Here is a 54764-nt window from a genome sequence, read left to right as displayed (position 1 = left end):
CCCGCCAGGAGCTGATGCAGCGGGTCTGGGGCTGGGACTTCGGCGACCTGTCCACCGTCACCGTCCACGTGCGCCGGCTGCGCGAGAAGATCGAGGACGACCCTGCCGCACCGACGCTGATCACCACGGTCTGGGGCGTCGGCTACCGCTACGACCCCGTGACGGACGAGAAGGACGGCCCCGCGTGAAGGACCTGCTGCTGATCGGCCTGTTCGCGGGGCTCGGCGCCGCCGGCGCCGGCCTGCTCGGCTGGGTCGCCGTACGGCTGCTGCGCCGCCGCTCGATGGCCCTCTCGCTCTTCTGCGTCGCCGCCGTCACCGTGCTCGCCGTCACCTCCGGGACGTTCGCCGTCGCCCAGGCGATGTTCCTGTCCGGACACGACCTCGGCGTGGTGATCACGGTCCTCGGCATGGCGTCCGTGGTCTCGCTGCTCACGGCCGCCCTGCTCGGACGCCAGGTCGTGGCCGGCAGCCGCGCCCTGACCGAGGCCGCCCGCACCGTCGGGAGCGACGCCGGATTCACCGCCCCCGCGCATCCCCTCGGGCTCGAACTGGCCCAGCTGAGCGAGGAGCTCGCCGCCACCAGTGCCCGGCTCGCCGAGTCACGTGCCCGGGAGCAGGCGCTGGACGCCTCGCGGCGCGAGCTGATCGCCTGGATCTCCCACGACCTGCGGACGCCGCTCGCCGGGCTGCGCGCGATGGCCGAGGCCCTGGAGGACGGGGTGGTCGACGAGCCGGAGCACTACCTCGGGCGGATCCGTACCGAGGTGGAGCGGCTCACCGGGATGGTCGACGACCTGTTCGAGCTCTCCCGCATCCAGGCCGGCGCGCTGTCCCTCTCGGTGTCCCGGGTGTCCGTCTACGACCTGGTCGACGACGCGCTGGCCGGCGCCCATCCGCTGGCCCGCCAGCGCGGCGTCCGCCTGGAAGGCGGTCAGGTCGCCGCCGAACCGGTCGAGGTGGACAGCCGCGAGATCACCCGGGTCCTGGGCAACCTCCTCGTCAATGCGATCCGGTCGACGCCCGCGGACGGCGTCGTCGCCGTCTCGGCCCGCCGGGAGGTCGACGAGGTGGTCCTCTCGGTCACCGACGGCTGCGGGGGCATCCCGGAGCAGGACCTCCACCGCGTGTTCGAGACCGGCTGGCGCGGCAGCACCGCCCGGACGCCGCGGCGCGATCCCGGTGAGGGCGGGGACAGCGGTGCCGGCCTCGGGCTGGCCATCGTCCGCGGCATCGTCGAGGCTCACGCCGGCCGCGCCGGGGTGCGCAACGTCGCCGGGGGCTGCTGCTTCGAGATCGCGCTCCCGGCGGCTCGCGGGTAGCGGGGGCACGCGAGGGGCCGGGCACCTGCCCGGCCCCTCGCGTGCTCCGGGCCCCCTCGCGTGCTCCGGGCCCCCTCGCGTGCTCCGGGCCCGGTCCCCCGGCCCCTCCGGTCCCTCAGGCGCGCAGCGGTGCGGCGGCGAACTCGGCCATCCCCGCCCCGAACGGCACCCGGGCCCGCCAGCCCAGCTCGTCCCGGAGCCGGGAGGAGTCGGCGGTGATGTGCCGGACGTCTCCGAGCCGGTACTGCCCGGTCACCACCGGGGCCGGCCCACCGTAGGCGTCGGCCAGCGCCCGGGCCATCTCGCCGACCGTGCGCACCTCCCCGCTGCCGACGTTGTACGCCCGGGCCCGGCCCGGGAGGCGGCCGCGGACGTCCTCCAGGGCGGCCAGGTTCGCCGCCGCGACGTCGTCGACGTGCACGAAGTCCCGGCGCTGGCCGCCGTCCTCGAACACCCGGGGAGCCTCGCCGCGGGCGAGGCGCGAGCGGAACAGCGATGCCACTCCGGCGTACGGGGTGTCGCGCGGCATGCCCGGGCCGTAGACGTTGTGGTAACGCAGCGTCAGGACCGACCCGTCGCACGCGCGGGCCCAGGCGGCGGCCAGGTGCTCCTGGGCCAGCTTGGTCGCGGCGTACACGTTGCGGGGGTCGCCCGGTGCGGCCTCGTCCACCAGTCCCGGCCGGAGCGGGGCCCCGCACACCGGGCAGGGCGGTTCGAACCGGCCGGCATCGAGGTCGTCCGGGCGCCGCGGTCCGGGCGCCACGCACCCGTGCTCCGGACACGTGTACCGGCCCTCGCCGTAGACCACCATCGATCCGGCCAGGACCAGGCTCCGCACCCCCGTGCGGGCCATCGCGGACAGCAGCACGGCCGTACCGAGGTCGTTGCAGCCGACGTACTCGGGCGCGTCGTCGAGGTCGAGCCCGAGGCCGACCATGGCCGCCTGGTGGCAGACCGCGTCCACCCCGGCCAGCGCCCCTTGCACCGCCGACGCGTCCCGGACGTCGCCGTGCCGGAACTCGACGCCGCCCGGCAGCTCGGGCACCGCCCCCGACGGGTGGACCGCGGGCAGGAGCGCGTCCAGCACGCGGACCTCGTGGCCCGCCGTGACCAGGGCACGCACGACGGCCGAACCGATGAACCCGGCGCCGCCGGTGACCAGAATCCTCATGCCTCGGGACGCTACCCGCCGGGCCGCACCGCGGACCGCCGCGACGGCAGGGTGTCAGCGATCCGTAAGACGGACGCCCCGCTCCGGTGGGGTCGGCCCGGGGAACCGGGGCTCGGGGAACCAGGGCCCGGGCCACCGAGTCCTCACGGAGGACGGCAGTTCGGGTTCGACGTCGAAAGGGGGCGGGGATGCGGGACAGGCGGCCGACCGACCGGGAGCTGCGGCAGATCTTCCGCGCGGAACTGGAGCGCGTGCTCGCGGGCGGGGGCCCGCGCTCCTGCTCCGGACTGGACAACGACACGGACAAGGCGCTCTGGGCGATCGCCTCGGCGGAGCCCGCCGACCGCGAGGCGCTGGCGCCGGCCGCCTACCGGGCCTTCGCCGGTCAGCTCGACGGCAGCAACGCGGCGCGCTGGAGGGAGGACCTGCGGCGCAGGTTCGAGGAGCGCGCGCAGCGGCGGCAGGCTCCCGGAGGAGCGTCCTGAGCGCTCGCGGGGGCGCTCAGGGGAGCGCTCCCGTGAGCGCTCAGGCGCGGTGCCGGTCCGGGGGGGCGGCCTGGCCCTCGGGACGCCCTCTCAGACGGTGACCCGGGGTCGTTCCGCACCCAGGTGGTCCACCGCGGTCCGGTCGGCGTGCCGGGCGAGCAGCTTCCGCAACTCCTCGGCCGCGGCCGTGAGGAGCCGGCCGTCGCGGGTGGCGTGGAGGGTTTCGAGGACGAAGGCGACGTGGGTGGAGTCCTCGGTGACACGGGTGCGGTGGGCGTCGCGGTGGTTCCAGTGCCGGGTCAGGATGCCGGTGGTGTCCGCGTAGACGATCTCACCGGGCCTGGGGTGCTCGACGGTGTCGGGCTCGCCGAGCGGCGTGAAGGTCTCGCTGCCGTCCGCGGGGCGGATGGCGACCTCGCCGGTGACGTGGTCCAGGTCGAAGGCGCCGGCCGGCAGCCCGTGGCGGACGGAGACGGCGTTGTAGGAGTCGACGGCCGGGTTGACCCGCGGCAGGGCGCCCTTCTTGGCGAGGCGCCGGCCCAGCGCGTCGACGCTCGGGCGGACGCGGCGCGGGTTCGTACCGAAGGAGCGGTAGGCGGTGTGCCAGGCCTCGATGCGGGGGTCGGTCTCGTCGGCGGGCTGCCAGGCCCCTTCGGCGAGCTCCCGCTCCAGCTCTGCCACGGCGGCGGCGGTGCCGGTCCACTCCTCACGACCGCGCAGGCCGGTGGCGGTGACCACGGCGGTGAGGGTCTCGGGGAAGGCGCCGACGACGGCGGGATCGAGGCGGAACGTGACCACGAACTTCTCTGCTTCCTGGTGATCGGTGGGGCGGGCTCGGTCATGGCTTCCGGAGGGCGGGTGCCCGGAGGGCGGGTGCACTGTCGCGCACGGCTCGCGCCGCTTCACGCACGGCTCGCGCCGCTACCGCAGGGCACGCGCCGCTTCCGCCGCGACGGCCGCGGCGACGGCTGCCAGTGCGGGCGAGTCGAGGCGCCACTGCTGCCAGTAGAGCGGGACCTCGACCGTACGGCGTGGGAGGAAGCGGACCAGCGCGCCGCTGCGCAGTCGGGGCTCGGCCTGGCTGCGCGGGACGAGGCCCCAGCCGAGGCCAGCCGCGACGGCATCGGCGAAGCCCTCACTGGACGGGACGTAGTGCCGCCGGAAGCTCGCACCCCGACCGCCCGTCAGATCGCGGGCGAAGGTGTCCTGCAGCTCGTCACGGCGGTCGAAGCAGACCACCGGGGCGTCAGGGAGCAGCAGGGCCGCGTCGCCGTCGAGCCAGCGGGCGACGAACTCCGGCGCGGCCACCGGCAGGAAGACCATGGCACCGAGCCGCTGCACCGAGCAGCCCGCCACCGGCTGGGGCGTGGAGGTGACCGCGGCCATCACCTCGCCGGCACGCAGCATGGCGGTGGTGTGCGCCTCGTCCTCGCGGCGCAGGTCGACGTGGATGCGCGCGTCCTGCGCGAGGGAGGCCAGTGCGGGCACGAACCAGGTTGCCAGTGAGTCTGCGTTGACCGCGATCGGCAGCCAGGAGGCACCCGAGGGCCCGGCGTCCTCGGTGCCCCCGGGCATCCCGAGTTCATCGAGCGCGTCGCCTTCCAACCGGTCGAGCTGACGGGCGTAGCGCACCACGACCTGTCCCGACTCGGTCGCCTTGACCGGCCGCGAGCGGGTCAGCAGGACCCGCCCGGTGCGCTGCTCCAGCGCCTTGATCCGCTGGCTCACCGCCGAGGGTGTCACGTGCAGGGCCGCCGCGGCGGCGTCGAAGGTGCCCTCGTCGACGACCGCGAGCAGGGTCCGGACCAGGTCGTGGGGCAGCTCAGCCTTCATGACAGCTAAGGATACGTAAAAATGTTTAGCTGGCCTTGTGATGTGCCGATTGCCTACGGTGTCGGCCATGGGAAGCACGTTCACCGCCACGGCCGCAGGCTTCGGGGCCGGTCTGTCACTCATCGTCGCCATCGGGGGGCAGAACGCCTTCGTCCTGCGCCAGGGCGTCCGCCGGGAGGCGGTCCTGCCGGTGGTCGCGATCTGCGCGGCCTCCGACGCCGTACTGATCGCCTGCGGCGTCGGCGGGCTCGGCGCGCTGATCACGGCGTGGCCGGCGGCACTGACGGCGGTGCGCGCGGTCGGCGCGGTCTTCCTGCTCTGCTACGCGGTGATCGCCGCGCGCCGCGCCTTCCGGGCCTCCGGCCTGGAGGCCGGCGGGCCGACCGTCCACTCCGGGCGCCGCGCCGTGCTCACCTGCCTCGCGATGACCTGGCTCAACCCGCACGTCTACCTCGACACGGTGCTCCTGCTCGGCGCCATCGCCGCCACCCACGGCACACTGCGCTGGGAGTTCGCGCTCGGCGCCGCACTGGCCAGCGTGTGCTGGTTCACCGCGCTGGGCTTCGGCGCCCGTCTGCTCACCGGCTTCTTCCGCCGTGCCTCGTCGTGGCGCGTCCTGGACGCCCTCGTCGCGACGACGATGCTGTTCACCGGCCTGTCGCTGGCCGCGGGCGCCTGATGGCACCACCGCTGCGCGCGCGTCGCACGCGGTCAGGTGCGCGCGGTCGGTCGCACGCCGCGCGTAGGGTCGCACGCGTTCAGCGGGCGGGCGCCAGGAGCCGGCGCAGCCTCGCCGGGGTGTGGCCCAGGTACTGGCGCATGGTCCGGGTCAGATGGGCCTGGTCGGCGTAGCCGAGCTCGGCGGCGAGGGTGCCGAGGCCGTTCTCGCCGGCCTCCAGGCGGTCGAGCGCCCGGCCGATGCGGACACGGTGGCGGTAGCGGGTCACCGAGACGCCGAGCTCGCGCGGGAACGCCCGGCTCAGGCGGTACGGCGAGACACCGAGCAACTCGGCCAGCGGGAGAAGCGCGTTCGAGGCCGGGTGTCCTTCGACGATCGCCTCGCGGGCGGCCGCCACCAGGCGCCGATCGTGTTCGGGCGATGCGCGGCCGAGCGGGGTCGGTCCGGCCGCGGTACGGCCGATGGCCGTCGAGAGCAGGGTCAGCAGCTCCTCGGTGAGCGCGTAGTCGACGTCGCCCGAGCGGGCGGTGGCGATGAGGCGCCGGTGGGCCAGGTCGAGCCGCGGGTCGACGTAGAGCGCCTGCCCGGCCCGTCCGGCTCCGGCACCCGCGCCCGTACCGGCACCGGCACCGGCACCGGCACCGGCACCGGCCAGGGAGCGCCACAGCTCCGGCGTGACGCTGATCGCGGTGCAGTGGTCGCCGCCGTCGGGGTGGGCGAAGCTCTCCTCCTCGCCCGGCACGCCCACATAGGCCACCGTCGCGTCGAGGTCGGCGGCGACGCCGGCGGCTCTCCGGCGGAACCGGCCGCGGCGCACCAGCACCAAGCGGTAGTCATTGCGGACTTCCGGCGCCGACCACCGGGTGTGGTCGGCGCGGCAGGCCACCGCGCTGATGCCGAAGTCGGGCCGGGTGGCGAGGGGAACGGCTGTGAGCACGTCGCCGACGCTACCCGGCGGGTCTGACACCCCCCGCAAGGATGTTCAAGACCGGGACCGGCCGTCACGGGCACGCTGACGGAGTGCGAGGGGCCGGGCCGCAGGGCCAGGACCGCACGTGCCCCGTCCAGTTCGGATACCCAGGAGTCATCGGCATGCCCGTTCTCAAGCAGCTCAACACGATCGTCATCGACTGCGCCGATCCGGCCGCGCTCGCCGCGTTCTACCGGAAGGCCACCGGGTGGGAGATCACCCACAGCGACCAGGACTTCGCCTCGCTGGGCGACGGCACCCCGGTCCGGCTCGCCTTCGTCCGGGTCGACGGCTACCGGGCGCCGGGCTGGCCCGGCGGCGCCGCACACGTGCACCTCGACTTCGCCGTCGCCGACGTACACCGCGCGGCCGAGGAACTGCTCGGCTTCGGGGCATCCCGGCCGGAGTTCCAGCCGGGTGAGGACGAGTGGATCGTCCTCACGGACCCCGAGGGCCATCCGTTCTGCCTCACCCCCGTCACCGGCGACGCGTGAGCGCGTACGGAGAGGAGAGCGGGTTCTGATCCCGTCCGCCCTCGTCCAGGCCCGACCGCCTGCGCCCTGCGCCTGCGGTCGCGCGTCGGGCTCGCGTGCCGGACCCCGGCCGCGAGCCCGCGCCGGGCTGGGGCGGGGCGGATGTCAGGGACGGGTACTACCGTCCCGGGCATGGGCTTCACCAGTATCTGGGCGATCAGCAGCCACCCGGACGCCTTCATCGCCGACCTCGCACCCCGGCTGCTGCCCGCGATGGAGGCGGACCGCTCCGAGCCCCACGTCCAACGGCGATGGGAGCGGTGGCAGCAGGCACCGCTGCCCGACCACCGTACGTGGTACGGCAGTTCGGGGCACCCGGCGGCGGATGACGCTGCCGTCGGGTCGTTCCTGGACCTCACCGTCCCGGGGCGTCACGTCGACGACCTGTGCTCCGGCACCGTCGATCCGGACTTCTCCGCCATCGAGAACGTGTGGACGGACCGTTCGGACGAGAACATCTTCGTCTCGGTCAATTCCAAGGACTACGCGGTCCAGTCGTTCTTCCATGCCATCGGCCCGGCCCGCGCCGCGCTGCTGCCGGGCTGGTGCGGCAACTTCCTCCTCACCTCGGCCGAGGTCCGCCGGACCCTGCCCGACGTGGAGCGCGCCCTCACCTTGACCGACACGGAACGCGCCGCTGCGGACGCCCGGAACTGGCTGGGCTACCACCCCGGCAAGGAGTGCGTCCTGGACGGCCCGCTGCGGCTGTGGCGCAGCGCCGCCGCGAGCGCTCTCGGCCTGTGCGGGCTGGCCGTTCACATCTCCTGACCTGCCCCTGGCGTCGGCAGGTAGGCCGCTCTGGCGGTTCGACTTCGTCAGTTGCCGCCCAGCAGGTCGCGCAGTCCCTCCTCGAAGTCCGGGAGCGCGTACTGCTCCGTGCCGCGGCCCGGCACTTCGAGCTTCTTCAGCTGCCCGCTGACGACGTGGGACACCAGGGGTGCGGGCAGCGCCTCCGGCCAGAGGCCGGTCCGCTTCCCTTCGGAGAGCACCCGGCGGAACGCCCCGGTGGATCCCCGGAGGCTCCGACCGTTCGCCTTCAACTCGTCCGCGGCACACTCGCCGTCGCCTTCGACGACCTGGAGCAGGATCTGCTGCGCACGGGGCGGCAGGCGCTCGTAGTACGAACGGGCCCGTTCCGGAGTCCAGCGCTCGTCGGCCACGGCGGTCACGACGGCGACCGGCATGGCGGCCAGGGCGAGCAGCTTCTCCAGCGCCTCGGGGGTCGGATTCTCCACGGTGATCGTGATCTTCATGGCGGACACAGTGGCAGCTCGAAGCGTTGAGCACAAATAACCTCGCAAACACGCTGCAGACAAGAAGCGGCCGGCGCGGCGTCAGGATCGGTCGTCCTCGAACAGCGGGTCGAGCGGCTCGCCGTCGTACCCGACGACGAGGCAGGTCGCCGCGACCGGCCCCCGGGACAGCTCGGCGAGCCGGGCGAGGGCCGCCGCCTCGGAGGGCAGCGCGGCGGGATCGAGACCGAGCACCCGGGCCGCGCGCTCGCGCCGCCGGTCGAGGTCGGGCACGTCCTCCCGGTAGTCGTCGGCGACAGCGCGGAGCCCCTCGGCCGTCCGCCCGGGGGCATCCCGCCACCACGGTGCCACGAGGCACAGCTCCACCAACTCCCGCAGCCCGACGGCGAGCGGTCCGGCCACGCCGTCGAGGCTCACGAACACCACCGGGCGTTCCTCACCACCCTCGCCGACGAAGCAGAAGGCGTCCCCCGTGCCCGCCTGCGCGAACTGCTCCAGCCGGGCCCCGGAGGCGAGACGGACTCCGTCCTCCAGTTCGTGGTCTGCCGGGTTCGCCGCGTCAAGGTCCGCAACCCCGGCGAAGAACGCGATGACCTCCTCATCGGCGGCCAGGAGAGGCAGCAGTGCCCCGGAGTGCGCCGAGCCCCCGCCGGTACCGCCGCCTGTGGTCGTGGATCCGTCCATCCGGCCACCGTAACCGAGGGCACCGGCAACGCCACCGGCGGCCGTAGCGGCAACGGCAGAGGCATCGGCAGCGGCCTCGTCAGCGGCCTCGTCAGCGGCCTCGTCAGCGATCATTGCGGCGGCCTGCCTCCGGATCGCCTCGCCCGGGAGCGGCGGGCTCCCCCGTCGGGGGGCGAACGCCGCCCGCGCCCGGGGCGAGAGATCGGTGCGGGCTGACGGCCGGTGGCGGCCCGTCACCCGGGTCACTCGCCGGGGACGATGACGACCTTGCCGGTGACCGTGCGGGACTCGGCGAGTTCCAGGGCGGCGGCCGCGTCGGCGAGGGGGATGCGGGCGGCGATCTGCGGGGCGAGGACGCCGTCGGCGAGCAGGCGGAGCACCTGGGTGAGGTCCTCGCTGAGACGGCGGCGGAAGGTGGCGGGGCGGCGCCGGCCGGCCCAGATGTTGAAGAAGTGCGCGCTCCTGCCGTTGGGCAGGTAGTTCCAGAGGAGGAGCCGCGCGAAGACCTTCAGGACGGGCAGTCGCGAGTTGCCCGTCTCGTCCTTGGTCGCGGCGGTGCCGTAGGACACGAGCGTTCCGCCGCGGCGCAGGAGCTGCCAGGACTGCACCAGGTCGGGGCCGCCGACGTGGTCGAACACCGCGTCGACGCCCTGCGGCGCGAGCCGGCGGATCCGGGCGTACATGTCCGGGTCGCGGTAGTCGACCGGGGTGGCGCCGAGGGCGCGGACGGCGTCGTGGTGGCGCGCGGAGGCGGTGCCGATCACGGTGATGCCGGCGTGCCGGGCCAGTTGGACGAGGGTGGAGCCGACGCCGCCGTTGGCGCCCAGGACGACGACGGTGCCGCCGGGGCGGACGGCGGCGAGGCGGTGCAGCATCTGCCAGGCCGTGATGCCGTTGACGACCACGGTCTCCGCCGCGTCCGCGGCCACGCCGTCCGGGACCGGCACCAGGTCCGCGGCCTCGATCAGCAGGTGGCTGGCCCAGGAGCCGGTCTTGGTGACCGCGGCGAACCGGCGGCCGGTCAGCGCCGGGTCCACTCCGGGGCCGGTGGCGGTGACCGTGCCGACGACGTCGTAGCCGGGCACGAAGGGGAAGGGCGGCTGGTCGTAGTACTTGCCGCGGCGCATCTGCTGTTCGGCGAACGAGACGCCGGTCGCGTCCATCCGCAGGACGACCTGGCCGGTGGCGGGAGCTGGCAGCGGGCGGGTGCGGACCTGCAGACCGTTCGGCTCGACCACACCGGGCAGGACGACCTCGGTCGCGACGGTGGTGGAGGTGGAAGTGGTGCCGGTCATGGCGGGCTCCTCGGGGCGGGACGGGCTGTCGGCCGTTGTGCCTACAGCCGTAAAGTTACACACGTAAGGCTACGGTTGCAAGACTTCCCGCCCGTAAGCTTCACGGCGTAAGGTGACAGGCGTGAACGAAACCAGCACAACGGAAGCGGCCGCACCCAAACCGGCCCGTGCGCGCAACCGCCGCGGCGAGGGCGGGCGCCTGCGCGAAGAGATCATCACGGCCGCGGTCGCGCTCCTCGACGAGAACGGCGACGAGCGCGCCATCACCCTGCGGTCGGTCGCCCGGCGGGTCGGGATCGCCGCCCCGTCCATCTACCCGCACTTCCCCGACCAGCCGGCCATCCTCCTGGCCGTGGTGCAACGCGAGTTCGCCGAACTGGAGCGCCATCTGCGCGCCGCCGCCCAGGACACCGAGGGCGACCCCCGACAACGGCTGCGCGCGCTCTGCGACGCCTACCTGGACTACGCCCGGACGAACCCCGGGCGGTACCGGACCATGTTCGGTGGCCTCTGGACACCGACCCTCGGCGAGAGCTCCATCACCGAGGCGGACCTGACCGCGCTCGGCGCGGAAGCGCTGGAGGTCTTCGCCACGGCCATCGGCGACTGCGTCGCCGCAGGTCAGGCCACCAGTACCGACCTGTCCAGCGACGCGGTCGCGCTGTGGCTGGGCCTGCACGGCCTCGCCCACCAGCGCGCGGTCACCCGCGCCTTCCCCTGGCCGGCGGACATCGCCGACCGGCTCGTCTCCGGCCTCGCGCACCTGAAGGACGGGTAGCGCGGCACCCCGGCGCGCGCGGGGTGGGGGCGTGTCGCGCGGCCACCCCGCACGCACCGCCGAGCCGCCCGCTCCGCCGTACCGCAGGCACCGCCGCCCCCGTGACCTCGGCGTCCAAGGCCGCGGGGGCGACCTGCGCACCCGTCAGAAGCGCAGGTCCATCCGCTGCTCCACCGTGTCGAGGCCGAACTTGTGGACGGAACGGGAGACGGTGAGCTCGAAGCCGGCCTTCGCGTAGAGGTGGTGGGCGGCGTCGAGGCCGGCGACGGTCCAGAGCAGCACGCCCCGGTACGCACGGGCGCGGGCCTCGTCGAGGGCCGTCTCCAGCAGCCGCCGACCCAGGCCCAGTCCCCGGGCGTCCGGGTCGAGGAGCACCCACCGCAGCTGACCCCACCCCGGGCGCTCCTCCGACCGGACGAGGCCGGTGGCGCCGACCACCCGGCCGTCGAGCTCGGCCACCCACAGCCGGCCGGGCGCCGCGCCGCCCTCACGGACCCGGGCGAGGACCAACTCGGCCATCCCGGCGGCGACATAGGCCTCCATGGTCTCGTCCATGCCGTACTCGCGGGTGTACAGGACGCCGTGCAGGGCTGCGACGGCACCGAGGTCGCCGGGCCGGACGGCCTCGCGGATGGTCGCGGCTGCGTCGGCACTCGCGCAGACAGGTTCGGTGACGGGTCCGGTGACGGGTCCGGTGACGGGTCCGGCAGCGGGTGCAGTGGCGCGTCCGGTGGCGGCCATGGCGGCATCCCCTCTCACTGAAACACTCGTTTCAGTGGAACGATAGACCACGTGTCCGCCCCCGCCAATGCGAGCTCCCACCCGTCGCCGCGCCCCTCGCAGCGCCCGTCGCCGCGTCGCGAGGAGATCCTCGCCGCGACCGTCCGCTACGTCGCCGACCACAACGTGTCCGACCTCTCCCTGCGCCCGCTGGCCGCCGAGATCGGCTCCAGCCCCCGCGTGCTGCTGTACCTGTTCGGATCGAAGGAGCAGCTGATCCGGGAGGTGCTCGCGGTCGGACGGGCCGAGCAGCTGGCGCTGTTGGAGCGCTCCGAGGTCGAGGGCGGCAGCGCCCGCGCGACCCTCGAACTGCTCTGGGAGTGGCTGACGAAGCCCGAGCACCGGGGCGCTCTGCGGCTGTTCTTCGAGGGCTACGTCCGCGCCTTCGGCCACGACGGTCCCTGGCGGGGCTTCGGCACCACGTCGCTGGACGAGTGGCTGCCACCCCTCGGACGCGTCCTGGCGGGCACCGGCGCCGATCCCACCGTGGTGCTCGCCGTCCTCCGCGGCCTGCTGCTGGACCTCCTCGCCGACGGAGACCGCGACGGCAGCGGGCACGGCGGAGGCAGTGACGGCAACGGCTCCCACGCCGAGCGCGTCCACGCCGCCTGGCGCGCCTACCTCGACGCCACCCTCCCCTGGGGACCCTGAGAACCGATCCGCACACCCGCCGAACGCACCTCCGGCCGGGCCCGTGCCGGGCACGGGCCCGGCCGGAGGCCCCGAGGGCGTCAGCCGTGCACAAGGCAGTGCTTCAGCTCGTCGAGCTCGTAGAAGTAACTGCCCTTGGCGACCGGCTCGCAGGACGACGCGAAGGCCGTCTCCTTCTCGTTGTAGAGCATGCGCACCAGGTAGGTGGCCGGCCGCCCCTCGGAGGGCGTGTTCGCGAACAGGTCCCACTGGATGTTCGCGGCCATCGGCGAGACCTCCGCTCCGCGCCACGGGTTGTTCCCGTACGCGTACGGCTGCCCGGGTTCGGCTGGTTCGGTGCTGCCGGGCAGTCCCATCAGGGCCGCGAGCGGCTCGATCTCCTCGGCGTGGGTGAAGCGCAGCACCGCGCCGTTGCCGTTGGTGCCGTCGGCCTTGGCCTCGGCCCGGGCGAGGAGGTCGTCGAGGAGGACCCCGGCCATCCGGTAGGTGATCGTGCGTCCGCTGAACGCGGGGCCCTTCTGGTAGAACTCCTCGGCGTCGTCGAGGTAGGCGAGCCATTGGGCGTCGCGGCGGGCCAGGAACGGGGTGAGGTCCACGTCCGGCGCCTCGACGTTCAGGTCGGGCGCCGCGCTGTAGAGCTGGTACAGCGAACGGGCGAAGGCGACCTGCTCCGCGCCGGACAGCGCAGCGGCGAAGTCCTCCCGGAACAGGCGCGCCACGACCCGGTGCGCCGTTTCGGCGGTGCGCGGGTCACCGTCGACCCCGGCGAGGACCTCGGCCAGCTGCGGATCACTCTTCACGTACGCCTGGTAGTCGGCGTTCTGCGGCTGCTTGTGGAAGTACAGCAGGTCCTTGTCGGTGACCGGCGCCTTGATCAGGCCCGCCAGCGCCGGGTCACCGGAGGCCAGCGCGCCGGTGAACGCACCGGCGCTCGCCACCGTCCGCGGCACCCCCGACGTCTCCACCACGATGGGCTCGTGCCGGGCGGCGACGTCCGCGAACAGGCTCGGCAGCCGCTGCTCCAGGCGCAGCGCGGTCTGCCGGTGCTCCTCCGCTCCGCGGGCGGAGAGGTTGCCGTAGCCGAGCGCGGCGGCCGCGGTCAGCAGTGACTGCACCTGCGGGCCCAGCTGCGCACCGAGGCCGGTGAGGGCGCCCCGGTCCTGCGCCTTGCGCAGGACGGCGAGCACGGCGTCGCCGTCGCCGCTGTCCGTCATGGCGCGGGAGCCGTGGCGGGCGACGTTCTCGGTGAAGACCGGCACGAAGCCCTTCGGTGCCTTCTGGTAGTGGCCGGGCCTGCCCTGCGGGGCGTACGGGGTCTTGGTCCCGTAGACGTCGCGCCCGGCGTGCGACGGACCGGACCGATCCCGCGCGGAGGCGGTGCCGGCGGTGAACAGCACGCCGGCGGCGAGGCAGACGGCCATGGTGGCGGACAGGGGGGCGGTGCGCTTCACGGCGGCCCTTCGGGTCGGGGCGGGCTACCTGTCGGTAGCTGTGGTCTGCCGCAAGGTGGCATGGCCACGGAAAGCCCTGCCGACGCCGCGTCATGGCCCCGGTGAAGGACGGCTGAACGCTCACCACCGGACCCCCGGACCGGTGCGCGGCCGCCGGGTCACCTCGGGGCGCGTGCGTGCGGTGCGCCGGAACCGGTCGGTCCCGGCGCACCGCATCGCCCTCATCCCGTCTGGCGATCGGTCACGACCGGTCAGCGGTCGGCAACCGGTCAGCGGTCGTTGGACAGCTGTTCGACGCCCGGTCGACGCCTGGTCAGAGGTCCGCTTCCCGCCGCGATTCGGCGACCGCGAGGCCGGCGATGGCCGTGAGCATCAGCACCGTGCCGACGACCGTGGCCGCGGTGAGCCGCTCGCCGAGGAGCAGGACGGCGAGCACAGCCGCGCCGACCGGCTCGATGAGCATCACCACCGACGCCGTAGCGGCCCGGACGGCACCCGCCCCCGCGAAGTACAGCGGGTAGGCGACCGCCGTCGTCACGGTGGCGACGTAGAGCATCAGCAGCACGACCTGGCCCGGGTGGGCGGTGTGCGGCACGAGGCCCTCGGCCGAGGCGAAGGGCAGCAGGACCGCCGCGCCGACGGCGAAGGACCCCACCGTGAGGGTGTACGGGTCCTCGCCGTCGCCGTACCGTCCGGTCCACCGGCCGAGGACGTTGGAGACGGTGAACCCGGCGGCGGACAGCAGGGCCATCCCCACGCCGACGGGGTGGACGACGGCGGCCCCGTTGCCCAGCACCAGGACGGCGAGGCCGGTCAGCGCGCCGGCGACCGCGAGCAGCCCGGCGGGCCCGATGCGCTCGCCCAGGAACAGGCGCCCGGCAGCCGCCGTGAGCACCGGGGCGGCCCCGAGCGTGACGATGGTGCCGACCGCGAGCCCGGTGTCCTGCACGGCGGCGAAGTAGGCGGTCTGAAAGACCGCCAGGCCGACGCCGGTGCCCGTGAACAGCAGCACACGGCGGCCCTTGGGCCACGGCGTCCGGCGCGCTTCGCGGGCGGGCCGCACGGCGCGGGCCGGCCGGAGGGCCCGGGCCGGCCGCACGGCGCGGGCCGCCAGCAGCAGCGCCACGCCGGTCAGGAACCGCCAGAACGAGACGGCCACGGGTCCGAAGTCACTGGACCGGTAGACGATGTCCACGGCGGCGCCGGTGGTGCCCCAGGTGAGGCCGGCGAACGCCAGGCAGGCGAGGCCGCGGCGCACGGAGCGTGACGCCGTCGTGGTGGCAGGGGTCGGTGCCACAGCAGTTTTCGACACGGAGGAATCTCCAGACGGAGCAGATGGTCGTGGTCTCGCGTCTGCGGGGCACGACCGATCAGCGCGTACCGGCCCACGGCCGACCTACGCGCCGGTGTCGACGGCGACCCGCCTCAGAGGGCGGGCGGCGAGAGAACTGCTGCGAAAGACATGCTCCCCACCGTACGCCACCCGGGCGGAGCCCCCTTGGCGACCTCGGGCGCTGTACCCTTCCCGTCGAGAAGTCACGGGGGGCGAGGGGCGCCGATGGAGCACGCGGCCGAGCACGGGACCGAGTACGGGGCCGAACACGGAACCGAGCACAGGACGGAGCACGCGACGGCGCCCGACGGGGTCCGGATCGCCTACCAGGTCCGAGGCGTGGGGGCGCCGCTCGTCCTGCTGGCCGGCCAGGCGAACAACCACCACTGGTGGGACGGGGTGCGCGACGACTTCCACGCCGCCCGCAGCACCGTCACCCTCGACTACCGCGGTACGGGCGCGAGCGACAAGCCCGACCGGCCCTACAGCACCGAGGGCTTCGCGCAGGACGTGATCGCCGTGCTCGACGCACTCGGCGTCGACCGGGCCGACGTCTACGGCACGTCCATGGGCGGGCGCGTGGCCCAGCAGCTCGCCGCCCGCCACCCCGAACGGGTGGGCGCCCTGGTGCTCGGCTGCACCTCCCCCGGAGGCCCGCACGGCGTCGCGCGCGACAACGACGTGCGCAGGTCACTGGCGCAACCCGAACCGGCGGCCGCCCGGCAGGCCCTCCTGGAACTCATGTACACCCCGGACTGGCTCGCGGACCATCCGGGCCCCCACCGGACGCTCGGTGACCCGGGCATGCCCGCCCACGCCGGGCGCCACCACCTGGCGGCCGGCAACCGGCACGACGCGTGGGACCTCCTGCCGGGCATCGGCGCACCCACCCTCGTCGTGCACGGAACCGACGACCGGCTCAACCCCACGGCCAACGCGCCCGTGCTCGCCGACCGGATCCCCGGTGCCCGACTGCACCTGATCTCCGGCGCACGGCACGCCTACTTCGAGGAGTTCCGCGCCCTCGCGAGCCCGCTCGTCCTGGACTTCCTCACCACCGCGCGGCCGGTCTGAGACCCGGTCCGGCCGGAGCGAGGACGACGCAGACCACGAGGACCACGTCGCCGACCTCCTGGTCCGGGCCCGGCAACAGGATCCGGCCGCGTTCAGCGACGAGGACGGTTGGTGGTCCCGGGTGTTCGAGGAGGTCGAGCTGGGCGTGCTGGGCCCCGAATGACGGGGCCGCCGATCCTCACCTGTTGAGCCACCGACTCCTGAGCCGCAGTCGGATCGGGGCCACGGTGACACCGCTGGCGGGGACGTGAGCGCGCTCGTCACCGCCCGGACGGGTCGGGGCAGGCGTCGCCGTCAGGGCCGGGCGCCTCGCTCGGCGGCGTCGAACGCGGGGGCGAGCGGGGCCAGTGCGGCCCGGAGCTGGTCGGCCAGTGAGCCGGTGGGGACGACCAACCCTCCGGTGCCAAGACTCCCGGCGGCCTCCGCCGCCTCTGCGGTCCCGGCGGTCCCGGCGGTCCCGGCCGGCCGGAGCCAGCCTTCCAGCGCGATGCGTACCGCCGCGGCCACGCTCGCCGCGAGGACGCGGGCCGTGTGCACTCCCGTGTCGCCGAGGCGTTCGGCGATCACCGCCGTGAGCGGGGCCTCGATGCCGGTGGTGGTGTCGAGGAACGCTTCGCGCAGCGCGGTCCGGGCGGTGATCAGCAGCAGCCCCCGGGGTTCGTGCTCGCCGGTGGTCGTGTACTGCTCGACCACGGCTTCGGTGACGGCGTCGGCCAGGCGCACTCCTGCGGGTCGGGCGGCGACCGCCGACGCGATCCTCACCTCGCGGTCCGCGGTGACGGCGGAGACGATCGCCTGCTCGCGGCTGGCGAAGTAGTTGTTGTAGGTGCGCGGTGAGACCCCGGCGGCCTCGGCGATGTCCTCGACCCGCACCTGGTCCGGTCCGCGCTCCACGGCCAGGCGCAGGGCCGCTTCGCGCAGCGCCGCGCGCGTGGCCTGCTTCTTCCGCTCCCGCAGCCCTGCCGGCGGTGGTGGTGGTGTCGTCACGGGTGCCAGCATCCCACACTGATTGCGCGCACGCACTCATGCGCACACGCAATCTTGCGCGTGCGCAACTTTTCTGCCAGCCTCGACCCGACCGACGCCCCAGCCGACACCCGGCCGGGGCCACCGACGGAGAGGACGACACCGTGCGGGCACGAGGAATGACCTACGACACCGGATTCGTCGTTCACGGCCGGACATCCCGCGAGCACTTCGACCCCGCCGTGGTCCGGCGCGAGCTAGCGATCATCCGCGACGACCTGCACTGCAACGCGGTCCAGATCATCGGCGGCGACCCGGACCGACTGGAGTCGGCCGCCCGTGCCGCCGCGGAACTCGGCCTGGAGGTCTGGTTCTCGCCCTATCCGCTGGAACTGGAGCCGGAACGGATCCTCGCGCTCTTCGGCGACTGCGCGGAGCGCGCGGAACGGCTCCGACAGCAGGGAGCCACGGTCGTGTTCGTCGCAGGGGTCGAGCTGAGCGTGATGAACCGCGGGTTCCTACCCGGTGGGAGCCCCGGGGAACGGGTCGAGCAGCTGATGGGCCGGCCCGAGCGGCGGGCCGACGCGATGCGCGAGCTCGGCGTGCGCCTCAACGCGTTCCTCCGCGAGGCCGCGGCCACGGTCCGCGAGCGCTTCGCGGGCAGGCTCACCTACGCCTCCATCCAGTTCGAGCACGTCGACTGGGCCCCCTTCGACATCGCGACGTTCGAGCTGCTCCGCTCCGCCGAAGTCGCCGACCGGTTCCGGGAGGCGGTGCGCACCCTGGTGCAGGGGCCGAAGCCGCTCGCCATCACCGGGTTCGGCACCGCGGCCTACCGCGGCGCGGGGGACCGCGGCGGGCGGGTACTGGAGGTGGTCGAGCACGACCCGGAGACCAAGGCACCCACCCGACTGAACGGCGTCTACGAGCGCGACGAGGCCGGTCAGGCGGCCTACCTGAGCGAACTGCTGGAGATCTTCGAGACCGAGGGCGTGGACAGCGCGTTCGTCTTCCTCTTCGCCCTGCCCGGTTACCCGCACCGCCCGGACGGCGATCCCAGGGACGACCTGGACCGGGCCGGCCTCGGCATCGTCAAACTCCTCGAAGGACACCGGGGGCAGACCTATCCCGACATGGCGTGGGAACCCAAGGCCGCCTTCGCAGCAGTGGCGCAGCGGTACCGGAGGTGACGCCCCGGCCGTGGACCGCGACCTGAGGCACTGTCACTCACCGAGGGCCGGCCGGACGCGGCCGCCGCCGCTCGCGGGCGGTGTCCCCGGCGCCGGGGACACCGCCCGCGCGACGCGGACGCCGGAGGTCGTCACAGGCCGACGCCCCCGGTGACGTCGATCCTGGCGCCGGTGATCCAGCGGGCGTCATCGGAGGCGAGGAAGGCGACGGCGTCGGCGATGTCCGGCACCCGGCCGATCCGGCCGAGCGCGGTCAGGCCGATGTTGCGCTCCACGTTCGCCGGGTCGGCCAGCACCTCGGCGGTCATGTCGGTGCTGGTGAATCCGACAGCAACGGAGTTCACCGTGATCCCGCGCGGGCCGAGGTGCTTGGCCAGAGTTCGACTGAACACGTCGAGCGCGCCCTTGGTGAGCGGGTACGCGATCCCGTGGGCGGAGGCGAGACGGGTGGAGACCGACGAGATCGTGATGATCCGGCCGCCGTCGCGCAGCCGCGGCAGCAGCCGCTGGGTGAGGAAGAACGGTGCCTTGATGTTGACCGCGACCATCCGGTCGAACTCCTCCGGGGTGAGGACCTCGATCGGTCGCCCCATGAGATTGAGTGCCGCGTTGTGCACGAGGACGTCGATCGTCGATTCCCCGTGCGCGCGCAGTCCGGCCTCCAGCCCGGTCACGAGGGTGTCCACGTCGCCGGGAACGCCCAGCTCGGCGCCCACGACGAACGCCCGGCCTCCGACGGCGGCGATGCTCGCGACGGTCTCCTCGGCCGCCGATGCGTTGCTGCCGTAGTGCACGGCGACCAGGGCGCCGTCCCGGGCCAGGCGTTGGGCGATGCCGCGTCCGATGCCCCGGCTGCTGCCGGTGACCAGTGCGGTCTTCCCGCTGAGGTCTCCCATGTCCGCTCCTCGATCGTGGCCGGTGACGCCCTCCCGACAGAATAGTAAGGTGAGGCTCACCTAACTAGGCTGGGTCGGGTGACATCAGGCCAGACCCACTGGCCGACAGGACGGGGCCGAACGCACCAGGGCCGTTGGCGGAGGCGTACTCGTCCGCGACGGTGAACACGCTGGCGCAGCGCGGGCATTCGGCCCTGCCGAAGAGGTGGGCGATCCCGTCGGCGAGTTGCGACTCCCCGTCGCGGAGGGCGGTCTCGTACATCCACCGCCCGACGCCCGAGAGCTCCTCGCGGAGCGCCGGCCGCAGGTCGCGCCGGTCCACGTCCCCCAGGTTCCAGTCCCGGATCGCCGAGTAGCGACCGTGGTTCCCGATCGCGACGGTCACCCCCACGGCACAGTGCGGACATGCCACGTCGTAGAAGTCATCGGTGAAGTCGGCCAGGTCGGCGCTCCAGTGGTACTGCTGCTCGGCCGCGAGCAGGGCGCGGTAGCTCGCGAGGTAGTCGGCCGGCCGTGACCGCAGATGTCGGTCCAGCAGTTCGCGGAACTCGGCGATCGCATCGGCGCACTCCGCCAACAGGTCGTCGCAGCCGTGGTGTCCTGCGACGCGGCGCAGGACGGTCCCGGCCAGGGCGCGCGCACGGGCGCTTCCGGAGGCGAGGCGCACCAGGCGCGGGAAGGCGGCGAAGCTCGCGGGGAAGAGGAGGTCGTCTTCGAGGCACAGGCGGAAGCCCAACTCCTGCCACGCCTCGGCGTCGTCCTCACGCTCCAGCCGTTCCAGCAGCCCGGGGACCCGGTCGACCTCGCCGTCGCAGTCGTACATCCCCGCCCAGTTCACGAAGTGGCCATGCGGAGGATCCGATCGTCCGGGAAGGGCCCGGGCCGACACCCGGCGCTCATCGATTTTCCGCGGAAAATCGATGCCCACCGCTCACGGTGCCACTGCCTCGTCCAGGGACCGCTCGGCCACCCACCGCCAGAAGAAGTCCACGCTCACTCCCCCGCACTCCGCCCCGTTCCGCACCGGTGTGCCCTCGGCACCCGTCGTACCGAGAGGCTAGACGCGACCACTGACAATCCGGTCCCGCGCCCGAGCCGGGGCCCCACCCGTCGTCACCCCGTACCGTTCATCGACGCTGCGGCCACCCCTCCCGGTTGCAGGACGACTCGACGCCCGGGCAGCGCTCGCGCCCTGCCCGCCGGCCACGGCCGGCCACACCGGCCCCTCCCGGACAGCGACCGAGTCCGCGAGCGCGGACGGCTCCCGGTTCCGAGCACCCACGGTCAGCGCCACCACGCCCAGCCTGACGCCCATCTGCAGAGGTCCTCACGTCGTCGGGTCGGTGGACCCTCGCCCAGCGGCATCCGCCGGAACAACGACCGGGGGCAGGGAAGGTCACGCGTGTCCCGGAGGATTCTTCGGTCGCTGCACCGGGCGGCAGCGACGGACCCGCGACGAGCAGGCCCCAGCCGGCTCGGTCGCTGGTCCGTCGCTGCGCTTCTCAATCCGCGGCCAGAGTCGCTTCGGTCGCTGTCCGCGTCAGATGTGCGGTGCCTCGGCGGCAAGAGGCCTGGTGGGAGGGCCGTTCCCCGCGCTTCCAGCACCGGGCGGCGGCGGAGCGACCGAAGCTACGGAAGCGATCGAAGCGACCGAAGCGACTCAACGAAGGAACTCGTTCTGAAGCAGGGGGCAGCCCACCAAGAGGGCCCACGGGGGCGGCCGAGCCGTTTCCCAGCAGACGCGAGCGACCGAAGCGACTCAAGCGACCGAACTTCAGACCTTCCGGCGCTTCCGCACGGTCCTGGCGGGGGCGACACGCCGAGCGACCGGGCGCGAGAGACTCGGTAGCTTCGGTCGCTGAGCTTCAGTCGCTGGGTAAAACCCCAGGTCAGAGGCGCTACACTCACCCCAACAGCGACCGAAGCGACTCAAGCTTGGGTATATGAAGACATTCCCGTGTGCGTGTGCGCGTTATAGACCCGGGCTACAGTCGCTTCAGTCGCTGTTGGGCTTGGAAAACGGCTTTGACCTGCGGAAACGTCAGCGGACCAAAAACAGCGACCGAAGCGACTCGGTCGCTCCCCCGAGGTTGGGTAGCTGAGTTTCCCCGCATGGGCCGCCACTCCGGGTGCGTACGTGCTCGCTCGGATAGTCTGTGTGAGCTATCTTCTGGACTTCAGTCGCTTCAGTCGCTGATCCGGCGCTCACCAGTGCCCTGACCTGGCTTTTTGCCTTCAGCGACCGAACGAGCGACTCAAATCCGGGCAGCTACCGAGCGACTGGAGCTGCTGAAGCAGCTACTGAACCAAGGGGGAGGGACCAGCGTGACGGCGCCGCAGGCCGTGGGGAGCGACCGAACGGGCCGCCAGCCTGATGCGCTGGCTGTTGCCCGCTGGTGCGCAGCTCAGGGCTGGCCGGTCCATCCGCTTGCGCCCGGGCGCAAGACCCCGCCCGCCAACTGTCAGAGCTGCCAGGAGTCCCCGCACTCCCCCAGCGACTGTGCCTGTCCCCGCTTCGGTCGCTGGTGCCACGGCTTCCACGCCGCCACCGTCGACCAGGACGTCATCACCGCCTGGTGGCGGACCAACCCGGACTTCGGTACCGGTGTCGCCTGCGGCCCCTCGGGCCTGGTCGTCGTCGATGTCGACAGCCACCCCGGCACCGTCCCCGCCCGGGACCGGATCCTTCCCGGCATCCCCATCCACGAGCACGTCGACCTCGACGGCTTGGAGAACGGCTACCACACGCTCGCCCTGCTCGCCGCTCTCCGCAGCTCCCCCGATCCCGCAGAGGACACTTCCACACTGCGCGTCCGTACGCCCTCCGGCGGCCTGCACATCTGGTACCTGGACGACGAGCACCGGGGCTTCACCTGCTCCACCGGCTCCTCCACCGGACGGGCCCTGGCATGGCAGGTCGACATCAGAGCTCACGGCGGCTACATCGTCGCCCCCGGCACCACCACGGGCGCGGGCACCTACACCCCCCTGCCCGGCGCGATGACCCCCGCACCCCTCCCCCGGTGGCTCGCCGAGGAACTCGTCCGCACCGGGCACCTCAAGGAGAGGCCGGAGACCCGTCCGGTCGCGCCGGCCCCCGTGCCCGACCGTGCCCGTCAGGCCGTCGTGGCCGCGGGCGGCGGGAAGCGCGGAGCCGAACGCGTCCTCGACACCGTCCTGCAGGAGGTGACCGACTGTGCCACCACGCCCGAGGGCGCCGGTTTCACCGGCAAGCTCAACCGCGCCGCCTACACCGTCGGAGGCCTCGTCTCCGCCGGACACCTGACCCACACCGCCGCCGAGCAGCTGCTCCTCGATGCCGCTCGCACCGCCCGTCCCACCCAGGACCGGCACAGCTCCGCCGTCATCCGTTCCGGCCTCGCCGCCGGCGCCCGGCAGCCCCTGCACATCGGGAAGGCCCGCGGATGACCGACAGCACCCGCAAGAGGACGGTCTTCGACCCCGTGGCCGCAGCCCAGCAGATCCTGGCGTACCCGCCGGTCCCCGGTCCCTCGCAGGCCCCCTGGCACGGCGCCGCCGTCCAGGACAGCCTGCTCGACGACCCCGCCGAGACCGCCCAGCCACCGGTGCCGCCGGGGCAGTCCGACCAGTCCGAGCAGTCCGAGCTGCCCTTCCACGGGGCCCCCGCGCGGACCGCAGCGGCGCCGCAGGCCGCCCAGGCCGCCCGAACGGCCAAGGCCGCTGCGGGCCCGCAGGCGAGCCCGCACGGCCTGCTGCCCGACTCCCTCTCCGACCGCGGCAACGCCAAGCTCTTCGTCCACCTCTACGGACGCGACTACCGCCACGTCCCCGGCATCGGCTGGTACCGCTGGTCCACCCACCGCTGGCAGCTCGACGAGGACGACACCGTCCTGTGGGCCGCCGGGGAGATGGCCGAGAGCATCTCCACCCACGACCCGCGCGGTCTCTACACCAACACCGACCTGCGTCGGCACCGCCGCCGCGCCCTGTCGACCTCCGGCATGAACGCCATGCTCGCCCAGGCGAAGTCCGCCCCCGGCATGGTCCTCAACGCCGCCCTCCTGGACGCCGACGCCTACGCCCTGTGCACCCCCGGCGGGGTCGTCGACCTGCGCACCGGCGCCATCGTCCCGCCCGACCCCAAGGTGCACCACCACTCCCGGTCCACCACCCTCGCCCCCGCCCGGATGCCCACTCCGCGCTGGAACCGCTTCCTCACCGACACCTTCGGCGACGACAAGGAAGGCCGCCAGACCCGCGACTTCCTGCACCTGCTGCTCGGCTACTCCATCAGCGGCGACGTCGGCGCCCAGGTCATGCCCTTCCTCTACGGGCAGGGCAAGAACGGCAAGTCCGTCCTGCTCGACGTCATGATCCAGCTGCTCGGCGACTACGCGGACGCGGCCCCGCCCGGATTCCTCATGGCCAAGACCTTCGACGGCCACCCCACCGACCTCGCCGAGCTCCACGGCCGCCGCATCATCGTGTGCTCCGAGCTCAAGCCCGGCGACCGCTTCGACGAGGCCCGGGTCAAGCTGCTCACCGGCGGCGACAAGATCAAGGCCCGCCGGATGCGCCAGGACTTCTTCTCCTTCGAGCCCACCCACAAGCTCTGGCTGCTCGGCAACCACCGCCCCGAGGTGGGCACCGGCGGCTTCGCCTTCTGGCGCCGCATGCGCCTGATCCCGTTCGAACGGGTCGTTCCCGAGGAACGCAAGATCGACAACCTGGCGCACGTCCTCGTCGCCGAGGAGGGCCCCGGCATCCTCGCCTGGCTCATCGACGGCGCCCGACGCTACTTCGCCGGCGAGAAGGACCTCGCGGGTCCCCAGCGCGTCCAGGTCGCCACCACCGCGTACGCGGAGACCGAGGACCACGTCGGCCGCTTCCTCAAGGAGGCATGCATCACAGGCGAGGGCATGCGCGCCGAACAATCCCAGCTATTCGGCGCCTACACCCGTTGGTGCGGCTTCGAAGGCGCCAATCCCGTGTCCGGGCGTGCCTTCGCCGCACGAGTCCGGGAGACACTGGGTATGACCTCTCCCAAGGAGATGGTCCTGTCCAACAGCCGTAAGTACTACCCGGGCATCGGCCTGATCACCGACGACACAGAGGAGCAGAACGCGTGAGCGCGCTGATCGACCCGGCCGAGCTCGCCCACGAAACCGACCTCGTCTGGCTGGAGGACACCTCCGACCTCGACTACGTCCGCCAGTCGCTGGACCGCCTCACCACGCGCCGGGGCCGCCCCGCCTACCACCGCGACGGTCGCATGGTCGGCTACGCGATCCTCGGCCCCGACGCCAAGTCCTCGCGGGCCTCCGGCACCTTCCGCCGGCGCGTCTTCTGGCTGCTGCCCCACGACCGCGACCAGGACCCGGACGGCCTGTACTCCACCGGTGCCCCGTCGGAGGCCGTCGACCCGCGCACCGTCGCCCCCGGGGTCAAGGGCTACAAGACCGAGCGCTCCGAGGGCGGCCCGGCCTCGCCGGCCATGCTGGAGCTGGGGATAACGCTTCCGAAGGCCTGAGGCCCGCGGGCGTGACGCCCGGGGCCCGAGGCTCTGAGTCCGAGGCCTGATCGTGGGGCCGACCGCTGCACCCGGTGCGTTCGGCCCGGGTGGCTAGCGGCTCTCGCGCTGCGGCTCCTCCGGGAGGACGGCCTGGCCCGCCAGAAGGCTCTCCAGGAACTGGCTGTGCCGGGCGGGCGTGCTGCTCCGGGCCTCCAGGGGCCGGGTGCGGAGCACCTGGGTCGGCTGCTCGGCCCGCTCGGCCTGCAGAGCCCGTTCGGCCCGCTCGGCCTGCTCGGACCTCATGACGCCGAGGGCGTCCGCGAGGCCGGTCATCGACTGGTGAAGCTCGACCCGGTCGGGGCGCACGGCGTCCGGCGCCGGGGTGTGCGCGTGCGCGGAGGAGCCGGCCTCCGTACTGTCCCGGCCAGCCTTCGCCGTCACCGTCGTGGCCCCGGCCGTCCTGCTGTCCGTGCTGCCCGTGCCCGCGGCTGGTGCCTCGCGCTTCGCCACCCCACGCCTCGTCGCGGTGCGGGCCTCCCCGGTGCGCACTGCGGCCGTGTGCGCTGCCGCGGACTCCCCGCGCAGTCGGCCCACCTCGGCCTCCAGTGCGGCCAGCCGTGCCCGAAGTTCGTCCAGCTCGCCCTGCTCGCCCATCTTCTCCACTGTCCAGAACCCTCCCCGGCCGCCGTTCACGGCCATTGACGTGCGGCTTCAGCCTAGTCAGGCAAGATCACGCCCGCGCCCGTGGGCATCCGACTGCCCGTCAGCGTGCACGACGCCTCCGCAGCCGCGCATCGAAATGCCCATGAGTTCAGGTCGGGCGTCCTGGTGTGGCTCAACTCGGACTGAGCGCGGCGAGCGGCTGCGCTGCCCGCTCCGGGGCAGGGTGACCAGCGCCGGGACGGGGGATCAGCGCCGCAAGGACCAGGGTCACCCCGTCGGCTGCGCCCGGGCTTGGTGCGCGGCGTCGCGCACGTTCTCGTCCTCATCGGCCGTGAGCCGTTCGAGTGCGGCGCGGGCCTCGGGGGCCGGGCGTCCGGACAGGGTCCACGCCAGCCAGTACCGGACGGCGGGATCGGCGTCGCCGGCGCGGGCGACGAGGGCGTCGGTGACTGTCGCCTCGTGAGCCCCCCGGAGCGCGCTGACCGCTGCTCTCCGGACCCCGGGCGCGGCATCGGAGGTGCCGGTGATCAGGATGGCCCGGGCTGTCGAGGGATCGCCGGTGCCGAAGACGGTGCCGAGGGTCGTCATTGCGTGAGCGCGTATCGCAGGGTTCTGGTCGCGGGCCGCGTCGGCGATCAGCCCGAAGTACGTGTCTCCGCCGAAGTCGATGACGGCCAGACTCCAGAGACCCACCATCCGTGTCCCGGGGTCGTCGGAGGCGGCGCACTCCAGTGCCAGCCTGAGCGAGGTCTCGGGCCAGGCCGTGAACAGGTTGAGGACGTCGAGCTGCAGTGTGGCCTCGTCGTCGTTGCGATCGGTCACCATCGCACGTAGCAGGGCGGGCAGGGCGTCCTGGCCGCAGGCACCCGCCAGGGCGTGGGCGATCCGGTCCCGGGCGAAGGAGTCGTCGGCATCGACGTGACGGGCGAGGCGTCGCTCCAGTTCCGGTCGAAGGAACGCGGCAGCCGGTGTGCGCAGCTGCTCCACCAACTGCTCGCACCGACGGCGGGCGTCGTGCCCGCGTTCGGCATCCGCGGCAAGCCGCGCATCCAACTCGCTCAGCGCGCGCTCCAGCGCCGCACGTTCCGTTGCCGTGTTCCCTGTCCCGCCGGTGCCTGTCATGCGCCTCACCCTACGGGCGGGTGGTGATGGCCTTCGGCCCGGATGACGGTGACCGGCCATGGCGGGGACGCTCCCGCGGGAGGAGTGACCTGTGGGGGTGACCTGTGGGGGTGAGCTGTCGGGGCGATCTGTCAGGGCGTCACGCGTGCCCAGTCCGCGAGTAGTGAGAAGTCGTCCGCCGTCATTCCGGTCTTCGGGTCGATGCGGTGGAGGAGCCCCGGGCCGTGGTGGTGGGCCCGGACCCAGCCGCGGTCCGCGTCCGTGATCTGGTCGTCGACCCAGGCGAACGGGCGGCCCCGGGCCCAGGCCACGATCTCCGGTGTCTTCCAGAACACGCCCCCTCCGGGCTGGGGACGCGGATCGGGCCAGGTGATGACCGGCAGGGTGGGAAGCCCCAGGAGGGGGGAGAGGAAGGTGTTGGCCTCCTCCTCCCACGTCGTCGCCCACACCAGGTCGTACGGCAGGGCGGTGAGCGCCGGCCCGTGATCGGGGTTGAGCCAGACCCGCAGTGGCTTCGGCGGCTTGTTCGGAAGGCCCCACTCCCGGAGCCTGCGCCGCTCGGCCGCCTCCCACTGCGGGGTCATCAGCCGGTGCGTCTCGTAGCCCGGGGGCCTCCGGTACGGCTTCGCCGCGGTCGGATTCAGTGGACCGTCGACGTCTATCAGCAGCATCGGCCGCATCAGCTCACCCCCGGATGATCGTCCCCGTACGGTAGCGGTCGAGCGGCGGAGGGCCCAGCGATTTCCCGGCCCCGCCGACTGCCGGCCGGGGCAATGGCCGGTGCCGCGCCGCGTGCGCTCCGGGCTGCGGTTGCTCGGGGCTGCGGTTGCTCGGGGCTGCGGTTGCTCGGGGCTGCGATTCGCCGGACCTCTCCCCCGCTGAGTGGTGCAGATCGGCCGGACGATTTTCCGCGGAAAATTCGGATCCCGCGCTTCTTCGGATCCAACCGAGGGACGGGACAGGCGGAGGCCCGCGGGACTGACAGCCGGGGGAGCACGTCCTGTCCGTGATCGGGAAGGAGCTGCTGCAGCTGCCACCGGATCGCTCGCAGGCACGGGACGCACAGCGTCGCTGATCCAGCGGGGCGGGTGCGTCCGGCGATGTCGATGGGCTCAGGATTTTCCGCGGAAAATTTCGTGGCACGGAGAACGCGGAGAAGACGGAGAGCGCGGACGGTCCGGTGCTACGGGGTCTCCGCGACGTGCCGCCTCACGGTCGGACAACCACCCTCGATGCGGCATCCCGACGGTCCCGGATTTTCCGCAGAAAATTTCCGAGCCGAGGTCGCCGGGTCCCACAGGTCGATGACAGGGCGTTGGTCGCCCCGGTTGTTCCTGTCCTCGCCCCGGGCACAGCGCGGAGGTCAGGACAATGATTGCCCGCCGCGGCCGGTCTTACTGACGCCACGCGGTGAGAACGTCATCGGGCCGATCCAGCCTCGGCGGACGAGAGCAACCTGGGAGGGCAGCGGGGTGACCGGGTCGAGCGCCCTCCCCCGGGACCAGTTCTCGAAGAGGCCCTGGGTGGTGTCGACGGCGGACACCACCATGGTCACCTGAAGGCCCCCGTCGTCCCGGGTGTTCCACAGCGCCGAACCCTCCGGCCGTGCGTCGACACCGATTCGCGCGCACGCCTCCTCGTAGTCCTTGTCCATCCCGGCCGGCATGACCCCGGGCTTCAGCACCGTGGCGCCGACGAGCCTGACCAGGGGACGATCCTCCTCCGTACGGCCGCCGCCTTCGAAGTGGTAGCTGCGCAGGACGCGGGCGAGCGCGTTGACGCTGCGTTGAAGAGACGTCGCATCGTCCGGATCAGGCGCGAACGAGAGCCAGTCCTCGTTGGACGCCTCGACGGTGACACGGTAGGCGAGACGCTCGATCTCCCGAAGGTAGTCCAGTTCGCTGAGCTCAGGTGTGGTCATGCCGCGCTGTCCGGCACCGGGAGACTTCCGTCCGACACGCGTTTCTTCGCCGGCAAGGCCTGGGCCGCTGCCCCTTGCCTGGGTTGTGTGGCCTGGAGGTCGTTTAGGCCGGCGATGCTGAGCATGGCCTGGTGGACGCCGTCGTCCTTGGGCCCGCGGCGCGGGATGAGCAGGCCGGTTCCCGAGTAGCCGCCGTCGGCGAGCGTCGTGGTTGCCGACGGTGGCTGCGGCACGATCTGCATGGCACAGTTCGGCCCGCACGCTGTCGGCTTCCTCACTAGCCTGACGGGATGCATGAGAGTGGACCACCGCTGCTTGCGGACGTCTATCCCCGGCTGGTGTCGTTCGTGGAGGCGGCGCTGATCGCTGAAGGGGAACCCGCCCTGGCCGGGGCCGTCGGGCGGTTGCGCTTTCACGGGTGGTGCGGCTGTCGTCCGACCTGCACCTACCTCCGAACGGCTCCGGCTTCCCGTGCCGACAGCTCATGGCTTCATCTCGACGACGACGACGAGCCTCGCGTCTGGCTTCAGTTCGACCGGGACCACACGTCGTTCGCCGGGATGGAGATCTGCGAGTTCGACTTGGGGCCTGTCCCTGCGCTCGACCCGAACCGCCCTTCCGGGCTGGGGTAGCCCTGCGGCGACGTGACCCGCGATCCGCGCGGAGAATTTTCCGCGGAAAATTTCTGGACCGTCCGGGGACCGGTCTTCGGGCTGTGGATCAGTGGGCAGGTGCTCGGTCGGCGGATCGTCCGTGGTGGGCCAGGCGCGTCGGCAGGATCTTCTGGACAGGCCTCGGTCGGGCCGCATTCCGGTGCGCGCGCACGCCTGCAGGCCGGCGCGCCCCATCGCTCGCACCGGGTCGGCACGGCCGGTTCGCCCCGCTCCCCCGCCGGCGTCGGCGCTTCGAGCGGCCTTTGAATGGTCCCGATTTTCTGCGGAGAATTCTCGGCGCGGCTTGGGGTCGCTCCCCGCGGGCGCTATCACTCCCCCGGCATCCGAAGGCCGGGTCCCAGGAGGAGCGGGCGCGCTTCGCGCGCGTCTCGAACTCGGCAAGTCCGGCAGCCGCCAGGACCCATCGAATTTTCCGCGGAAAATCGACGAGCCCATGAGGGGCGGCGGCAGCCGGTTGCCGCAGCCTCGTGCCCCTGATGCCCACCTTCCTGAAGCCGAGAGGACGGCTCCTGCCGCCGGGGGCGAGCGGACGGATCGCGTCGGACGACGTCGACGCGAGGACACCGCGATCCGCTGCGAGAAGTTCCTGGTCCACCCACCGGCGGCAGTGTGGGCCGCACTGACCGATCCGGTCCTGCACGCCCGATGGTGGGCCGCAGGTGACATCAAGCCGCTGGTGGGTCACCGGTTCACCCTCGACATGGGCCCCTGGGGGGTGCCCAGCCGTGCGAGGTGACCGCCGTGGAACCAGAGCGGCTACTGCGCTACCGCTTCGCCGAAGGATCGCTCGACACGACGATCACCTGGCGGCTTGAGCCGGAGGGCAAGGGCACTCGCCTCTTCCTGGAGCACGCCGGCTTCGATCTTGATTCACCGATGGGCAGGCAGGCGTACCGAGGCATGGGTGAGGGCTGGCCGCACGCCTTGGACCGACTCGACTCGGTCCTGGCCGACGCCTGATCCCGGCATCCGAAGCACGCTCGCGGCCTGATCTTCGCCCGGACCTCGGGGGCATCCGTCGCAGCAGCGGCCCTCATGGTCCACGGCTCTCGGAGGTCACTCCGCGGTGGTTCGGCCGGCGCCGAGTCCACCCGGGCCGGGCAGCTCGCCAGGGGCACGAATTTTCCGCGGAAAATTTCCAGGCCTTGATCCCGGACGATCCGGTGCACGAGTGGCAGGGCGCCTGGGCTCATGAGTCTTGTCCGCCTCGCGTCGGACGGCCGCCGGACTCCGTGCGTCGGCTGCTCGTCGACGGCGCCCGGCGCCTCTGGCGGACGGGATGTCAGTAGCACCGGGGATACTCGGTGGTTGATGTCATCGAATCAGGGGAGGGGCCTCCAGATGCCGATCCGCATTGCCAGCCGTCGCCGTACGACGGCGTCACTGACCGGAGCCTTCCCCGGCGCGGAGATCATCGACGTGACCTCCAAGGCGCCGGAACCGTGGGTGCGGCTGAGCCCCTTCTACCCGCACGGCGGCATCCCGGTTCCCTACAGCGAGGGGTCGACCAGCCAGTCGGTGGAGGGAATCTGGCAGGCCCTCAAGGTCTTCCAGGACTCCGACGTCGACCCCGCGAGGCTCGCGATCACCACGATGAAGGGTCTGAAGCGGACGGTGGGTCGATACGGTCCCGTCCGAGGGCACCGAGCCGGCCTGCACGGCGACCGGCTGCTGCCCTACGAAACGGCTCGCCGCCGGATCTACCTGCCGGCCTATCGGTGGATCCTGGAGCACAGAGTCGCCGACCTGGTCGAGCTGATCAGGAACAAGGAGGACGTCGTCCTCCTCGACTACACCACCAACGGGGACGTCACCGACCCCAGCAGCCCGCTCTCACACGCCGCACTCATCCAGCTGTACGTGGAAGGGCGCTGGCCCAGCGATGACGATGCCGAGGTTCGTGGCGCCGACGGTGCGTGAAGTGGCTTGAGGATTCGGAGGCGGGGGCGGTGCTCATGCGATGTGCAGAACACCGAGCTACCGTGGCCGGGATCCGCTGAGCGCGGTCAACGGCGGCACCGGCCGCGCGTTCGGCGATACTGCCGGGCCGAGGTCGGACGCGGTCGGCTCACCGATTTTCCGCAGAAAATTCCGGGGAGGTCTGCGGACGGTTGGAGCCGGGTGCTGGGGGAGTGCCCCACGGCGACGCCGGCAGTCCGGTACTCCCGTCATGAGAAGCCGGACTTCCGACGGCCGCGAATTTTCCGCGGAAAATTCTGTGGCGCCTCCGGCACGTGGCGACCGACGGCGACGGGCGGCGACGGCGGGCGATGCTCGTCGGCGGGGCAGCGGAATGACTGCGGGGGAGAGGCTCGTCGCGATGTCACGCCGGCTCGGCTGGAGTGAGTCCCGGTCTTTGGACCGACCTGTTCCACCGCTGGCGGGGACCGGATTCGAAGGCCGCCCGGTGTCTCCGAATTTTCCGCGGAAAATTTCGGAGGCCCGGGGCGGGTCCGAGGAGGTGCCGCGCGGAGCCACCCTGGGTCCAGGTGCCGGACCCGGACCGAGTCGTCCTGGTCGGTGAGGAACGCGGGTGCCACCCGGCCGGGCTCTGGCTTCGCCGGTGGGGCGGCCGATCAGCGGCGGCGACAGGACGGTGGTGCGGGCACGCGCGGTACGGCTGCGTTGTCGTTGGCCGTAGCAGTCACGCGAACGACGGCCCCCGGTCGGCGGCCCCCTCCCGCCAGCCCACCCAGCTGGGCGGCGGGCCGGCGACTTCGACCTCTTGGCCCTCCAGCGCGTTGGATCTCATCGTCCACAGACAGGTGGACCATGCGGAAGCACGCCACCTCGGCCTCCACCAGCCAGCGGATCGCAGACCGTTCACGCCGTGACCAGCAGCCGTAGTCCACGACGACGTTGGTGCCGAGCTTGACCGCCTCCAGGGCGAGCCAGAGCATGCGCCCCTCCGGCACGTCGCGCTTCCCGTCCGCCTCAGTCGCTGAGGGCCAGGCGCAGCGCACCGTGCTCCGCGGCGAGCTGCCGAGCCCGGCTGGTCTTTCCGGCTCCTGGCAGGCCGACCATCAGAAACAACCTCGTCATCGCCAGATCGTGGCCGGGAAGCCGAACAGCCGGCGACTGCGTTATCCGCCCGCCCGATCATGGGCCGGGCCACCTCCTCAGCGCCTACGGCTGGCCCGCCGGTCCTTCGGTTCGCCCATCCGTCGCCTGTCAGGGCACCCGCCCCACGGCCGGAAGAACCATGGCCCCGCATGCGGGGCGGCCACGTGATCCGCCGGAACAGGCCCCAGCCGCCGGACAGGGCGAGCAGGCAGTGTTGACTGTCGGTCAGCCGACGAGCAGATCGTCCCGTGGCCGCTCACGGCAGCCCCGAACCAGACCGAGGACCAGGGCACCGCTTCATGACTTCGAACCCGGACGCCCTCCGCGCCCGCGCCGCCGCTGTCTTCGACCTCGATGCCAGGTTGCCTGCGCAGGTCTTCCGGGAACTCGCCGACCCTGCGGTGTTCTGTGAGTTCGATCTGTTGCTCACCCCGGTCGCCTGGCCGGCGCTCGCCGCGCTGGCCAGGCTGCACGGCGACCGGCAGGTCGACCTGCTTGTCGTCGAAGCGGACGGCATGGCCGGGCCGGCACTGTCGCTGTCCGTCGAGGCCACCCCGGACGACTACTGGGCGGAGGTCGGGTTCGATCCGGATCGGGAAGCCCTGGAGTCGATCACCATCGCGGCGCGCACCGTCGCACTCACCGGTCCCTCCGGCCGCTGGGGTTGTTGGGGCGAACGCGACCCGGAGGTTGCCGTCGTCCGAGGCTTCCCGGACGAGATCGCTCGGCAGGACTGGCACGTCGGGTACGGGCCGTGCGTCGACGCAGCCGGCGCGCTGGCGTCCTGGCTGCCGCAGGTCTTCCGCGGCCGACCGGTCCCCGACGCCTATGCCGCCGAGCTGATGGCCAACTACGGTGCACCGCCGCGGAGCAGCTAGGGCGTTTCATTCCGATCATCGGATAGGTGATCGACGCGATCGCGTGGAAGTTCCAGACCGAAGTCGATGCCGAGGGCGACCTCGGCTGGGTCGTCTCGGCGACTCCACGATCGTGCGCGCCCTCCAGAACGCGGCCCGGGGCCCGTCAAAGGGGATCCCGGCCGGCGAACCCGACCACCACGCCATCGGACGCTCTCGCGGCGGGTTGACGACGAAGACCCACCTCGCCGCGGGCGGCCGGCCGCGGACCCGGCCCGCCGTGGTCCTGGAGGACCGGACCCGGGGAGCATCTTGGCGATCATGTGAGCCAGGTGACGGCTTGCTCGGTAGTGGTCGGGGTCCTGTCGTAGCGGGTTGCGGTGCCACGCCGGCCGCAGGTAGGCGCGGAAGGCTCGGGAGTTATGGCTCCTGCCCGCGATGACGCGCTCGGGTCGGGTGCGTGCCGACCCGGGGCCGGCACACACTCGGACGAGAGCGATCACCGTTTCGGCTTGGGTGCAGTCGTTGCGGGTGCCGGTCAGGCGGACAGCAGGCAGGAACCTCTCATCTCCGTCCGGCACGGAGTTGGTTGACGCATGCATGAAGACTTTTGGTCCCGAGGTGGGCTTTGGAGCCCGAGAGCGGCCGATGTCGTCCGCGAAGGCGCGTTTTCGCGCCGAACGGTGCTTTGCGGTGGGCGCGTTGAACATAAAAGACTTAGTAAACGCTTATTAGACATGAAGTGTGTCCGGACCCTCTCCGCGTCGCGTCGGGGCGTGTGCTCCGCTCGGAAGGGCGGAGGGCGGTCGAAGCTCCCCGGAGGACCGACAGTGCGCCGAGTCCGGTCGGCCTCGCGTGAGCGAGGACAGCTCCGGCACCCCCGCTCACCGGAGGCCACAGAACTCCGCCGCACGAATGTGCGATCAGCCAGCACAATGGGGCCGAACCGCGAGAGTGGACGAGAGGACCCGGACATCCATGCTGAACCCGCTCGCTGCGCCGGACGCAGTGGAAGCCGCAGCGGAACCCCTGCTCGACCTGCTCCAGGACTGCGATCACGAGCCGTTCATCGAAATGCTTCACGTCGTCCCCGTGAGCGGGACGGCACCCGGTCATGACCGGATGCAGAGTCTCGCTCAGGCCGTCTACGACGCCGGGGGCTGGGGCAGCGGATACCAGGTGCCGGCACCGATACGCCCGTTCGCGTCACCCGGGGCCTGGCGGGACATTCTCCGTCGACAGGTGACCGAGGGGCTCATGCAGCCCGCCCAGAGATGGCCGGCAGCCAACCTGCGCACGCCCGATGAGATCCAGCGGGCCGGCGAACTCGCCGATGGTGTCGCCGACCTCATCGAGGCACACCTGGGTCCCGTCCGAAGCTCCGGTGATGTCGGAGGCCCGCACGCGTACTACCTCTGGTGGCGCAACCTGCTGTTGGTCAGCGACGGGTGGGCCACGATCCTGCACCTCGCACTCAGCGACTGACCCGACCGCCTCTCCGCCAGCGGCAACCCGCCGGCGTCCTGGGGTCGCGCCCGGGAGCGCGGGGTGAGGTGTTCGAATGCCGCAGTCCTCCCGGCCCCCTTGCGGGGCTGACGTGCTTGCCTGGCCCCCGACCCTTGGGATCGGCGACCGAAGGGCCTCTGAGGAGCTCTCAGGGGCTCTCAGGGGCTATGGAGGGCTCTGGGGGCTGTGGGGAACGGGGCTGCTTCGGGGGAAGGCCAGGGAGGGTCAGCTGGCGCGGTCGACGCGACGCGGGGGTGGCGGTCGGTACGGACCGCCCGGACAGCACCTTCGGCGACGTCAAGGCGGACGTCCTCGCCCACTTCGTCCCCGGCTTCGAGCGCGGCGACGTCGTCGAGGTCATCCAGGGCTCCGCCTGGCCGGAGTGACACCTGTTGCTGCCCGGGCGCCGGGAGGTGTGAGCCGGATCACCGTTGAGGTTGACCCTGGGGCGGGGTGGAGGCTCGGGGCAGCGGCCCGGCGGGGAGTCGGGCACCACTGCTGTGAAGGAGCGACATGTCCACCACCTCGTCCGAGCAGGGGCAGGACCGTCCGGAGTTGCGCGAGGCGATCGAGGAGATCGTCCGGTCCGGCTTCCTCGGAGTGCAGTTGCGGGTGAACGACGAGCGGGGCGAGTGGGTCGGCAGTGCCGGGGTGCGGGAGCCGGACGGGGGCGCGCAGGCGTCGGCGGACGGGCACTTCCGGATCGGCAGTGTCACCAAGAGCTTCGTGGCGACCGTCGTGCTGATGCTGGTCGCGGAGGGCAGGGTCGCACTGGACGCGCCGGTCGACGGCTACCTGCCCGCGTTCGGGCTGGACCGTCGGATCACGGTGCGGATGCTGCTGCAGCACACCAGCGGGGTCTTCAGCCACACCGGCGAGCTCAGCGAGGACGGGACGGTCGTGCCGGGCGTGCCGTGGCGGGGCAGGGAGTGGGTGGACGGCCGGTTCCGCACCTACCGGCCGGAAGAGCTGGTGCGGCTGTCGCTGTCCAGGCCGGCCCGGTTCGCGCCGGGGACGGGCTGGAGCTACTCCAACACCAACTACGTGCTGGCGCGGCTGGTGATCGAGGCGGTCACCGGGCGGCCGTTCGCGGAGGAGCTGCGGCGGCTGGTCGTGAGCCCGCTGGGGCTGACCGGCACCGTGGCGCCGGGCACCTCGCCGGAGGTGCCCGAGCCCCACAACCACGGCTACTACCGCTACGAGCACGCCGGGCGGGAGCGGACGGTGGACATCACCCGGCACGATCCGTCCTGGGTCGGGGCCGGCGGGGACATGATCTCGACCACCCGGGACCTGCACACGTACGTCTCCGCGCTGATGGGCGGCCGGCTCCTGCAGGCCGACCTGCTGGCCGAGATGCGCACCCCGGAGCCGACGATCGGCTACGGCCTGGGGCTGTTCACGCAGGACATGGGCCCGGGCGTCGGCACCGTCCACCACCACAACGGCGCCACCATCGGCTCGGCGGCGCTGATGTACGCCACCCCCGACGGCCGCACGACCCTGACCGCCGGGCTGAACTACGTGGACGACGCCGACCTGTCCCTCGCCCCGGCGTTCCGGGACGCCCAACAGCGGCTCGTCGGCGAGGTGTTCCGCGGCAGGCGGGCCGACCCGGCACAGCCGACGGGCTGAACTCCCGTACGGGGCACGGATGTCCGTACGAGGCATGGAAGCCCGTACGCTTCGAGGGGACCGTTCTGCCCTCGCGCTCGGCCCTTCGGCCGTGCGCCGAGGCCCCGACCGTCGCAGGCGAACCGCGGCCGCGCCGTGCAGGGCCGGCGCGGCCCCTCCACCACGAACCCGAGGCAGGTCGAGCAGATGGTGAACGGCGTCACGATCGGACAGGCGGCGGCCTTCGTCGGCGTCACGGTGAAGACACTGCGGCACTACCACCAGAACGGGCTGGTCGCCGAACCGCCCCGGGACACCTCCGGCTACCGGCGGTACGGGTCTGCCGAGTTGCTGCGGCTGGTGCAGGTCCGCACGCTGGCGGCCGCCGGGGTGCCGCTGGCCGAGATCGGGCCCCTGCTCGACGCGGACGGCGACACCGGGGAGTTCGCCGCCGCCCTCGCCGACGTCGGGCGGCGGCTGACCGAGCGGATCGAGGAGCTGAGCGCGCGCCGCGACACGCTGTACCGGCTCGCCGAGGGCGACCGGGCCCTGCTGCCCGAACGCGCCTGCGCGCTGCTGGACCGGATGCCCGGCCTCGGCTTCGGCCCCGACTACGTGGACGCGCAGCGCGAGGCGCTGGTCCTGGCCCGGGCGATGGTGCCGGAGGGCTTCGACGGCTTCCTGTCCCGGCTCGAACACCGCCTCGACGACCCCGGGTACGTGGAACTGGTCAAACGCGGTTGCGAGGCCGAGGGCTGGGAGCCGGACGACCCCAGGATCGAGGAACTCGCCACCGCCATGGCCGACCACTACCTCGCCAACCCCGCACTGCTGGGCGACCCGGCCGACCGGCGGGCCTGGCGCGGGGCCGGCGCCCAGTACCGGCTGATCAACGACCACCGCGGCGACCGGGCACCGGTGTCGGCCCGGCTGACCGCCCTCACCGAGGCCCGGCTCCGCGCCGCGGGCGTACCCGCTCCCCACCGGTGACGACCGGAGGCGGGACGCCCACACTGCGGAGGGGGCGTCAGCCGTTCCGGTCGGGGGTGGAGGCGGAGCCGCAGGGTGCCTGCCAGGGGGAAAGCGCGGGGTGGACTAGTCTTTGGAGTCAGCTGCAGAGGCATGGGCGTGGAGGTCTGGGTGTGTTCGTGACGACCGGGCAGGCCGGGTCGGTGCTGGGGTGTTCCATTCCGACGGTGAAGAAGCTGATGGCCACCGGAGTGGTCCCCGGCGTGCGCGGAACGGGGCGGCAGGTGTTCCCGCTGGCCGCGCTGCAGGCCCTGCAGGACCGGCCGGTCGCGGACCTCGGCGGGCTCGGTACGGCGGAGGTGGCCGTGTTGCGGTCGGACGCGCTCAGGAGGGTGGACGAGCCGGGCCGGGAGTGGGTCGGCTTCGGGACGGCGCTGGGCGACGCGCAGCTGCTGGCCTCGCTGTCCGGCTGGTGGCGGTGCGATCCGGCCCGGGTCGCAGCCGGTGGGGTGCTGCCGGTGACGGTGACCGGGTTCGTCGTGGCGGTGCTGACCGGCCTGACGCCGTGGGAGTCCGACGGCGCCGCCGGCACCGCGGCCCGCTTCCGGTTCCCGGCGGCCCGTCTGGCCGGTCGCCTGACCGACCTCACCGCCCCGGCCAACGCCGTCGGCCCCGCCGACCCGCAGGACGCCCGCTTGGCCGATCTGCTGCTGGGCACCCGCCTGCCGTCGGTGTCCGGCGGGCCGATCGCCTACGTTCCCACCGCTCCGGTCGCTGCCGCGGTTGCTGCCGCGGTCGTCGCCGCGGAAGGGGAGTGACCCGCTGATGGACCGCAAGACGTACACCGCCGAGCTCGCCGGACTGCGGGAGCTGCGCGCGGAGATCACCGCCGCGGAGAAGGCGGTCGCGGCCGCCCGGAAGGCACTGGACAAGCTCGCCGCCCAGCGCGCGCGCCGGGTCACCGGGCTCGCGGGGTTCGAGGGCGCGAAGGCCGACGCCATCGCCAAGGCCGCCGGCCTGACGCTCGGCGACGTGGTGCGGCTCGCCCCGGTGCTGGACCCGACCCCGTCCGCCGTCCGCGCCGCCCCGGAGCCCGAGCAGGTTGTCGTCGCAGAGCCCGAGCAGGCCGTCGTCGTGGCCGAGCCGCATACGGAGCAGCCGCAGCCGCAGCCGGAGCAACAGCCGCAGCCGCAGCCGGAAGCAGAGCCCGCGGTGGCCCCGGCGCTGACCCGCCCGGCGGCCTCCGCTGTCGAGCCCCCCGCGGCCGCGAGCCCCGCCGTTGCTGCACCCGCGACAGCGCCTGCCACACCACCCGCCCCCACCTCCGCGACTACGTCGGGAGAATCCGCAGCCTCGGTCGCTCCGGTCGCTCCGGTCGCTGCCGTCCCGCCCGCGGTGCCCGAGGTCGGGCCGCGCGAGCTGCCCACCGTCCCCGAGGGCCCCGCGGGGGACCGGTTCGAGGCCGTGACCACCGGGCTGCTGTCCAAGCGACCGAACTTCGTCCAGCAGGCCCGCGCCACGGTGTTCCTGGACGCCGCGACCGGCGACCTCGCGGTGCGCGACCGGGTCGTGCGCCTCGACCTCGGCGCCCGTACGCCCGGTGAGATCCTGGACGCCGTGCTGGCCGCCGCCCCCGGCACCGAGCGGGTCTACATCACCGCCGGCGCCCCCTGGCACGACGGCGCCGAGCGGTACAGCACGCTGAAGGACGCCGTCGCCGCCTGGCTGAACACCCCCTCCGAGCGCTGGACCACCGCCGTCGGCGCCGGCCGCGACCGGCTCGCCGGGCACTTCGTGCACCAGCGCCAGCCCGTCGGCCGGTACGCCCCCGCCACCGCGCCCGACGGCGACAGCACCGAGATCCGGTCGGTGGGGGAGTGGTTCGACCCCGACGGCGCCGACGTGGTGACGGTGCGCGAGGCGTTCAAGCTGCTGTGGCAGGCACTGCGCCGGCACTGGGACGACGTCGTCCTGATGGGCTCGCCGAGCCAGACCGGACGGGACCTGTGGTCGCGCACCGTCCCGGTCAAGGGCCGGTTCGCCGGCGGTTTCCCGGTGCTGTCCGAGGAGCTGCGCGGCCTGCTGCACGCGACCGCCGGCCAGGGTCGCACCGAGCTGATCCTGCCGCCGCGCGTCCCGGCCGAGCTGCCCGCGCTCGTCGAGTACGACCGCACCTTCGCCTACGCCAGGCACCTGTGGAAGTCCCCGGTCGGCACCCCGCAGCGGATCACCGCGCGGGCCTTCGCCGCGATGACCGAGGCCGAGCAGACCAAGGCCCTGATGTCCTGCTCGCACTGGAACGTCCGCGTCACCGTCCCGGCCGGGTGGGAGCACGTCGGCCTGCTCCCGGCCCCCGTCACCGGCGACCGCGCCTGGATCTACCCGTCGGAGCCGGGTGCCACCTTCACGACCTGGGCGGGTGGGGCGGAGGTCCACCTCGCGCTCGCCAACCACCTCGGGCCGTGGCGGATCGAGGTCCTGGGCGGCCTGGTGTGGGAGGACGGCAAGCCGCTGGACGACTGGGGCAAGCGGCTGAAGGCCGCCTGGGCGGACCTGACCGGCCTGTCGAGGGCGCACGCCGACGAGCGGCAGCGCACCGCCGCCTACCTCGCCTCCCGCGCCGTCCGCGCCGTCCTGCTGTTCGGCCTCGGCGGCTTCGCGCAGCGCCCCCGCCTGGTGTCCGGCACCACACCGGTCGGCGAGACGCTGCCCGCCGGGGTGGAGATCCTCGGTCAGGACGGCGCCGTGGTGACGTGGCAGCGGCAGGCCGGGTTCTCCCGGGACCCGTACGCCCACCCCGAGTGGGCCGCCTTCGTGTGGTCGGGGGCGCGGGCCGCCCTGCTGGACATGAAGTACCGGCAGGGCAAGGAGGTCGTCGGCGTCGCCGGCGCCCTGCACGCCAGGCCCGGCACGGTCGTGTACTTCGGCACCGACGGCATCGCGCTGACGGAGCGCCAGCCGTGGCCGTACCGGGGCGAGCCGGGCGACTACCTGCTCAAGGGCCACCTGAGCGGCCCCGTCCCGCACCCGACCGGTCAGGAGCAGTACCTCCAGCTGCGCGCCCGGGGCCGCGCCGAACTCGCCGCCGCCCGCGCCGTCGAACCCGCCGCCGGAGGTGACCGGTGAGCCCGGCCGACCCGCAACACCCCAACGAGGCCGCCCGCCTGACCCAGGAGCTCGTCGACCAGGGGTTCACCAAACGGCAGGTCGCCAGGATGCTCGGCCGCGACGCCTCGCTGGTGTCGCAGTTCTTCACCAAGGGCAAGGGCGCGGCGTTCGTCGACGCCCTGCGCCAGGTCGTACGGGCGGTGCGCGGGGGCGAGCGCGACACCGAGGCGCTCACCGGGATCGCGCAGGAGAACGTCGAGCGCCGTCGCACCAGGACCGGGCAGCGGGCCCGCGTCCGGGGCAAGGACGTGGTCGGCGAGGAGGGCGGGTCGATGGCCGGCCGCGCCGGGCGGCAGGCCATCCGCTCCGGAGCCTCCCACCTCGCCCCCGTCGTCCACGCCACCGGCCGGGCCGGCGGCCGCCTCGCCTTCACCGTACGGATGCGCGCCGACCAGTTCACCATGTCGGCCGGCTCGACCGAGGACTCGGCGGGCCTGCGCCGCGGCTTCGTTCCCCGCGCCGACGGCACCGAGGAACGCACGTACGGTTCCGCGAGCACCGGCGGGTTCGACGCCGCCGAGTGGTCCCGGCGGGTCGCCGCCCACCACGGGGACGTCACCGAGGCGATGCGGGCCTGGCTGGTCGAGACCGGCCGAGCCGTCGAGGACGCCGAGATCGGCTACCTGGAGGTCCGCGCCTGGGTGCCCGCGTAGCAGCCCGCCCGGTCGCCCGGGTGTGACTGAGCGCTTCAGGCGGCCGGTGAGCGTTCGGCGTCGACGCATCCGGCGAACGGGCGCCCGTGCTCGGCGGGGTGGGCGTGGCCTTCCGGGACCACGGCGACGTGGAGCGGACCGTGCGGACGTTCCTGCGCGCCGAGGAACTGGGCGACGGGTACGCGATGGAGTACCGGGCCCGGATCCTGGCCGACCGGGGGCAGCACGAGGAGGCTGCCGCGCTGCGCGTACGGGCGGCGACGGCCGAGCGCATGCTCCGAGGTCACAGGAGCGGCGGCGAGCCGGCTCCGGCCCCGACGGAGTGGCGGCACCGGCGGAGCCGTTGTCCGCCCCTATCGTTGCCGCACCGACCGCCGACGCGGCGGTACGCGGTGGCCTCGGCTGCGTGGGCGTTCCCCGGTCCGCCCGCGTCGAGCCCCCGCCCCACCGGGCGGTCGTCGGTCCCGTCGTGACGGATTTTGTCCGGGTGGGTGAACGGCCATGGGAGGAAAGGCCGTTCACGGCAGCCCCGCACTGTCGACCAACGGTGCGGACGAACGTCTGCGTGAACAGGAGCGTGAAGCACGGTGCTGGTGTTCCCGATCCGTGACTACCTGACCGAGCCCGGCGAACTCGTCGAGTTCCGGGCGTCCGCACCGGCGTCGGCGCTGGCGGGCGGCGGCGGGCCCGCCCATCCCGTCGGTGCCTGCGACGTCCAGGCCACCCATGTGCGGCGCTACCTCACGGCACCCGAGGAAGGGCACGGCTGGCTGGCGACCTTCTTCGACCTGCCGGGGCGGGTGGACGTCGGCGCGCTCGCCCGGGCATGGCAGGCGTGGCTGCGCCGGCACGACGCGTTGCGGACCTGGTTCACCGCCGACGGCGCCGGCCTGACGCGCCGTCTGCTGCCCCCTCAGGCGGTGACGGTGCGTCCGGTCGGCCTCGGCGTCCGCGCGAGCGGGGAAGCCGTCCGGACGTGGATGCATGAACGGTTCGCCGAGGCGATCAACCCGGTGACGTGGCCCGGCTTCGTGGCCGGCGCCGTGGTGCGCGACGAGAAGTCCACGCTGTTCTTCGCCGTCGACCACGCCCACACCGACGGCTGCTCGCTGGCACGGGTGTTCTCCGAGATCCGCGCCCTCTACACCGCCGAGACCGGCGGGGCGCCCGCCAGGCTGCCCGAGACCGGCAGCCACCTCGACTACTGCGTGGCCGAGGCCCGGCGCAACGCCGCGCTGGACCCGGCCCACCCCGCGGCCGCCCGGTGGGTCGACTTCCTGGGCCGGGGGCTGCCCGCCTCCTTCGCCCTGCCCCTGGGCGTCGACCCCGGAGGCAGGCACCCGTCCGTGTACGAGACCGTCGACCTCTTCGACCTCCCGCAGGCGGAGGTGTTCGCCGGGGCCTGCCGCCGCGGGGGAAGCAGCTTCGCCGCCGGGGCCGTCGGCGCGCTCGCCCTCGCCGAGCACGAACTCGCCGGTACCTCGCACTACCGGCGGCTGATGGTCGCCCACACGCGCGGCGAGCGGCGCTGGCACGCGGCGCAGGGCTGGTTCGTCAACCTGGTGCCCGTGGAGTTCCCGGTCCCGCGGGGCCGGTCGTTCACTGCCACCGCCAGGGCCGCCCACGACGCGCTCGGCCGCGCCCACGCCATGGCCGAGGTGTCACCCGCCCGCGTGCTCGAACTGCACCCGGCCGCGGCCCTCGCCCTCGGGAACACGGTGCCGCCGGTGCTCTCCTACGTCGACCTGCGGCACACCCCCGGCTCCCGGGACTGGACCGCCGCCCGGTTCGGCGTCCTCGGCTCCGGGGCGCCGGTCAGCGGCGTGTCCGTCTGGCTGTGGCGGCTGTGGCAGGGGCTGCGCCTGACCGTCGCCTACCCCGACAACCCGGTCGCGCGAGACAGCGTCCACCGCTACGTCCGGCACCTGCGCCGGATCCTGGACGCCGCCGTCGGCGAGCCGCAGGGCGCTGCCGCGCACGGGCTGCAGGGCGCTGCCGCGTACGGGCCGCAGGACACCGCGGAGTACGGGCCGCAGGACGTGCCGCCACCGGCCGTGGGGGTTCCCCGGGCGGCCCCGATGGAGTCGGCCCCGGCCCCGGTCGGCGGGGTGTGAGCGTGCACGTCCTCACGGTCGACGACTACCGGCCACCCCCGGGCCGGCTGGTCGTCCTGGCGCCGACGGCCGCGACGGTGGCCGCGGCGGCGGGTGCCCGGGCGACCGGCGAACCGCCGGGTGCCAACGAGCGGTTCCACCTCGCCTCCGCGCTGCACCGTCCGCAGGCCCGCAACTGGCTGGCGTGCGCCTTCGACCTGCCGTTCCGGGCCGATCCCGCCGTGCTGGCCGCCGGGTTCACCCGCTTCGCCCGCCGCCACCCGACCCTGCGCAGCGGACTGCGGACGGGCCCCGACGACCGGGTGGAACGGTTCGCCGTCCCCACGGACTCCCTCGCCTTCACCGTCGCCGAGGTGGGCGCCGGCGAGGAGCAGGACCACTTGGACCACCACGGCGTACGGGAGCGGCTCACCGTGCTCCTCGACCGGGTCTGCCGCCCGCTGGCCTGGCCCTCGTACGCCTGCGCGGCCGTCCTGCGCGAGGCGAGCACGACGGTCGTGTGCGGGTTCGACCACTGCCACGCCGACGCCCACTCACTGGCGATCGCCGCCGAGGAGCTCACCGAGATCCTCGACGCGCTGACCCGGGGCCGCACGCCCCGCCTCGCCCCGACGGCCGGACAGGCGAGCGGCCACCGCACCGTCCACCCGCCGGACCCCGGCGGCCGCACCGTCCACCCGCCGGACCCCGGCGGCCGCACCGTCCACCCGCCGGACCCCGGCGGCCCCGACCGCGCCCGCGCCCGCGCGCTGGACGTCTGGGAGGAGTTCCTCGCCGAGGGCGACGGCGCCCTGCCGAGCTTCCCCCTGCCGCTCGGCACGGACCCCGGCGGGAGCGCGTCGCCCCAGCGCAGCGACCACCGTCGCCTCCTGGACGCAGCCGGGACGGCGGCGCTCGAACACCGCTGTCGGCAGGCCGACGGCACCCTGTTCACCGGCCTGCTCGCCGCCACCGCGCTGGCGGTCCGCGCCGCGGGCGCGCCCGCGCCCCTACGGCTGCTGGTGCCCCTGCACACCCGCCACCGACCGCAGACGGCCCGCTCGATCGGCTGGTTCACCACCGTCGCGCCGCTGACCCTCGACCTCGGCGGCGTCGGCACCCTCACCGCCGCGCTCCCCGCCGCCCGGGCGGCGTTCCGCCGCTCCCGGGAGACGGCCGGGCTGCCGCTGGGCGAGACGGTCGCCGCGCTCGGCGACCGGCTGCGGCCCACCGGCGGGGACGTCTTCATGCTCTCCCACCTGGACTACCGCACGGTCAGCACCACAGGCGAGCCCCCGCGGGCGCGCAACCCGCACCACCTCAGCCGCGCCAGCGTCACCGACACCGTCCAGCTCTGGTTCTCCCGCACCCGCGACGGCCTGTTCCTGCGCACGCGCCACCCCGACACCGGCACCGCCGGCCGCACCGTCGGCCGCTTCCTCGACGGCATCCACCGCCACCTCACCGGCGCCGCCACCGGGCTGCCGGTCCCCGGTCCGATGCTCCCCGGTCCGCCGCTCCTTGGTCTGCCGCTCCCGGCGGGCGGCCCCGACGGCGTCAGGGCGGATGCACAGGGCCCGCCGTCGTCGAACCCACGCCTGCGGGGACGCTCCCCGACGCGCCGTCCCCGCCCCCGCCGCCCTGCGGGCGGACGACGGGGGTCCGAAGGCGGGCCCTAGGATCGTCGGTATGGGACTTCGACCCGTTCTGGTGAACATCAAGGCCGTTGACGACGCCGCCGTCGGCCGGTTCTGGGCGGAGGCGCTCGGCTGGAGCGTCTCCAGTGCGCAGCCCGGCGAGACCAACGTCGGCCGCGTCGGCATCGACTGGCGGGACCCGGAGCGGATCTGCGTCGACGTGGTCGCCGTCCCGGAGCCCAAGACGGCGGTGAAGAACCGGGTGCACCTCGACCTCGCCAGCACGTCCGCGGCCCACCAGGCGGAGCTGGTGGCCCGGCTGCGGGCGCTCGGGGCGACGCCCGTCGACGTGGGCCAGGGCGAGGTGCCGTGGACGGTGCTCGCCGATCCGGAGGGCAACGAGTTCTGCGTGCTGGAGCCCCGCGAGGTGTACCGGGACACCGGGCCGATCGCCGCGGTGGTGGTCGACTGCGCGGATCCGCGGGCCATGGCGCGGTTCTGGGGCGAGGCGCTGGAGTGGACCCTGCACGAGGTGACCGACGACAGTGCGGTGTTCCGCTCCGCCAAGGGGGTCGGCCCGTACCTGGAGTTCATCCGCACGCCCGACGTGAAGACCGTGCCGGACCGCGTCCACGTCGACCTGCTGCGCTACCCCGCCGACGATCACGAGGCGGAGTCGGCCCGGCTGAGGGCGCTCGGCGCCGACGACCTCGACATCGGCCAGGGCGACGTCCCGTGGCGGTGCCTGACCGATCCGGAGGGCCACGAGTTCTGCATCCTCGCCCGGTCGTCGTCGTCCTGAGGGACCCCGCCCGGGCCGTCACAGAGCAACATCAGAGGAACAGGAGAGACCCGCGCCGTGGACACCCTGACGACCGCCGCCGCCACCGGGACCACCGTCCCGGGGCAGGCGCCCGGTGCCCCGGCGGTGAACCCGGTGCCCCTGCACTGGTTCCAGAAGGAGGCCACCTCCGCCGCCGTGAAGGCCGTGAAGGCTGGCGGCCGCGCGACGGTGGTGGCGGCGACCGGCTCCGGCAAGACGCTGATCGCGGCCGCGTGCGCGCGTCGACTGGCGGCCCGGGGACGGGTGCTGGTGCTGGTGCCGACGATCGAGCTGCTGGAGCAGACGGCCGAGGCGTGGTCGCTGCGGGGCGGGCGGCGGGGACTGGCGGTGGCGGCCTGCTCGCGGGAGGAGGCGCTGGAGAGCGCGGAGGCGGGCGGCCGGGTCAGGGCGGAGGTGTCCACGCAGGCCGCGCGGATCGCGGACCTGGTCGCCTCGGCGGGCCCGGGGGAGCCGGTCACCGTGTACGCGACGTACGCCTCGCTGGAGCGGATCGTCCAGGCCCACCGGCAGTTCGGGCTCGGGGCCTGGGACCTGGTGGTCGTCGACGAGGCGCACCGTACGGCCGGCTCCGAGGGCAAGGCGTGGGCGGCCGTCCACGACGACGAGCAGGTCCCCGCGGTCCGCCAGCTGTACTGCACCGCCACGCCGCGGATCGCCGACGACCGGACGGCGACGGCGGGCCTGGACGACGTCACCGGCGAGACCCTGCCCGCGCTCTGCTCGATGGACGACGAGCGGATCTACGGCCCGACCGTCTACACCTGGACCCTCGGGCAGGGCATCGAGCACGGCTTCCTCGCCGACTACCGGGTGCTGGTGCCGGTGGTCACGGACGAGGACCTGCGCGACCTGCTCAACCTGCCCGCCGTCGCCGACCTGCGCTCGCAGCGCACCAACGAGGAACTGCTGCGCCTGGCCCTGCAGATCGCGGTGCTGCGCGCGGTCGCCGACCTCCAGCTGCGCCGCGTGATCACCTTCCACTCCCGGGTGGCTGCGGCCCGCGAATTCGCCGGCACCCTGGCGGGGGCGGCAGAGCTGCTCGACGACGCGGACCGGCCGGAGCGGATCTGGGCGAAGGCGGTGGCCGGCACCGACCGGCTGCGGGAACGCCGGGCCGCGTTCGAGGAGTTCAAGGCACACACCGGCGAACGGCTCGGCGAGGAGGGCGAGGAGTGCGGCATCCTCGCGAACTCCCGGCTGCTGTCGGAGGGCATCGACATCGCCGCGGTGGACGCGGTCTGCTTCGCCGACCCGAAGTCGAGCGTCATCGACATCGTCCAGGCGGTGGGCCGGGCGCTGCGCCAGTCCTACCGGCAGGGCAAGGTGTCATGGGTGGTCATCCCGGTCTACCTGCCGACGCCGGCGGCCGGAGACGACACGGCGGCCGCGGACCCGGCCGAGGTCCGCGACGCGGGGGAGGCGGTGAAGGCGGAGGCCGACGCCGAGATCGAGGCGAGTTCCTTCCGGACGATCTGGCGGGTCCTGCGGGCGCTGGCGGCGCACGACGCCCGGGTGGTGGGCCGGATCACCGAGCTGCGCGCCCACCGCGCCCAGCCGCAGCACACCGCAGTCGCAGCCGCCGTCACCGGCCCCGAGGAGGCCGTCGAGGGGGCGGCCGTTGAGAGGGACGGCGCTGAGAGGGACGGCGCTGAGAGGGACGGCGCTGAGAGGGACGGCGTTGAGGGGGAGGCCGCCGCGGCGGAGCAGCGGCCCGTGCCGCCGCCGCAGTCGCCGGTCGAGTGGCTGCGGATCGACGCCCGGCACCACGCCGACACGATCCTGCGGGCCGTGAAGCTCCGGGTGTTCAACCCGCGGGCCGCCGAGTGGCAGCGCATGTACGCGGTGGCGGCGGTCTTCCACCTGGAGCACGGCCACCTCGACCCCACCGACCGGACCTCCCACGGGGGGCTGGTCTCCTGGCTCGCCCGGCAGCGCCACCTGCGCGGCCAGGGCCTGCTCGACCCCGCCCGGGTGTCCGAACTGGACGCGCTCGGCATGATCTGGTCGAAGCACGCGGGCGCCTGGGAACGCGGCTACGCGTACGCGAGGGCCTTCCAGCACCGGCACGGCCACCTGGCGATCCCGGCGACCGCCAAGCTGGACGGCTACGCGGTGGGCGCGTGGATGCGCCGCCAGCGCCGGGCCGAGAACCTGGCCGGGGAGCAGGGGGCGAAGCTCGACGCGCTGGACGGGCTGTGGCGGCTGGAGCCGGACTGGAACCGCTCGTACCGGCGCCTGCTCGCCTACCTGGAGGGCGGCGGCACCCTCACCGGGCCCGTCAACCGCACCGGCGGCCCGGCCGATCCGGCGTTCCGCCCCGGCACCTGGCTGCGCAAGCAGGACCGGGCCCGGACGGAGGGCAGGCTGACCGCCCGGCAGTCCGCACTGCTGGACGCCCTCCCGCAGGGCGCGCTCCCGCACGGCGCCGTCCGGCACGGGGCCCTTCAGGGGGACGCCGGCGGCTCCGTGGGCGGCTGACCGGTCGTCGGCCGGTCCGCCAGCAGGGCCAACAGGCTGCGGCGGGCGGTGTCGACGTGTTCGGCGGCCAGCCGGTCGAGCTCCCGCTCGTCACCGCCCGCCCGCAGCAGCCGGGCGAGTTCGCGGTGCTCGTCGACGACCAGTGCGCGGTACCCGCCCTGGGCGAGCGAGACCCGCTGCAGCTGGAAGAGGAACACCTGGGACCGCACGGCTTGCCAGGCCGCGGTGAGGCGGCCGTTCCCGGCGGCCTCGTAGATCCGGTCGTGGAAGGCCATGTCGAGGGCGAGCAGGCGCGGGACCCCGGCGCCGGCGGCCAGTTCGGCGGCCATCTCGTCGACGAGCCGGTCGAGTCGGTCGAGCTGGGCCGGCGTCGCGCGGCGCATCGCGGTGACGGCGGCCAGCCGGTCGAGCGCGGCGCGGACGCGGTAGACCTCCTCGACGTCGACGGCGGTCGCCGCGACGACGGTGGTCGGCCGGTGCCAGCCGGTGCGGATCAGCCCTTCGCGCTGCAACTGCGCGAGCCCTTCGCGCACGGCCCCGCGGCTCACGCCCAGCGTTCCGGCGAGCTCGACCTCGCGCAGCGGGGAGCCGGGCGGGTAGTGCCCGTCGAGGATCGCGTCGCGGACCCGGTCGGCGACCTCGTCGGCGAGTCCGCGCCGGACCGCCTTCCGCAGGGGTTCATCGTTCATGTCCGAATGTTGACATTGAGTGGGTGCCGGGATCAAGGTGGGGAACCATGACTCGTCCCGCCTTTCATCTCGCCATCCCCGTCGACGACTTGGCCCGCGCCCGCGCGTTCTACGGCAGTGTGCTCGGCCTCCCCGAGGGCCGCTCGACCGACGGCTGGGTCGACTGGGACCTCCACGGCCACCAGCTGGTGACGCACCTCGTCGCCGGCCACCGCCCCGAGCCCGCCGGGCACGGCACCGTGGACGGCCGCCCGGTCCCCGTACCGCACTTCGGGCTGGTGCTGGACGTCGACGCGTTCCAGGTCCTCGCCCGGCGACTGACCGACGCCGGAACCGCGTTCGTCGTCGAGCCGTCCCTGCGCTTCGCCGGGCAGCCCGCCGAACAGTGGACGATGTTCCTCCTCGACCCGGCCGGGAACGCCCTGGAGTTCAAGGCCTTCCGCGACGAGACCCGGATGTTCGCCCGATGAGGGGCGTCCTGGTGACCGGCGCCTCCCGGGGCATCGGCCGAGCGGTGGCGCAGGCGTTCGCCGCGCGAGGCGACCGCGTCGCCGTGCACTACGCGACGGACCGGCAGCAGGCCGAGCAGACCCTGGCCGCGCTGCCCGGCGAGGGGCACGTCCTGGTCGACGGCGACCTCGGCGACCCGTCCGCGGCCGAGCGCATCGCCGAGCACGCGGAAGCGGCGCTCGGCGGGGTCGACGTCCTGGTCAACAACGCCGCCGTGGCCACCTCGGCGGCGAACGCCCACCCGGTGGCCGAGGTGTCGTACGAGGACTGGCAGCGCGTCTGGCGGCAGATGGTCGACGTCAACCTGCTCGGCGCCGCGAACCTCGGCTACTGCGTGGCCCGCCACATGATCGCCCGCGGCGCACCCGGCCGGATCGTGCACATCGGCTCGCGGGGGGCCTTCCGCGGTGAGCCGGACCACCCCGCGTACGGCGCGAGCAAGGCCGCGCTGCACGCCCTCGGCCAGTCCCTGGCCGTCGCCCTGGCCCCGCACGGCATCTCGGTGACCTCGGTCGCCCCCGGGTTCACCGCCACCGACCGGGTCGCCGACCGCCTGGCCGGCCCGTCCGGGCAGGCCCTGCGCGCCCAGAGCCCGTTCGGCCGGGTCGGCACCCCGGAGGAGGTCGCCGCGGCCGTGCTCTACCTGGCCTCGCCCGAGGCCACCTGGGCCTCCGGCACCATCCTCGACCTCAACGGGGCGTCCCACCTGCGCCTGTGAAGCCCCGGCGGGCCGGTGTGTCGTCGGGCTGCTGGAGGCCTGGTGGAGGCCGCTGCAGGGCCGGTGCGGGGCCGCTGCAGGGCCGGTGCGGGGCCGCGGTGGGGCCGGTGTCGCCGGGCCGCCGCAGCCGTCGCCGTGCCCGAGCGGATCGAGGCCGTCGGTGAGCTCCCCGGCCCCCGCTCCGGCACGATCAGGCGCCGTCCGCTGTGCGGCATCGCAGCAGGCCGCGAAGCCGGTGACACCACTGCGCCGGCCGATGCCACCGCGAAGTCGTCCCTCCTGGCCGCGCCGGCCGTTATACCGGACGGTGCCTGACGGCGGCCGGCCCCCGTGCCGCCGATCGTGCCGCCGCGCGGACCCCGGTCCGGGCGGCGGCACGGGCGCCCGCCGCATACCGAACTGCCGGGGAGGAAAGACCAGTTGTCCCACAGCCCCGCGCGCGTCGCCGCGCAGACCACCACCGCGCTCGCCCTGCTCACCTGCCTCCTGATGATCCGTCAGGACAACCCGGCGGCGCCGCGGACGCAAGCACCGCCACCCGCCACGACCGTCGGCCCCGAGCAGCCCGCCGGCCACGGCGGAGCCCTGCTGCGCGAACCGGACGACCGGACCGGGAGCCCGTCCGAGCAACCGGCCGCCCGACTGCGGGCCGCACCTCCGGAGGCCGGGCCCCGGCAGCCGAGCGGATTCGGCACCCTGACCTCCTGGCCGGCGTCGCTGCGCATGGCGGCGGCCGGGGTCGACGCCTCCCGCGCGGCCGAGGGCGCCGCGGTGGTCGCCATACCGGAGAGCGGAGAGGACGGCCAGGAATGGCTCGTCCGGCCCGCCCCCGACGGCGAGGTGACCGTCCGCTCCCCGCTGGCGAGCACGGACGACGACGCGGGCGGGCCCCTCCTGCTCACCGCCGACCCGGACGGCTCGGTCTACCTCTCCCGGGAACGGCCCGACGACGGGCAGCAGGACGCCGGCCAGGCGTGGCGCGTCGAGGACGACCACGCGCCCCTGCGGCCCCCGGAGCCGGGCCCGTCCGACGGGCGGACCTCCCTCCGGCTGCGGCTCCACGCCCACCGGGGCGGCTGCCTCGTCGAGCAGGGCTACGGCGAGCGGCTCGTCGTCGGCAGCTGCGACGACCCCCGCGCCTGGTGGACCGCCGAGGGGCTGACGGGCTGACGGGCAGACGGGCAGACGGGCCGACGGGCGACGGGCCGACGGGCGGCGCCGGCCCGGGCAGGTCCTGCGGCCGGTGGAGAGCGTGGTCAGGGCGGTCCTCCTGCCCCTCGGGATTCGCCGCCGCCCGTACAGCGCCCTTCCGGGCCGCCCGCGTCACCGCGGCCCTCGGGGGGCGCGCTCCGCCCGTCCTGCCGTTCGTGTTCGTGCACGGCCGGCGCCCGGACCGGGAACGCCACCAGGCCGACCAGCGACACGCCCCCCAGCACCGCAAACGCCCACGGCGGCCCGGCCTGGACGAGCACTCCGAGGACCCCGAAGGCGACACCGGTGGCCAGGACGAAGTCGATCGACACCGAGCCGCGGTCACGGTCCGCGGCCGTCATCGCCTCGTCCACGGTGTGCCCCAGGGCCGCCAGTTCGGCGACGCGTTTGCGCACGCGCAGGGCGTGGACGCGCGCGGTCGCCGGGCGGCAGCCCAGCTGCTCGGCGATCTCGGTGAAGTCCCAGCCCATGACGTACCGGAGGTAGGCCACCTGTTGCTGCCGCTGCTGCGGCATCCGCCGGATGAAGGCGGTGACCTCCCGCGCGGCGGCGAAGTCCTCGGGGTCGGCCGCCGGCGCGGCCGTGCTCCAGCGGACCGCCCCCTGCTCGGCGTGCTGCGCCGGTTCCCCGTGCGCCCGGCGTACTGCTGCCGGGACGCATCGGGCGACGCGGCGCCGGGCCACCGTGTAGAGCCAGGCCCAGGGGATCCTGACGGTCGCCCAGACGCGCAGCGCCTCCTCGAAGGTGTCCTGGACGACGGCCTCGACGTCGGCGTCCCGCTCGGACAGGCCCAGCTCGGCGGCCTGTCGGCGCGCTGCCCGCAGGAGCCGGCCGTGGTACAGCCGGTACGCCTCCTCGAACGGCATCGTTGGCTCCCCGCTCACCGGGCCCCGCCCGGCGCCGGCCTGTCCGACGGCTGCCCGTCCGACGGCTGCCCGTTCGACGGCTGCCCGTCCGACGCAGGCCGGTCCGACGCAGGCCGGTCCGGCGCCCGTTCGGCGTGGGCCGGGCGGGCGAGGGCGTCGGCGGGTTCCGGCACCGCGGGTACGGGGCGGAGGAGCAGCAGGGTCCAGGGATCCGTCATGCGGTGTGCCTTCCGGGTCGGGCCGCCCTCGGCGGGCTCCCGGTCCGGGTGCCTGGGCGGCTGCCCGGAAGTGGCGTTCGCAGGCCCGGGCGTTTACCGTCCGGGCCGCGATGTCCCATCGGAGGCCGATCCGGGCGGAGGTCCGGCGCAGGCCCCCGCAGGCCCCCGCAGGCCCCCGCAGGCCCGCACGGAACACCCCCTCAGAACTGGATGTCGGGGGTCTGGAGGACGATGCGCAGGCTCTCGGCCGCGCGATCCACCTCGACCTCGTAGCGGAGCCAGACGTTCTGCAGGTTCTCGTCCGATCCGTCGGTCACCATCACCCACAGCAGCAGGCCCCAGGCCACCGCCGGGTCGTGGCCGTCCACCTGGCCCCCGAAGCCGACCGGGACGGCGACACCGATCCGGGACGGCGGGTCCTGGCTGAAGTCCGGCGGGGCGAAGTCGGACGCGTCGTTGCCGGCCAGGACGACCGGGGTGTCGATGACCTTGAGCCAGTGGATCTCGACGCCCTCGACGATCCGTTCGAGCGCGACGGCCAGCCACTGGCGGACGGCCGTCTCCGGGTCGGTCAGCCAGCCCAGCGGCCCGTCGGGGTCGGTCGCACGGGTGAGGTCGTCCTGGGGCGGGCCGAAGTGCTCGTTCTCGACGGGCCCGCCGATGACGTTGCCGTCGCGGTCCACCTCCCACCAGCGCCGGATCGACTCGGGCGGCGCCCAGGTCTCCGTGGAGTACTCGCCGTCGACCTCGTAGATCCAGGAACCGCCCTGCCCGACCGGCTCCGGCGGCAGGCCCGGCAGCGCGTCCCGACGCCCGCCCGGCGGTGCCTCCTGCGATGCGTCCTGCGGTGCGTCCTGCGGTGCGTTCTGCGCTGCCTCCCGCGGTGGCGCGTCCTGCGGTTCCTCCCGCGGCGGCGCGTCCTGGTGCGTGTCCTGCGGTGCGGTTGCCCGGTCCCGGTTCTTGCGGCTGAAGATCCCCATCCCTGACCCTTCCCCCCTCGACGCGTTCCCCCTGGCTTCCGGCGATTCTGCCCCAGGATCCGCTCCGCGGAGCGGAGTTCCCGGAATTCGCTTCCCGGGGGCCCCGCGGCGCGTCGTGAAAAGCACCTCGAAGAGTCGGATCCATTCGCCCGGCGGTCTTCGGATGACCGGGCGAACTCCCAGGTCAGGGCCGACTGTCAGTGCCTCGCCGTAGTGTGTAACCAACGTCGGAGGGGCGCGCTGGAAGGCGCCGGAAATGGCGTCGAAAAGCGTGTTGGAAAAGGGGAGAAGCATGTCCGCGAAGAGGATCAAGCACAAGGTCAACCACGTTTCGCTCGTGGTCGACAAGTCCGGCTCGATGCGCCAGCACGAGGCACAGCTCATCCGCGTGGTGGACGAATTCGTGAAGGGGCTTCAGGAGGAGTCCGACCGGCTCGGCCACGAGACCCGGATCAGCCTCTACGCGTTCGACCACCAGGTGCACAACCTGGTCTGGGACATGGACGTCAAGCACCTGCCGTCCCTGCGGGGCCTCTACAAGGTCGACAACGGCGCGACGGCGCTGATCGAGGCGGCCGTGAAGTCGGTCGACGACCTGAAGAACATCTGGGAGGGCTACGGCGAGCACTCCTTCCTCCAGGTCGTCGTGACGGACGGCGAGGAGAACGCGTCCGGCTACTCGGAGGTCGGCTCGATGCACACCCGCACGGGCGGGGAGGGCAAGGTCGTCCTGAAGACCTGGATGGGCCGCATCAAGGGCGCGATGGACGACCTCCCCGACCACTGGACGTCGGCGATCCTCGTCCCGAACTCCCTGGCCAAGCGAACCGCGCAGGAGTACGGCTTCCCCGCGGGCAACATCGCGATCTGGGACGCGGACTCCACCAAGGGCGTCGAGGAGGCCATCGGCACCGTGAAGACGGCCGCCACCAGCTTCCTGCGCGGCCGCGAGAAGGGCGTGCGCGGCACCCGGAACCTCTTCACCATGGGTCAGGACCTCAGCAGCGCCGACGTGACGGCCAGCCTCGACGCCCTGGACGCCGGCAAGTACATCCTGGTCCCGGTCGACGAGGCCATGCCGATCCGCGACTTCGTCACCGGTTCCGGGCACACCTACAAGACCGGCTGCGCCTACTACGAGCTGTCCAAGCGCGAGAAGATCCAGGGCCGCAAGCAGCTCGCCGTCGCCGAGAAGGACCCGGTCACCGGCCGCATGACGGGCAAGGTGTTCTCCGGTCCGGCGGCCCGCGCACTCCTCGGCCTGCCGGCCTCGGAGGTCGTGGTGAAGCCCGGCGACAACCCCTCGTACACCGTGTTCGTCCAGTCGACGTCCGTCAACCGCAAGCTGGTCCCGGGCACCAAGCTGCTGGTCATGCTCTAGTGAGCTGGTTCGGAGATGCGTGAGCAGTAGCGGCAGATCCGGTCGATGATCTGGTCGGCGGTCCTGGTCCACTTGAACGGTTTGGCGTTCT

At 73.5% G+C, this 54764-nt stretch carries 54 protein-coding genes and 3 pseudogenes (1 of these 57 running past the window's edge); 34 read left to right on the top strand and 23 right to left on the bottom strand.

Features of this window, described 5'->3' with window-relative positions:
• Together ACZ7KX_RS36370 and ACZ7KX_RS36365 are read left to right on the top strand one after the other, a co-directional pair.
• On the top strand, positions 1-188 hold the 3' end of the coding sequence (locus ACZ7KX_RS36370; RefSeq protein WP_470330241.1) for a response regulator transcription factor. The gene continues 568 nt to the left of window position 1, outside the view; 188 of the gene's 756 nt are visible here — the last part of the coding sequence; its start codon lies beyond the left edge, outside the window; it ends in the stop codon at positions 186-188.
• Positions 185-1321 carry a sensor histidine kinase gene (locus ACZ7KX_RS36365; RefSeq protein WP_470330240.1) on the top strand — a complete coding sequence of 379 codons (1137 nt, stop codon included), beginning with the start codon at positions 185-187 and terminating at the stop codon, positions 1319-1321. Before ACZ7KX_RS36370 ends, ACZ7KX_RS36365 begins: the two co-directional genes overlap by 4 nt.
• A 115-nt stretch (positions 1322-1436) precedes the next feature.
• Here the strand turns inward: ACZ7KX_RS36365 and ACZ7KX_RS36360 are convergent, their stop codons facing one another.
• Complete coding sequence (locus tag ACZ7KX_RS36360) at positions 1437-2492, bottom strand: NAD-dependent epimerase/dehydratase family protein (RefSeq protein ID WP_470330239.1); 1056 nt, start codon at positions 2490-2492, stop codon at positions 1437-1439.
• A 188-nt stretch (positions 2493-2680) separates the two neighbouring features.
• Between ACZ7KX_RS36360 and ACZ7KX_RS36355 the strand changes: the two genes are divergently transcribed.
• Positions 2681-2977, top strand: coding sequence for a hypothetical protein (locus ACZ7KX_RS36355; protein ID WP_470330238.1), 297 nt, complete (start codon positions 2681-2683; stop codon positions 2975-2977).
• Between the two features lie 90 nt (positions 2978-3067).
• Here the strand turns inward: ACZ7KX_RS36355 and ACZ7KX_RS36350 are convergent, their stop codons facing one another.
• Both ACZ7KX_RS36350 and ACZ7KX_RS36345 read right to left on the bottom strand, forming a co-directional pair.
• Positions 3068-3775 carry a B3/B4 domain-containing protein gene (locus ACZ7KX_RS36350; RefSeq protein ID WP_470330237.1) on the bottom strand — a complete coding sequence of 236 codons (708 nt, stop codon included), beginning with the start codon at positions 3773-3775 and terminating at the stop codon, positions 3068-3070.
• Positions 3776-3898: 123 nt separating this feature from the next.
• Positions 3899-4810, bottom strand: coding sequence for a LysR family transcriptional regulator ArgP (locus tag ACZ7KX_RS36345; protein ID WP_470330236.1), 912 nt, complete (start codon positions 4808-4810; stop codon positions 3899-3901).
• A 67-nt stretch (positions 4811-4877) separates the two neighbouring features.
• Here ACZ7KX_RS36345 and ACZ7KX_RS36340 point away from each other — a divergent pair, with 67 nt between their 5' ends.
• Positions 4878-5489, top strand: coding sequence for a LysE/ArgO family amino acid transporter (locus ACZ7KX_RS36340; RefSeq protein WP_470330235.1), 612 nt, complete (start codon positions 4878-4880; stop codon positions 5487-5489).
• Positions 5490-5568: 79 nt separating this feature from the next.
• On the opposite strand, the gene ACZ7KX_RS36335 is transcribed toward ACZ7KX_RS36340, so the two are convergent.
• The gene (locus ACZ7KX_RS36335) at positions 5569-6426 is read right to left on the bottom strand and encodes a helix-turn-helix transcriptional regulator (protein ID WP_470330234.1); all 858 of its coding nucleotides are present in this window, start codon (positions 6424-6426) and stop codon (positions 5569-5571) included.
• A gap of 155 nt (positions 6427-6581) precedes the next feature.
• On the opposite strand from ACZ7KX_RS36335, the gene ACZ7KX_RS36330 reads away from it, so the two are divergent.
• Both ACZ7KX_RS36330 and ACZ7KX_RS36325 read left to right on the top strand, forming a co-directional pair.
• On the top strand, positions 6582-6953 hold the full coding sequence (locus ACZ7KX_RS36330) for a VOC family protein (protein ID WP_470330233.1): 372 nt from the start codon (positions 6582-6584) through the stop codon (positions 6951-6953).
• A 171-nt stretch (positions 6954-7124) separates the two neighbouring features.
• A complete protein-coding gene (locus tag ACZ7KX_RS36325; RefSeq protein WP_470330232.1) occupies positions 7125-7760 on the top strand; it encodes a hypothetical protein in 636 nt (211 codons plus the stop codon).
• A gap of 47 nt (positions 7761-7807) precedes the next feature.
• Here the strand turns inward: ACZ7KX_RS36325 and ACZ7KX_RS36320 are convergent, their stop codons facing one another.
• The 3 genes from ACZ7KX_RS36320 to ACZ7KX_RS36310 form a co-directional block, all read right to left on the bottom strand.
• Positions 7808-8245, bottom strand: coding sequence for a hypothetical protein (locus ACZ7KX_RS36320; RefSeq protein WP_470330231.1), 438 nt, complete (start codon positions 8243-8245; stop codon positions 7808-7810).
• 81 nt (positions 8246-8326) lie between these two features.
• Complete coding sequence (locus ACZ7KX_RS36315; RefSeq protein WP_470330230.1) at positions 8327-8929, bottom strand: hypothetical protein; 603 nt, start codon at positions 8927-8929, stop codon at positions 8327-8329.
• A 242-nt stretch (positions 8930-9171) separates the two neighbouring features.
• Positions 9172-10224: a medium chain dehydrogenase/reductase family protein gene (locus tag ACZ7KX_RS36310; RefSeq protein ID WP_470330229.1), complete on the bottom strand. Its 1053-nt coding sequence runs from the start codon at positions 10222-10224 to the stop codon at positions 9172-9174.
• Positions 10225-10345: 121 nt separating this feature from the next.
• Between ACZ7KX_RS36310 and ACZ7KX_RS36305 the strand changes: the two genes are divergently transcribed.
• Positions 10346-11002 (top strand): TetR/AcrR family transcriptional regulator, encoded by a 657-nt coding sequence (locus ACZ7KX_RS36305; protein WP_470330228.1) that lies wholly within the window; start codon positions 10346-10348, stop codon positions 11000-11002.
• Between the two features lie 144 nt (positions 11003-11146).
• On the opposite strand, the gene ACZ7KX_RS36300 is transcribed toward ACZ7KX_RS36305, so the two are convergent.
• Complete coding sequence (locus tag ACZ7KX_RS36300; protein WP_470330227.1) at positions 11147-11743, bottom strand: GNAT family N-acetyltransferase; 597 nt, start codon at positions 11741-11743, stop codon at positions 11147-11149.
• Between the two features lie 51 nt (positions 11744-11794).
• Here ACZ7KX_RS36300 and ACZ7KX_RS36295 point away from each other — a divergent pair, with 51 nt between their 5' ends.
• Positions 11795-12433 carry a TetR/AcrR family transcriptional regulator gene (locus ACZ7KX_RS36295; protein WP_470330226.1) on the top strand — a complete coding sequence of 213 codons (639 nt, stop codon included), beginning with the start codon at positions 11795-11797 and terminating at the stop codon, positions 12431-12433.
• Positions 12434-12513: 80 nt separating this feature from the next.
• Here ACZ7KX_RS36295 and ACZ7KX_RS36290 read toward each other — a convergent pair whose 3' ends face one another.
• Positions 12514-13884 carry a histidine-type phosphatase gene (locus ACZ7KX_RS36290; protein ID WP_470330225.1) on the bottom strand — a complete coding sequence of 457 codons (1371 nt, stop codon included), beginning with the start codon at positions 13882-13884 and terminating at the stop codon, positions 12514-12516.
• Between the two features lie 313 nt (positions 13885-14197).
• Positions 14198-15181 (bottom strand): DMT family transporter, encoded by a 984-nt coding sequence (locus ACZ7KX_RS36285; protein ID WP_470330224.1) that lies wholly within the window; start codon positions 15179-15181, stop codon positions 14198-14200.
• Positions 15182-15442: 261 nt separating this feature from the next.
• Here ACZ7KX_RS36285 and ACZ7KX_RS36280 point away from each other — a divergent pair, with 261 nt between their 5' ends.
• Positions 15443-16291 carry an alpha/beta fold hydrolase gene (locus tag ACZ7KX_RS36280; RefSeq protein ID WP_470330223.1) on the top strand — a complete coding sequence of 283 codons (849 nt, stop codon included), beginning with the start codon at positions 15443-15445 and terminating at the stop codon, positions 16289-16291.
• A 28-nt stretch (positions 16292-16319) separates the two neighbouring features.
• Positions 16320-16454: pseudogene (locus ACZ7KX_RS36275) on the top strand (SUKH-4 family immunity protein); the annotation flags it as partial.
• Positions 16455-16585: 131 nt separating this feature from the next.
• Here ACZ7KX_RS36275 and ACZ7KX_RS36270 read toward each other — a convergent pair.
• A complete protein-coding gene (locus tag ACZ7KX_RS36270; protein WP_470330222.1) occupies positions 16586-17278 on the bottom strand; it encodes a TetR/AcrR family transcriptional regulator in 693 nt (230 codons plus the stop codon).
• A 158-nt stretch (positions 17279-17436) separates the two neighbouring features.
• On the opposite strand from ACZ7KX_RS36270, the gene ACZ7KX_RS36265 reads away from it, so the two are divergent.
• Complete coding sequence (locus ACZ7KX_RS36265; protein WP_470330221.1) at positions 17437-18447, top strand: hypothetical protein; 1011 nt, start codon at positions 17437-17439, stop codon at positions 18445-18447.
• 131 nt (positions 18448-18578) lie between these two features.
• Here the strand turns inward: ACZ7KX_RS36265 and ACZ7KX_RS36260 are convergent, their stop codons facing one another.
• Positions 18579-19343 (bottom strand): SDR family oxidoreductase, encoded by a 765-nt coding sequence (locus ACZ7KX_RS36260; RefSeq protein WP_470330220.1) that lies wholly within the window; start codon positions 19341-19343, stop codon positions 18579-18581.
• Between the two features lie 64 nt (positions 19344-19407).
• On the bottom strand, positions 19408-20181 hold the full coding sequence (locus ACZ7KX_RS36255) for a hypothetical protein (protein WP_470330219.1): 774 nt from the start codon (positions 20179-20181) through the stop codon (positions 19408-19410).
• A 1487-nt stretch (positions 20182-21668) separates the two neighbouring features.
• On the opposite strand from ACZ7KX_RS36255, the gene ACZ7KX_RS36250 reads away from it, so the two are divergent.
• From ACZ7KX_RS36250 to ACZ7KX_RS36240, 3 genes are read left to right on the top strand one after another with little or no spacing between them, the layout of a single operon-like run.
• Entirely contained in the window at positions 21669-22772 is a 1104-nt protein-coding gene (locus ACZ7KX_RS36250) for a bifunctional DNA primase/polymerase (protein WP_470330218.1), read from the top strand.
• Positions 22769-24454, top strand: coding sequence for a DNA primase family protein (locus tag ACZ7KX_RS36245; protein WP_470330217.1), 1686 nt, complete (start codon positions 22769-22771; stop codon positions 24452-24454). The genes ACZ7KX_RS36250 and ACZ7KX_RS36245 overlap by 4 nt, the downstream gene beginning before the upstream one ends.
• Positions 24451-24855: a DUF6009 family protein gene (locus tag ACZ7KX_RS36240; protein WP_030240262.1), complete on the top strand. Its 405-nt coding sequence runs from the start codon at positions 24451-24453 to the stop codon at positions 24853-24855. The genes ACZ7KX_RS36245 and ACZ7KX_RS36240 overlap by 4 nt, the downstream gene beginning before the upstream one ends.
• Positions 24856-24948: 93 nt before the next feature.
• Here the strand turns inward: ACZ7KX_RS36240 and ACZ7KX_RS36235 are convergent, their stop codons facing one another.
• The 5 genes from ACZ7KX_RS36235 to ACZ7KX_RS36215 all read right to left on the bottom strand — a co-directional run bounded on the left by ACZ7KX_RS36235 (position 24949) and on the right by ACZ7KX_RS36215 (position 28785).
• On the bottom strand, positions 24949-25491 hold the full coding sequence (locus ACZ7KX_RS36235) for a hypothetical protein (RefSeq protein WP_470330216.1): 543 nt from the start codon (positions 25489-25491) through the stop codon (positions 24949-24951).
• Positions 25492-25767: 276 nt separating this feature from the next.
• On the bottom strand, positions 25768-26622 hold the full coding sequence (locus ACZ7KX_RS36230) for a HEAT repeat domain-containing protein (RefSeq protein WP_470330215.1): 855 nt from the start codon (positions 26620-26622) through the stop codon (positions 25768-25770).
• A 131-nt stretch (positions 26623-26753) separates the two neighbouring features.
• Positions 26754-27293 carry an HAD domain-containing protein gene (locus tag ACZ7KX_RS36225; protein WP_470330214.1) on the bottom strand — a complete coding sequence of 180 codons (540 nt, stop codon included), beginning with the start codon at positions 27291-27293 and terminating at the stop codon, positions 26754-26756.
• A gap of 692 nt (positions 27294-27985) precedes the next feature.
• A complete protein-coding gene (locus ACZ7KX_RS36220) occupies positions 27986-28543 on the bottom strand; it encodes a hypothetical protein (protein WP_470330213.1) in 558 nt (185 codons plus the stop codon).
• Positions 28540-28785, bottom strand: a complete 246-nt coding sequence (locus ACZ7KX_RS36215; RefSeq protein ID WP_470330212.1) for a hypothetical protein — start codon at positions 28783-28785, stop codon at positions 28540-28542. Before ACZ7KX_RS36215 ends, ACZ7KX_RS36220 begins: the two co-directional genes overlap by 4 nt.
• Positions 28786-28833: 48 nt before the next feature.
• Between ACZ7KX_RS36215 and ACZ7KX_RS36210 the strand changes: the two genes are divergently transcribed.
• From ACZ7KX_RS36210 to ACZ7KX_RS36200, 3 genes are all read left to right on the top strand, one after another.
• Positions 28834-29175 (top strand): hypothetical protein, encoded by a 342-nt coding sequence (locus ACZ7KX_RS36210; RefSeq protein ID WP_470330211.1) that lies wholly within the window; start codon positions 28834-28836, stop codon positions 29173-29175.
• Between the two features lie 783 nt (positions 29176-29958).
• Positions 29959-30177, top strand: coding sequence for an SRPBCC family protein (locus tag ACZ7KX_RS36205; RefSeq protein WP_470330210.1), 219 nt, complete (start codon positions 29959-29961; stop codon positions 30175-30177).
• Positions 30178-30558: 381 nt separating this feature from the next.
• Positions 30559-31137 (top strand): DUF6939 family protein, encoded by a 579-nt coding sequence (locus tag ACZ7KX_RS36200; RefSeq protein WP_470330209.1) that lies wholly within the window; start codon positions 30559-30561, stop codon positions 31135-31137.
• 1014 nt (positions 31138-32151) lie between these two features.
• Here the strand turns inward: ACZ7KX_RS36200 and ACZ7KX_RS36195 are convergent.
• Positions 32152-32259: an AAA family ATPase gene (locus tag ACZ7KX_RS36195; protein WP_470330208.1), complete on the bottom strand. Its 108-nt coding sequence runs from the start codon at positions 32257-32259 to the stop codon at positions 32152-32154.
• Between the two features lie 320 nt (positions 32260-32579).
• On the opposite strand from ACZ7KX_RS36195, the gene ACZ7KX_RS36190 reads away from it, so the two are divergent.
• The 9 genes and pseudogenes from ACZ7KX_RS36190 (at position 32580) to ACZ7KX_RS36150 (ending at position 41047) form a co-directional block, all read left to right on the top strand.
• Positions 32580-33158: a hypothetical protein gene (locus ACZ7KX_RS36190; RefSeq protein ID WP_470330207.1), complete on the top strand. Its 579-nt coding sequence runs from the start codon at positions 32580-32582 to the stop codon at positions 33156-33158.
• A 100-nt stretch (positions 33159-33258) separates the two neighbouring features.
• Positions 33259-33396: pseudogene (locus ACZ7KX_RS36185) on the top strand (IS5/IS1182 family transposase); the annotation flags it as partial.
• 719 nt (positions 33397-34115) lie between these two features.
• Positions 34116-34622: a hypothetical protein gene (locus ACZ7KX_RS36180; protein ID WP_470330206.1), complete on the top strand. Its 507-nt coding sequence runs from the start codon at positions 34116-34118 to the stop codon at positions 34620-34622.
• Positions 34623-34915: 293 nt separating this feature from the next.
• Positions 34916-35029: pseudogene (locus tag ACZ7KX_RS36175) on the top strand (HD domain-containing protein); the annotation flags it as partial.
• A gap of 127 nt (positions 35030-35156) precedes the next feature.
• Positions 35157-36278: a serine hydrolase domain-containing protein gene (locus ACZ7KX_RS36170; RefSeq protein WP_470330205.1), complete on the top strand. Its 1122-nt coding sequence runs from the start codon at positions 35157-35159 to the stop codon at positions 36276-36278.
• Between the two features lie 186 nt (positions 36279-36464).
• The gene (locus ACZ7KX_RS36165; protein ID WP_470330204.1) at positions 36465-37247 is read left to right on the top strand and encodes a MerR family transcriptional regulator; all 783 of its coding nucleotides are present in this window, start codon (positions 36465-36467) and stop codon (positions 37245-37247) included.
• Between the two features lie 206 nt (positions 37248-37453).
• The gene (locus ACZ7KX_RS36160; RefSeq protein ID WP_470330203.1) at positions 37454-38044 is read left to right on the top strand and encodes a DNA-binding protein; all 591 of its coding nucleotides are present in this window, start codon (positions 37454-37456) and stop codon (positions 38042-38044) included.
• A 7-nt stretch (positions 38045-38051) separates the two neighbouring features.
• Positions 38052-40352 carry a hypothetical protein gene (locus ACZ7KX_RS36155; RefSeq protein ID WP_470330202.1) on the top strand — a complete coding sequence of 767 codons (2301 nt, stop codon included), beginning with the start codon at positions 38052-38054 and terminating at the stop codon, positions 40350-40352.
• Entirely contained in the window at positions 40349-41047 is a 699-nt protein-coding gene (locus ACZ7KX_RS36150; protein ID WP_470330201.1) for a helix-turn-helix domain containing protein, read from the top strand. Before ACZ7KX_RS36155 ends, ACZ7KX_RS36150 begins: the two co-directional genes overlap by 4 nt.
• A gap of 35 nt (positions 41048-41082) precedes the next feature.
• On the opposite strand, the gene ACZ7KX_RS36145 is transcribed toward ACZ7KX_RS36150, so the two are convergent.
• Complete coding sequence (locus ACZ7KX_RS36145) at positions 41083-41334, bottom strand: hypothetical protein (RefSeq protein ID WP_470330200.1); 252 nt, start codon at positions 41332-41334, stop codon at positions 41083-41085.
• Between the two features lie 300 nt (positions 41335-41634).
• On the opposite strand from ACZ7KX_RS36145, the gene ACZ7KX_RS36140 reads away from it, so the two are divergent.
• Genes ACZ7KX_RS36140 through ACZ7KX_RS36125 form a run of 4 tightly spaced genes read left to right on the top strand, consistent with a single transcriptional unit; the run spans position 41635 to position 48099 of the window.
• Positions 41635-43161, top strand: a complete 1527-nt coding sequence (locus tag ACZ7KX_RS36140; protein ID WP_470330199.1) for a condensation domain-containing protein — start codon at positions 41635-41637, stop codon at positions 43159-43161.
• A gap of 2 nt (positions 43162-43163) precedes the next feature.
• Positions 43164-44819 (top strand): hypothetical protein, encoded by a 1656-nt coding sequence (locus ACZ7KX_RS36135; RefSeq protein WP_470330198.1) that lies wholly within the window; start codon positions 43164-43166, stop codon positions 44817-44819.
• Positions 44820-44829: 10 nt separating this feature from the next.
• Positions 44830-45579, top strand: coding sequence for a VOC family protein (locus tag ACZ7KX_RS36130; protein ID WP_470330197.1), 750 nt, complete (start codon positions 44830-44832; stop codon positions 45577-45579).
• A 57-nt stretch (positions 45580-45636) separates the two neighbouring features.
• A complete protein-coding gene (locus ACZ7KX_RS36125) occupies positions 45637-48099 on the top strand; it encodes a helicase associated domain-containing protein (protein WP_470330196.1) in 2463 nt (820 codons plus the stop codon).
• Here ACZ7KX_RS36125 and ACZ7KX_RS36120 read toward each other — a convergent pair.
• A complete protein-coding gene (locus ACZ7KX_RS36120; RefSeq protein WP_470330195.1) occupies positions 48066-48788 on the bottom strand; it encodes a GntR family transcriptional regulator in 723 nt (240 codons plus the stop codon). The genes ACZ7KX_RS36125 and ACZ7KX_RS36120 overlap by 34 nt on opposite strands.
• A gap of 47 nt (positions 48789-48835) precedes the next feature.
• Here ACZ7KX_RS36120 and ACZ7KX_RS36115 point away from each other — a divergent pair, with 47 nt between their 5' ends.
• From ACZ7KX_RS36115 to ACZ7KX_RS36105, 3 genes are all read left to right on the top strand, one after another.
• The gene (locus tag ACZ7KX_RS36115) at positions 48836-49258 is read left to right on the top strand and encodes a VOC family protein (RefSeq protein ID WP_470330194.1); all 423 of its coding nucleotides are present in this window, start codon (positions 48836-48838) and stop codon (positions 49256-49258) included.
• The gene (locus ACZ7KX_RS36110) at positions 49255-50016 is read left to right on the top strand and encodes an SDR family NAD(P)-dependent oxidoreductase (RefSeq protein WP_470330193.1); all 762 of its coding nucleotides are present in this window, start codon (positions 49255-49257) and stop codon (positions 50014-50016) included. Before ACZ7KX_RS36115 ends, ACZ7KX_RS36110 begins: the two co-directional genes overlap by 4 nt.
• A 420-nt stretch (positions 50017-50436) precedes the next feature.
• Positions 50437-51186 carry a hypothetical protein gene (locus ACZ7KX_RS36105; RefSeq protein WP_470330192.1) on the top strand — a complete coding sequence of 250 codons (750 nt, stop codon included), beginning with the start codon at positions 50437-50439 and terminating at the stop codon, positions 51184-51186.
• An 86-nt stretch (positions 51187-51272) separates the two neighbouring features.
• Here the strand turns inward: ACZ7KX_RS36105 and ACZ7KX_RS36100 are convergent, their stop codons facing one another.
• Together ACZ7KX_RS36100 and ACZ7KX_RS36095 are read right to left on the bottom strand one after the other, a co-directional pair.
• Positions 51273-52094, bottom strand: a complete 822-nt coding sequence (locus ACZ7KX_RS36100; RefSeq protein WP_470330191.1) for an RNA polymerase sigma factor — start codon at positions 52092-52094, stop codon at positions 51273-51275.
• A gap of 418 nt (positions 52095-52512) precedes the next feature.
• Complete coding sequence (locus ACZ7KX_RS36095; RefSeq protein ID WP_470330190.1) at positions 52513-53292, bottom strand: hypothetical protein; 780 nt, start codon at positions 53290-53292, stop codon at positions 52513-52515.
• 292 nt (positions 53293-53584) lie between these two features.
• Here ACZ7KX_RS36095 and ACZ7KX_RS36090 point away from each other — a divergent pair, with 292 nt between their 5' ends.
• Positions 53585-54673, top strand: a complete 1089-nt coding sequence (locus ACZ7KX_RS36090) for a vWA domain-containing protein (RefSeq protein WP_470330189.1) — start codon at positions 53585-53587, stop codon at positions 54671-54673.
• The last annotated feature ends 91 nt before the right edge of the window (positions 54674-54764 follow it).

Source organism: Kitasatospora sp. NPDC038210 (assembly GCF_055600605.1).
The sequence above is the reverse complement of the archived record's forward strand: the minus strand, read 5'-3'. Positions and strand labels throughout refer to the sequence as shown.

Coding starts and splice junctions, on each gene's coding strand:
- ACZ7KX_RS36310 (WP_470330229.1), bottom strand. CDS start 10,224: ATGACCGGCACCACTTCCACCTCCACCACCGTCGCGACCGAGGTCGTC.
- ACZ7KX_RS36195 (WP_470330208.1), bottom strand. CDS start 32,259: ATGACGAGGTTGTTTCTGATGGTCGGCCTGCCAGGAGCCGGAAAGACC.
- ACZ7KX_RS36280 (WP_470330223.1), top strand. CDS start 15,443: ATGGAGCACGCGGCCGAGCACGGGACCGAGTACGGGGCCGAACACGGA.
- ACZ7KX_RS36170 (WP_470330205.1), top strand. CDS start 35,157: ATGTCCACCACCTCGTCCGAGCAGGGGCAGGACCGTCCGGAGTTGCGC.
- ACZ7KX_RS36245 (WP_470330217.1), top strand. CDS start 22,769: ATGACCGACAGCACCCGCAAGAGGACGGTCTTCGACCCCGTGGCCGCA.
- ACZ7KX_RS36180 (WP_470330206.1), top strand. CDS start 34,116: ATGCTGAACCCGCTCGCTGCGCCGGACGCAGTGGAAGCCGCAGCGGAA.
- ACZ7KX_RS36355 (WP_470330238.1), top strand. CDS start 2,681: ATGCGGGACAGGCGGCCGACCGACCGGGAGCTGCGGCAGATCTTCCGC.
- ACZ7KX_RS36110 (WP_470330193.1), top strand. CDS start 49,255: ATGAGGGGCGTCCTGGTGACCGGCGCCTCCCGGGGCATCGGCCGAGCG.
- ACZ7KX_RS36325 (WP_470330232.1), top strand. CDS start 7,125: ATGGGCTTCACCAGTATCTGGGCGATCAGCAGCCACCCGGACGCCTTC.
- ACZ7KX_RS36340 (WP_470330235.1), top strand. CDS start 4,878: ATGGGAAGCACGTTCACCGCCACGGCCGCAGGCTTCGGGGCCGGTCTG.
- ACZ7KX_RS36200 (WP_470330209.1), top strand. CDS start 30,559: ATGCCGATCCGCATTGCCAGCCGTCGCCGTACGACGGCGTCACTGACC.
- ACZ7KX_RS36115 (WP_470330194.1), top strand. CDS start 48,836: ATGACTCGTCCCGCCTTTCATCTCGCCATCCCCGTCGACGACTTGGCC.
- ACZ7KX_RS36210 (WP_470330211.1), top strand. CDS start 28,834: ATGCATGAGAGTGGACCACCGCTGCTTGCGGACGTCTATCCCCGGCTG.
- ACZ7KX_RS36300 (WP_470330227.1), bottom strand. CDS start 11,743: ATGGCCGCCACCGGACGCGCCACTGCACCCGCTGCCGGACCCGTCACC.
- ACZ7KX_RS36120 (WP_470330195.1), bottom strand. CDS start 48,788: ATGAACGATGAACCCCTGCGGAAGGCGGTCCGGCGCGGACTCGCCGAC.
- ACZ7KX_RS36260 (WP_470330220.1), bottom strand. CDS start 19,343: ATGGGAGACCTCAGCGGGAAGACCGCACTGGTCACCGGCAGCAGCCGG.
- ACZ7KX_RS36100 (WP_470330191.1), bottom strand. CDS start 52,094: ATGCCGTTCGAGGAGGCGTACCGGCTGTACCACGGCCGGCTCCTGCGG.
- ACZ7KX_RS36225 (WP_470330214.1), bottom strand. CDS start 27,293: ATGCTGCTGATAGACGTCGACGGTCCACTGAATCCGACCGCGGCGAAG.
- ACZ7KX_RS36235 (WP_470330216.1), bottom strand. CDS start 25,491: ATGGGCGAGCAGGGCGAGCTGGACGAACTTCGGGCACGGCTGGCCGCA.
- ACZ7KX_RS36320 (WP_470330231.1), bottom strand. CDS start 8,245: ATGAAGATCACGATCACCGTGGAGAATCCGACCCCCGAGGCGCTGGAG.
- ACZ7KX_RS36090 (WP_470330189.1), top strand. CDS start 53,585: ATGTCCGCGAAGAGGATCAAGCACAAGGTCAACCACGTTTCGCTCGTG.
- ACZ7KX_RS36165 (WP_470330204.1), top strand. CDS start 36,465: ATGGTGAACGGCGTCACGATCGGACAGGCGGCGGCCTTCGTCGGCGTC.
- ACZ7KX_RS36330 (WP_470330233.1), top strand. CDS start 6,582: ATGCCCGTTCTCAAGCAGCTCAACACGATCGTCATCGACTGCGCCGAT.
- ACZ7KX_RS36095 (WP_470330190.1), bottom strand. CDS start 53,292: ATGGGGATCTTCAGCCGCAAGAACCGGGACCGGGCAACCGCACCGCAG.
- ACZ7KX_RS36360 (WP_470330239.1), bottom strand. CDS start 2,492: ATGAGGATTCTGGTCACCGGCGGCGCCGGGTTCATCGGTTCGGCCGTC.
- ACZ7KX_RS36230 (WP_470330215.1), bottom strand. CDS start 26,622: ATGACAGGCACCGGCGGGACAGGGAACACGGCAACGGAACGTGCGGCG.
- ACZ7KX_RS36220 (WP_470330213.1), bottom strand. CDS start 28,543: ATGACCACACCTGAGCTCAGCGAACTGGACTACCTTCGGGAGATCGAG.
- ACZ7KX_RS36155 (WP_470330202.1), top strand. CDS start 38,052: ATGGACCGCAAGACGTACACCGCCGAGCTCGCCGGACTGCGGGAGCTG.
- ACZ7KX_RS36190 (WP_470330207.1), top strand. CDS start 32,580: ATGACTTCGAACCCGGACGCCCTCCGCGCCCGCGCCGCCGCTGTCTTC.
- ACZ7KX_RS36315 (WP_470330230.1), bottom strand. CDS start 8,929: ATGGACGGATCCACGACCACAGGCGGCGGTACCGGCGGGGGCTCGGCG.
- ACZ7KX_RS36265 (WP_470330221.1), top strand. CDS start 17,437: ATGACCTACGACACCGGATTCGTCGTTCACGGCCGGACATCCCGCGAG.
- ACZ7KX_RS36215 (WP_470330212.1), bottom strand. CDS start 28,785: ATGCAGATCGTGCCGCAGCCACCGTCGGCAACCACGACGCTCGCCGAC.
- ACZ7KX_RS36130 (WP_470330197.1), top strand. CDS start 44,830: ATGGGACTTCGACCCGTTCTGGTGAACATCAAGGCCGTTGACGACGCC.
- ACZ7KX_RS36345 (WP_470330236.1), bottom strand. CDS start 4,810: ATGAAGGCTGAGCTGCCCCACGACCTGGTCCGGACCCTGCTCGCGGTC.